This window comes from Blautia sp. AF34-10, assembly GCF_003477865.1.
In the GTDB taxonomy this organism is placed as follows: domain Bacteria; phylum Bacillota; class Clostridia; order Lachnospirales; family Lachnospiraceae; genus Fusicatenibacter; species Fusicatenibacter saccharivorans.
Genome location: NZ_QUED01000002.1, coordinates 115,344 through 172,444 on the forward strand (window position 1 = coordinate 115,344; position 57,101 = coordinate 172,444).

The 57,101-nt window shown below is 48.4% G+C and carries 54 protein-coding genes, 1 tRNA gene and 3 pseudogenes (1 of these 58 only partly in view); 43 read left to right on the top strand and 15 right to left on the bottom strand.

Annotation, left to right across the window (positions count from 1 at the left end):
• Positions 1-29: 29 nt before the first annotated feature.
• Positions 30-1,105 (bottom strand): annotated as a pseudogene (locus tag DWZ60_RS01855) (NAD(P)H-dependent flavin oxidoreductase).
• 554 nt (positions 1,106-1,659) lie between these two features.
• On the opposite strand from DWZ60_RS01855, the gene DWZ60_RS01860 reads away from it, so the two are divergent.
• From DWZ60_RS01860 to atpC, 13 genes are all read left to right on the top strand, one after another.
• The gene (locus tag DWZ60_RS01860) at positions 1,660-2,238 is read left to right on the top strand and encodes a nitroreductase family protein (protein WP_119221175.1); all 579 of its coding nucleotides are present in this window, start codon (positions 1,660-1,662) and stop codon (positions 2,236-2,238) included.
• Positions 2,239-2,650: 412 nt separating this feature from the next.
• Positions 2,651-5,248 (top strand): alpha-L-rhamnosidase, encoded by a 2,598-nt coding sequence (locus tag DWZ60_RS01865; RefSeq protein WP_119221198.1) that lies wholly within the window; start codon positions 2,651-2,653, stop codon positions 5,246-5,248.
• Positions 5,249-5,496: 248 nt separating this feature from the next.
• Positions 5,497-5,781, top strand: coding sequence for an AtpZ/AtpI family protein (locus tag DWZ60_RS01870; protein ID WP_119221176.1), 285 nt, complete (start codon positions 5,497-5,499; stop codon positions 5,779-5,781).
• A 104-nt stretch (positions 5,782-5,885) separates the two neighbouring features.
• Entirely contained in the window at positions 5,886-6,308 is a 423-nt protein-coding gene (locus DWZ60_RS01875; RefSeq protein WP_055227959.1) for a hypothetical protein, read from the top strand.
• A 166-nt stretch (positions 6,309-6,474) separates the two neighbouring features.
• Entirely contained in the window at positions 6,475-7,236 is a 762-nt protein-coding gene (locus DWZ60_RS01880) for a F0F1 ATP synthase subunit A (protein WP_022462450.1), read from the top strand.
• Between the two features lie 50 nt (positions 7,237-7,286).
• The gene (gene atpE, locus DWZ60_RS01885; RefSeq protein WP_022462449.1) at positions 7,287-7,565 is read left to right on the top strand and encodes an ATP synthase F0 subunit C; all 279 of its coding nucleotides are present in this window, start codon (positions 7,287-7,289) and stop codon (positions 7,563-7,565) included.
• Positions 7,566-7,602: 37 nt separating this feature from the next.
• A complete protein-coding gene (atpF, locus tag DWZ60_RS01890; protein WP_022462448.1) occupies positions 7,603-8,106 on the top strand; it encodes a F0F1 ATP synthase subunit B in 504 nt (167 codons plus the stop codon).
• Positions 8,103-8,432 carry a F0F1 ATP synthase subunit delta gene (locus DWZ60_RS21035; protein ID WP_442857784.1) on the top strand — a complete coding sequence of 110 codons (330 nt, stop codon included), beginning with the start codon at positions 8,103-8,105 and terminating at the stop codon, positions 8,430-8,432. The genes atpF and DWZ60_RS21035 overlap by 4 nt, the downstream gene beginning before the upstream one ends.
• Positions 8,429-8,641, top strand: coding sequence for a F0F1 ATP synthase subunit delta (locus DWZ60_RS21040; RefSeq protein WP_442857785.1), 213 nt, complete (start codon positions 8,429-8,431; stop codon positions 8,639-8,641). The genes DWZ60_RS21035 and DWZ60_RS21040 overlap by 4 nt, the downstream gene beginning before the upstream one ends.
• 9 nt (positions 8,642-8,650) lie before the next feature.
• Complete coding sequence (atpA, locus tag DWZ60_RS01900; protein ID WP_055220549.1) at positions 8,651-10,180, top strand: F0F1 ATP synthase subunit alpha; 1,530 nt, start codon at positions 8,651-8,653, stop codon at positions 10,178-10,180.
• Between the two features lie 18 nt (positions 10,181-10,198).
• The gene (gene atpG, locus DWZ60_RS01905; protein ID WP_055227962.1) at positions 10,199-11,065 is read left to right on the top strand and encodes an ATP synthase F1 subunit gamma; all 867 of its coding nucleotides are present in this window, start codon (positions 10,199-10,201) and stop codon (positions 11,063-11,065) included.
• A 35-nt stretch (positions 11,066-11,100) separates the two neighbouring features.
• Positions 11,101-12,501, top strand: coding sequence for a F0F1 ATP synthase subunit beta (atpD, locus tag DWZ60_RS01910; RefSeq protein WP_022462236.1), 1,401 nt, complete (start codon positions 11,101-11,103; stop codon positions 12,499-12,501).
• Between the two features lie 14 nt (positions 12,502-12,515).
• Positions 12,516-12,917, top strand: coding sequence for an ATP synthase F1 subunit epsilon (gene atpC, locus DWZ60_RS01915; protein ID WP_022462237.1), 402 nt, complete (start codon positions 12,516-12,518; stop codon positions 12,915-12,917).
• Positions 12,918-12,992: 75 nt separating this feature from the next.
• On the opposite strand, the gene DWZ60_RS01920 is transcribed toward atpC, so the two are convergent.
• The 9 genes and pseudogenes from DWZ60_RS01920 to DWZ60_RS01955 form a co-directional block, all read right to left on the bottom strand.
• Complete coding sequence (locus DWZ60_RS01920; protein ID WP_119221177.1) at positions 12,993-14,390, bottom strand: Na+/H+ antiporter NhaC family protein; 1,398 nt, start codon at positions 14,388-14,390, stop codon at positions 12,993-12,995.
• Positions 14,391-14,453: 63 nt separating this feature from the next.
• Positions 14,454-15,332: an N-carbamoylputrescine amidase gene (gene aguB / locus DWZ60_RS01925; protein ID WP_119221178.1), complete on the bottom strand. Its 879-nt coding sequence runs from the start codon at positions 15,330-15,332 to the stop codon at positions 14,454-14,456.
• Positions 15,320-16,458, bottom strand: a pseudogene (gene aguA / locus DWZ60_RS01930) (agmatine deiminase). The gene aguB and the pseudogene aguA overlap by 13 nt, the downstream one beginning before the upstream one ends.
• A complete protein-coding gene (gene nspC, locus DWZ60_RS01935) occupies positions 16,430-17,563 on the bottom strand; it encodes a carboxynorspermidine decarboxylase (RefSeq protein WP_022462241.1) in 1,134 nt (377 codons plus the stop codon). Before nspC ends, aguA begins: the two are co-directional and overlap by 29 nt.
• 4 nt (positions 17,564-17,567) lie before the next feature.
• On the bottom strand, positions 17,568-18,827 hold the full coding sequence (locus DWZ60_RS01940) for a saccharopine dehydrogenase family protein (protein ID WP_022462242.1): 1,260 nt from the start codon (positions 18,825-18,827) through the stop codon (positions 17,568-17,570).
• A 468-nt stretch (positions 18,828-19,295) separates the two neighbouring features.
• Positions 19,296-19,697: a GNAT family N-acetyltransferase gene (locus DWZ60_RS01945; RefSeq protein WP_119188499.1), complete on the bottom strand. Its 402-nt coding sequence runs from the start codon at positions 19,695-19,697 to the stop codon at positions 19,296-19,298.
• Positions 19,694-19,825, bottom strand: a complete 132-nt coding sequence (locus tag DWZ60_RS18590) for a hypothetical protein (protein ID WP_279220301.1) — start codon at positions 19,823-19,825, stop codon at positions 19,694-19,696. Before DWZ60_RS18590 ends, DWZ60_RS01945 begins: the two co-directional genes overlap by 4 nt.
• A 2-nt stretch (positions 19,826-19,827) precedes the next feature.
• Complete coding sequence (locus DWZ60_RS01950; protein WP_055227969.1) at positions 19,828-20,346, bottom strand: peptidylprolyl isomerase; 519 nt, start codon at positions 20,344-20,346, stop codon at positions 19,828-19,830.
• A 150-nt stretch (positions 20,347-20,496) separates the two neighbouring features.
• A complete protein-coding gene (locus DWZ60_RS01955) occupies positions 20,497-21,705 on the bottom strand; it encodes an aspartate kinase (RefSeq protein WP_022462245.1) in 1,209 nt (402 codons plus the stop codon).
• 257 nt (positions 21,706-21,962) lie between these two features.
• On the opposite strand from DWZ60_RS01955, the gene tsaE reads away from it, so the two are divergent.
• The 5 genes from tsaE to DWZ60_RS01980 all read left to right on the top strand — a co-directional run bounded on the left by tsaE (position 21,963) and on the right by DWZ60_RS01980 (position 25,161).
• Positions 21,963-22,382: a tRNA (adenosine(37)-N6)-threonylcarbamoyltransferase complex ATPase subunit type 1 TsaE gene (gene tsaE, locus DWZ60_RS01960; RefSeq protein ID WP_022462246.1), complete on the top strand. Its 420-nt coding sequence runs from the start codon at positions 21,963-21,965 to the stop codon at positions 22,380-22,382.
• A 118-nt stretch (positions 22,383-22,500) separates the two neighbouring features.
• Positions 22,501-23,253: a tRNA (adenosine(37)-N6)-threonylcarbamoyltransferase complex dimerization subunit type 1 TsaB gene (tsaB, locus tag DWZ60_RS01965; protein ID WP_119221179.1), complete on the top strand. Its 753-nt coding sequence runs from the start codon at positions 22,501-22,503 to the stop codon at positions 23,251-23,253.
• Positions 23,250-23,705, top strand: coding sequence for a ribosomal protein S18-alanine N-acetyltransferase (gene rimI / locus DWZ60_RS01970; protein ID WP_179962753.1), 456 nt, complete (start codon positions 23,250-23,252; stop codon positions 23,703-23,705). Before tsaB ends, rimI begins: the two co-directional genes overlap by 4 nt.
• 168 nt (positions 23,706-23,873) lie before the next feature.
• Positions 23,874-24,116: a hypothetical protein gene (locus DWZ60_RS01975; RefSeq protein ID WP_022462249.1), complete on the top strand. Its 243-nt coding sequence runs from the start codon at positions 23,874-23,876 to the stop codon at positions 24,114-24,116.
• 46 nt (positions 24,117-24,162) lie between these two features.
• On the top strand, positions 24,163-25,161 hold the full coding sequence (locus tag DWZ60_RS01980) for an alpha/beta fold hydrolase (protein WP_119221180.1): 999 nt from the start codon (positions 24,163-24,165) through the stop codon (positions 25,159-25,161).
• 74 nt (positions 25,162-25,235) lie between these two features.
• On the opposite strand, the gene DWZ60_RS01985 is transcribed toward DWZ60_RS01980, so the two are convergent.
• The gene (locus DWZ60_RS01985; RefSeq protein WP_119221181.1) at positions 25,236-26,324 is read right to left on the bottom strand and encodes an MFS transporter; all 1,089 of its coding nucleotides are present in this window, start codon (positions 26,322-26,324) and stop codon (positions 25,236-25,238) included.
• Positions 26,325-26,681: 357 nt separating this feature from the next.
• On the opposite strand from DWZ60_RS01985, the gene DWZ60_RS01990 reads away from it, so the two are divergent.
• The 13 genes and pseudogenes from DWZ60_RS01990 (at position 26,682) to DWZ60_RS02045 (ending at position 40,345) form a co-directional block, all read left to right on the top strand.
• A complete protein-coding gene (locus tag DWZ60_RS01990; RefSeq protein ID WP_238061242.1) occupies positions 26,682-27,818 on the top strand; it encodes an aldo/keto reductase in 1,137 nt (378 codons plus the stop codon).
• Between the two features lie 90 nt (positions 27,819-27,908).
• Positions 27,909-28,133, top strand: a complete 225-nt coding sequence (locus tag DWZ60_RS01995) for a hypothetical protein (protein ID WP_119221182.1) — start codon at positions 27,909-27,911, stop codon at positions 28,131-28,133.
• Positions 28,134-28,206: 73 nt separating this feature from the next.
• Complete coding sequence (locus tag DWZ60_RS02000; RefSeq protein ID WP_119221183.1) at positions 28,207-29,163, top strand: substrate-binding domain-containing protein; 957 nt, start codon at positions 28,207-28,209, stop codon at positions 29,161-29,163.
• 190 nt (positions 29,164-29,353) lie between these two features.
• On the top strand, positions 29,354-30,208 hold the full coding sequence (pstC, locus tag DWZ60_RS02005) for a phosphate ABC transporter permease subunit PstC (RefSeq protein ID WP_022462254.1): 855 nt from the start codon (positions 29,354-29,356) through the stop codon (positions 30,206-30,208).
• Positions 30,198-31,100 (top strand): phosphate ABC transporter permease PstA, encoded by a 903-nt coding sequence (gene pstA / locus DWZ60_RS02010; protein ID WP_242857201.1) that lies wholly within the window; start codon positions 30,198-30,200, stop codon positions 31,098-31,100. Before pstC ends, pstA begins: the two co-directional genes overlap by 11 nt.
• Positions 31,101-31,120: 20 nt before the next feature.
• Positions 31,121-31,873, top strand: coding sequence for a phosphate ABC transporter ATP-binding protein PstB (gene pstB, locus DWZ60_RS02015; protein ID WP_022462256.1), 753 nt, complete (start codon positions 31,121-31,123; stop codon positions 31,871-31,873).
• 1 nt (position 31,874) lies between these two features.
• The gene (phoU, locus tag DWZ60_RS02020) at positions 31,875-32,519 is read left to right on the top strand and encodes a phosphate signaling complex protein PhoU (protein ID WP_117509341.1); all 645 of its coding nucleotides are present in this window, start codon (positions 31,875-31,877) and stop codon (positions 32,517-32,519) included.
• A 3-nt stretch (positions 32,520-32,522) separates the two neighbouring features.
• Positions 32,523-33,192: pseudogene (locus DWZ60_RS20575) on the top strand (winged helix-turn-helix domain-containing protein).
• Between the two features lie 9 nt (positions 33,193-33,201).
• Positions 33,202-34,860: a sensor histidine kinase gene (locus DWZ60_RS02030; RefSeq protein ID WP_119208364.1), complete on the top strand. Its 1,659-nt coding sequence runs from the start codon at positions 33,202-33,204 to the stop codon at positions 34,858-34,860.
• 438 nt (positions 34,861-35,298) lie between these two features.
• Positions 35,299-36,780: a 4-alpha-glucanotransferase gene (gene malQ / locus DWZ60_RS02035; RefSeq protein WP_119221184.1), complete on the top strand. Its 1,482-nt coding sequence runs from the start codon at positions 35,299-35,301 to the stop codon at positions 36,778-36,780.
• A gap of 98 nt (positions 36,781-36,878) precedes the next feature.
• Complete coding sequence (locus DWZ60_RS02040) at positions 36,879-37,586, top strand: LacI family DNA-binding transcriptional regulator (protein ID WP_330422052.1); 708 nt, start codon at positions 36,879-36,881, stop codon at positions 37,584-37,586.
• 11 nt (positions 37,587-37,597) lie between these two features.
• Positions 37,598-37,912: a substrate-binding domain-containing protein gene (locus DWZ60_RS19055; protein WP_330422059.1), complete on the top strand. Its 315-nt coding sequence runs from the start codon at positions 37,598-37,600 to the stop codon at positions 37,910-37,912.
• A gap of 168 nt (positions 37,913-38,080) precedes the next feature.
• On the top strand, positions 38,081-40,345 hold the full coding sequence (locus tag DWZ60_RS02045) for a glycogen/starch/alpha-glucan phosphorylase (RefSeq protein ID WP_055227980.1): 2,265 nt from the start codon (positions 38,081-38,083) through the stop codon (positions 40,343-40,345).
• 73 nt (positions 40,346-40,418) lie between these two features.
• Here the strand turns inward: DWZ60_RS02045 and DWZ60_RS02050 are convergent, their stop codons facing one another.
• From DWZ60_RS02050 to DWZ60_RS02060, 3 genes are read right to left on the bottom strand one after another with little or no spacing between them, the layout of a single operon-like run.
• Positions 40,419-41,252: a hypothetical protein gene (locus DWZ60_RS02050; protein WP_119221185.1), complete on the bottom strand. Its 834-nt coding sequence runs from the start codon at positions 41,250-41,252 to the stop codon at positions 40,419-40,421.
• Positions 41,246-41,944, bottom strand: a complete 699-nt coding sequence (locus DWZ60_RS02055) for an ATP-binding cassette domain-containing protein (protein ID WP_055227982.1) — start codon at positions 41,942-41,944, stop codon at positions 41,246-41,248. Before DWZ60_RS02055 ends, DWZ60_RS02050 begins: the two co-directional genes overlap by 7 nt.
• Positions 41,937-42,314 carry a GntR family transcriptional regulator gene (locus tag DWZ60_RS02060; protein ID WP_022462266.1) on the bottom strand — a complete coding sequence of 126 codons (378 nt, stop codon included), beginning with the start codon at positions 42,312-42,314 and terminating at the stop codon, positions 41,937-41,939. The genes DWZ60_RS02055 and DWZ60_RS02060 overlap by 8 nt, the downstream gene beginning before the upstream one ends.
• A gap of 202 nt (positions 42,315-42,516) precedes the next feature.
• Here DWZ60_RS02060 and pepF point away from each other — a divergent pair, with 202 nt between their 5' ends.
• The 4 genes from pepF (at position 42,517) to DWZ60_RS02090 (ending at position 46,925) form a co-directional block, all read left to right on the top strand.
• A complete protein-coding gene (pepF, locus tag DWZ60_RS02065; protein WP_243038175.1) occupies positions 42,517-44,325 on the top strand; it encodes an oligoendopeptidase F in 1,809 nt (602 codons plus the stop codon).
• A 339-nt stretch (positions 44,326-44,664) separates the two neighbouring features.
• Positions 44,665-45,429, top strand: coding sequence for a nitroreductase family protein (locus DWZ60_RS02070; RefSeq protein ID WP_022462268.1), 765 nt, complete (start codon positions 44,665-44,667; stop codon positions 45,427-45,429).
• A 377-nt stretch (positions 45,430-45,806) separates the two neighbouring features.
• A tRNA-Gly gene (locus DWZ60_RS02080) sits at positions 45,807-45,878 on the top strand.
• Between the two features lie 519 nt (positions 45,879-46,397).
• Complete coding sequence (locus DWZ60_RS02090) at positions 46,398-46,925, top strand: flavin reductase (RefSeq protein WP_117509337.1); 528 nt, start codon at positions 46,398-46,400, stop codon at positions 46,923-46,925.
• Positions 46,926-47,229: 304 nt separating this feature from the next.
• Here DWZ60_RS02090 and DWZ60_RS02100 read toward each other — a convergent pair whose 3' ends face one another.
• Complete coding sequence (locus tag DWZ60_RS02100; protein ID WP_055227985.1) at positions 47,230-48,414, bottom strand: MFS transporter; 1,185 nt, start codon at positions 48,412-48,414, stop codon at positions 47,230-47,232.
• Between the two features lie 338 nt (positions 48,415-48,752).
• Here DWZ60_RS02100 and DWZ60_RS02105 point away from each other — a divergent pair, with 338 nt between their 5' ends.
• From DWZ60_RS02105 to DWZ60_RS02140, 8 genes are all read left to right on the top strand, one after another.
• Entirely contained in the window at positions 48,753-49,628 is an 876-nt protein-coding gene (locus DWZ60_RS02105; protein WP_119221187.1) for a LysR family transcriptional regulator, read from the top strand.
• 207 nt (positions 49,629-49,835) lie between these two features.
• Entirely contained in the window at positions 49,836-51,248 is a 1,413-nt protein-coding gene (locus DWZ60_RS02110; protein WP_117813789.1) for an amidophosphoribosyltransferase, read from the top strand.
• A gap of 95 nt (positions 51,249-51,343) precedes the next feature.
• On the top strand, positions 51,344-52,903 hold the full coding sequence (locus DWZ60_RS02115; protein ID WP_117813791.1) for a response regulator transcription factor: 1,560 nt from the start codon (positions 51,344-51,346) through the stop codon (positions 52,901-52,903).
• Between the two features lie 198 nt (positions 52,904-53,101).
• Positions 53,102-54,043 carry an ABC transporter permease gene (locus tag DWZ60_RS02120; RefSeq protein WP_227093647.1) on the top strand — a complete coding sequence of 314 codons (942 nt, stop codon included), beginning with the start codon at positions 53,102-53,104 and terminating at the stop codon, positions 54,041-54,043.
• A 38-nt stretch (positions 54,044-54,081) separates the two neighbouring features.
• The gene (locus tag DWZ60_RS02125; RefSeq protein WP_118666577.1) at positions 54,082-54,993 is read left to right on the top strand and encodes a carbohydrate ABC transporter permease; all 912 of its coding nucleotides are present in this window, start codon (positions 54,082-54,084) and stop codon (positions 54,991-54,993) included.
• A 54-nt stretch (positions 54,994-55,047) separates the two neighbouring features.
• On the top strand, positions 55,048-56,568 hold the full coding sequence (locus DWZ60_RS02130; protein WP_158576271.1) for an extracellular solute-binding protein: 1,521 nt from the start codon (positions 55,048-55,050) through the stop codon (positions 56,566-56,568).
• Positions 56,499-56,717: a hypothetical protein gene (locus DWZ60_RS02135; protein WP_119188505.1), complete on the top strand. Its 219-nt coding sequence runs from the start codon at positions 56,499-56,501 to the stop codon at positions 56,715-56,717. Before DWZ60_RS02130 ends, DWZ60_RS02135 begins: the two co-directional genes overlap by 70 nt.
• 127 nt (positions 56,718-56,844) lie before the next feature.
• Positions 56,845-57,101 carry the beginning of a glycoside hydrolase family 31 protein gene (locus DWZ60_RS02140; protein WP_117802087.1) on the top strand. The gene runs 1,789 nt beyond the window's last position, so 257 of the gene's 2,046 nt are visible here — the first part of the coding sequence; the start codon lies at positions 56,845-56,847; its stop codon lies beyond the right edge, outside the window.

Consider the following 57,101-nt stretch of genomic DNA (forward strand, 5'->3'; position numbering starts at 1 on the left):
ATTGGGAAGGAAAGTCACTACTAAATTTTTTATTTTTTGCTGTCCGGCAGGGATTCCCCGGCCAGTTCCGCCATCAGCTCCGGCACGGTGGTCATGTGATCGAGACGCCATGCATTTTCTCCGCAGAAAAGGAGAGCGTTGTCGGTATCGCCATCGGCAGCGCGGGTCAGGGCAGTGGTAATACAGTAGGGAATGGAGGCTTTGTCGCATTTTTTGAGGCACTGGTAGCAGTGTGAGATTTTTTCCCGTTCCTGTTCGCGTTCCGTCAGAAACGGATTGCGGATTGCGCGGCCCGGCATGCCGACCGGACTGTGCATGATCGTGATATCTTCTTTTTTTGCATTCAGGTATGCCTGTTTGTAGCGGGGATCGGCATCGCATTCTTCCGTGACAACGAAACGGGTAGCCATCTGGACGCCTGCGCAGCCAAGCGACAGATAGTGAAGGATATCCTCATGGGTGTAGACGCCTCCGGCAAAGACGACGGGGATGGTACAGGCATATTTTTCTTCGTAGCCATGTACAATCTGCAGAATTTCCCGGATTTCGTCATCGTAGCCGCGCCGTGCTGTTTCTTCCACGGTTTCGGCGGAGTAGCCGAGATGGCCTCCGGCTGCAGGACCTTCGATGACAACGAGATCAGGAACGCGGTGATAGTGATTGTCCCAAAGCTTCAGAAGAACCTTGGCAGTCCGGGGAGGGGAAACGATAGGGGCGAGCTTGATGGAGCTTCCCTTTGTGTATTTTGGCAGATCGGTCGGGAGACCGGCCCCGGAGATGATGAGATCGGCTCCGTTTTCGATGCAGCAGCGGACGTATTCCTCGTAGTGGGTCAGGGCGCACATGATATTGACGCCGATGATGCCGCCGTTTGAAATTTCTTTGGCGCGGCGGATGTGGAAGGCGAGGGCGCGGAGATTGGCGCTTAAGGGATCACGCGCGAATTCCGGATCGCGCCAGCCGGGCTGGCAGCGGAGATGACGCCGATTCCGCCGGCTTTGGCAACGGCACCGGCGAGGGATGAGAGGCTGATGCCGACGCCCATTCCGCCTTGGATGATGGGGTATTTGGCAACTAAATTTCCTATTTTTAATTCTGGCAGCATATAAATTCTCCTTTTTTGATAAACGGACGATCCAGTGGCTGCCGCCGCGCCGTGGATGTTCCTCCAGATGGGCGCGGTTTCGGAGGCCGGGAAACTCTAAGGCTCTGAAATTTACGCGAGCAACGAGCCAAAGTCCGTGCTCGCACGAGACCTTGGCGACTGCCGCGATAACTAGAGAAACTCGCAAAGCGTGTTTCTCTAGTTTTGCTAAAAGCGCTTTCGAAAACGGCAAACTCGCTGCGCTCAGACAGTGCCGTTTTTGAAAGCAACACAAAATCCCATAGCCTAAGAGTTTGCGGGCCTCCTGCAAATGCGCTCACCTGGAGGAACATCCACGGCGCGGCGGCAGCCATTGGATCTGGTTATTGGTGACGAATAAATAGAATAAATATGTGATGTAAAATACTTTAGCATGTGGTTTTTAAAACTAGATATATAATACTTTGAATATCAAAGTATGTCAAGAGGGAAAATGAAAAAGGTGATTGCGGGGGGTGGGGAGGTGTGGTAGAGTGGGTGGTAGAAAGTAAATTTGAGACAGGAGGATATGGGACATGTTAAGGGATCTGGTGTTGAAGAACAGGAGTTATCGTGGTTTTGATGAGTCGGTGCGGATTTCGCGGGAGACGTTGGAAGGGTTTGTGGATTGCGCGCGGCTTTGTCCTTCGAGTGTGAATAAGCAGCCGTTGAAGTATTTTCTGGCGTGGGAGCCGGAAGAAGTGGAGAAGGTGCAGGGACTGACAAAGTGGGCGCGGGCGCTGCCGGAGATGGTTTTGCCGCATCCGGGAAAACGGTCGACGGGTTTTGTTGTGATCTGCCAGGATAAGAGGATTGATGAGAATCTGAACCGGTATCAGAAGGATGTCGGGATTGTGGCGCAGACGATGCTGCTTGCGGCTGTGGAGCAGGGGCTTGGCGGCTGTATGATCGGGAATTTTCAGGCGGGCGAGGTAATGGAAGTGCTTGGACTGCCTGAGGAGATCCGGCCGCTTTTGATTGTGGCGTTTGGAAAACCGGCGGAGGAGATTCATCTGGTGGATGTGCCGGAGGATGGGAATACGAATTATTACCGGGATGAGAACGATGTGCACTATGTGCCGAAGAGAACGCTGGCGGATGAATTGCTGAACTGAAGATAGAAACTGAAGATAGAGCCGGAAAATTCCGGAAAAATGTCGGATGAACCGTCCTAAAAAGTTAGATCTAAAAAATCTGATTTCTTGGGGCGGTTCAAAGAATCCGGCATTTTTTTACTTTACAGGAAACTTCGTTGAATTTTCCCGAAAAGTAAAAAGCCCTCCGGGCAGGATCGCACTGCGGCGGAGAGGAAAGGAAAGCACAGGCTCTTATTAGTTTCGGTGTAGCCCGAAAAAGGGAAAATGTCCCATACTTTCTGGCAATCCGGGGAGATGTCTGGTGGGCAGGAAATGGTGCAAATAAAGATGTTTTTTCCTGCAAAACAGAACCTTTTTTCTCGAAAGGGATCATGATAAAATGAGAAAAAATGGGGGAATTTTCAAAAATAAGATGGAGGAGGATATTGAAATGAAAATTTATCACGCACAGGTGAATCATCTGGAAAATCCAATGGGGTTCCGAATGGAGAGAACGGTCTTTTCCTGGAAAGTGAAAGACGCGGAAGGAAAAAAACAGAGCTATGCGAGAATCCGTGTAGCATCGGATGCAGCGATGGAGCATCTGCTGTTTGATTCCGGAGAGGATGATAAGGCGAGCAGTCTTTTCTATCCGGTGAAGCTGGATCTGGAGCCGAGAACGCGGTATTACTGGAACGTGGAAGCGGGCAGTGATGCCGGGGAGACGGCGGTGAGTGAAGTACAGTTTTTTGAGACCGGAAAACGGAATGAAGCATGGACAGGAAAATGGATTTCCTGTGACAGTAAGGAGAACCGTCATCCATATTTTGAAAAAGAAATTGTTCCGGCAAAAGAGGTAGCGAAGGCCAGGCTGTATGTCTGCGGACTTGGACTGTATGAGGTGTATGTGGATGAGAAGCGTGTCGGGGATGAGTACCTGACGCCGTACAGCAATGATTACAATGAATGGGTACAGTATCAGACGTATGATGTGACAGAGGAGGTTTCAAAACAGGGAATGCTCCGTGTGCTGCTTGGAAACGGCTGGTACAAGGCGCGGTTTGGATTCAGTGCGTTTGAGGACAAGGGATTTTACGGCAATGAGTGGAAGCTGATTGCGGAGCTGCATCTGACGTATGCGGACGGTTCGGAAGAGGTGATTGGCACGGATGAATCGTGGCAGGTGCGGCGCAGTAAAATTGCATTCTCGAATCTTTACGACGGTGAGCACCGGGACGACACGCTGTCGGAACTGCCATTGGAGAAGGCGGTTTTTTGTGAGGCACCAAAAGGAGAACTGACGGAACGCATGAGCCTTCCGGTGACGATTCATGAGACGTTTGAACCTAAAGAACTGCTTCATACTCCGGCCGGCGAGCTGGTCTTCGATATGGGGCAGGAGTTTACGGGAATTTTCAAGCTGCATGTCAACGTGCCGGCAGGAACCAAAGTTCATGTTCAGACAGGTGAGATTTTGCAGCGCGGCAATTTCTACAATGACAATCTGCGGAGTGCAAAATCCGAATACATCTATATTTCCGATGGAACCGAAATGGATCTTGTGCCGCATTTTACGTTCTACGGCTACCGTTACGTGAAGATCGAAGGCATTCCGGATCTGAAAAAAGAGGATTTCACGGGTCTTTCTTATTACAGCAACATCACAGCGACAGGCTGGATGAAAACAGGAAGTGATTTGGTCAATCAGCTCATCAGCAATGTGCGCTGGGGCTTAAAGTGCAATTTTGTAGATGTTCCAACCGACTGCCCGCAGCGTGACGAGCGTATGGGATGGACGGGAGATGCGCAGGTATTCTCGCCGACGGCGATGTATCTCGAAGATACGTATGCATTTTATGCAAAATACCTGTACGACATGGCAAAAGAGCAGAGCGTGCTCGGCGGAAAGGTGCCGCATGTGGTGCCATCGTGCGGCATCGAGGATGCAGCGTGTGTCTGGGGCGATGCGGCGTGTATCATTCCGTGGAATCTATATCTGTTTTATGGGGACAAGAGCATTCTGGAAGATCAGTTTGTGAGCATGAAATCGTGGGTGGACTACATCACGAAAGTGGATGGGGACAACCATGGCTGGAGATATGTATTCCACTTTGGCGACTGGCTGGCGCTTGACAATCCGGTGCAGGGCGCTGAGCAGGTCATGGGTGCAACGGACGAGGAGTTTATTGCAAACCTGTATTATGCGATCAGCGCAGGAATCGTGGGAAAAGCGGCCGGTGTGCTGGGATACCGCGAGGAGCAGGAGAAGTATCAGAAGCTGTCCGAGGAGCAGTTTGCTGTGGTACAGGAAGAATATTACAGCGCAACAGGCCGCTGCTGCATCAAAACACAGACGGCGCTGCTGCTGACGCTGAAATACCATCTGTCAAAGAACGAAGAGCTGACAAAACGGCAGCTTCTGAAGCTGTTTGAGCAGAGTAACCACAAACTGAAGACGGGATTTGTCGGAACACCATTGCTGAACAATGTGCTCACCGACAACGGCATGAATGATCTTGCCTACGAACTGCTGCTGAACGAGGAATTTCCGGGTTGGCTTTATGAGGTTAAGCTTGGTGCAACTACCGTCTGGGAACGCTGGAATTCCCTTCTTGCGGACGGTACGATTTCCGGCATCAGTATGAACAGTATGAACCATTATGCTTACGGCTCCATCCAGGAATGGATGTTCCGTCACGTTGCCGGCATCAACACGATGGAATCCCATCCGGGTGTCAGGACCGTACAGTTTGCACCGACGCTGAACTGGGATTTGAGGTATGCAGAGGCAAAATATGATTCTGCATCGGGAATGTACAGCATTCGCTGGGAGCTTTCCGACAAAGAGCACGTGACCATCACCATGGATGTTCCGTTCGACTGTACCGCAGAGGCCGTACTTCCAATGGTTGCCAAAAGTGAAAAAGAAGCGGTTGCAGAAGTGCTCGGATCAGAAGAAAACGGTAGATACCTGCTGGAGCCGGGACACTATGAGGTAAGCTATCAGCTTTCCGGTTGGAAAGAAAAAACGGCAGTATGTGTGGAATAAAACCGCAGTTTTTTTCAAAAAATAAGAAGCGAGGTGAACGCTGCAATTTTGCAATGGGACAAAATGAGAAAATTGTTCCAATTATTATGAAAAGAATATAAATAAAAACAAATAATTTGGAAAATATACAAATTCATTTGTCTTATGAAAACGTTTATGGTACAATCTGACTAAGCGGTTACAAAAATGGAAGACAGAACGCAGACCCGAAAGTCTGACAAAAAAGAGGCGGCAGAAAGGGACAGGATATGAAGAAGTGGACGGGGATGATTACCAATCTCACAATGTTGACACAATTCGGACTGTCCCTTGTGACGCCTCTTTTTCTTTGTCTGGCACTTTGCTGGTGGCTTTGCGACCGCTTTTCGGTTGGAATATGGATTTATCTGATCGGCTTTTTCTTTGGGATCGGAGGCGGTGCCGTGACAGCCTGGAAATTCGGGCAGAGCGTTCTGCGGCATCAGAAACGCATCGAGACGGAGCCGGACGGAAAAAAGAAGAAAAAGCGGGTGTCTTTCAACCGACATATTTAGAACGTGTCTGAAAAAGTTTTCACAGTTGACGAAGATCAAGTGGCAGAGAAAAGATTTCAGACTGATTTTAAGGGGAAAATCCCTTAGAAAGGAAACAAGGCGATATGAGCAATTTCGGAGACAAGGTCCAGCCGGCCGTAAAAAAGGAGACGAAAAATGTTGCCATCTATACTGTTGTCGGCGTGGTTGTGATGTGGGTCGGGTTTCTGATCCTGCACCTGATCTGGCCGGAAAAAATCCCATTTGACTATCGGGTGATCCTCGGGGGAATCGGAGGCGGTGCCGTTGCGGTGCTGAACTTTTTCCTGATGGGCATGGCAGTACAAAAAGCAGTGTCCGAGACAGACGAGGCGGGAGCAAAACGGCGGATGCAGGCAAGCTATTCGCAGAGAAACCTGATGCAGATGCTCTGGGCAATTCTGGCGATTGTGCTTCCATGCTTCCAGTTTGCCGCAGGAATCCTGCCGCTTTTAATTCCGGGAACGGCCATCAAGCTGAAGGGCATAAAAAACAGCATAAAGCGCTGAACCTGATTTTTGGCGAAAGCCGCAAAGACGGGACGGCGTTTTTAAACCGAAACAGCGAAGCAGCGATTCGGTTATGAGCAAGCAGCGAAGCGGATTGTGAAGATCCGCTTTGACAAAAGGTTCAAATTTTTTATTTTATCTCATACAGAGGAGGTGAGAAAAGAGAATGGAGGTTGATATCTCCGGTGCAAAAGTCTTTTTTACGATCCCGATCGATTTTCCGCTGTTCGGGAAAATTCAGATCAGCGAAACGCTGGTGGTAAGCTGGATTGTAATGGCACTCATTACCGGACTTTGCATCTGGCTCACAAGAGATTTGAAGATACGGAACATCTCCAAACGCCAGGCGGTGGCAGAAATGATTGTGGAGACCGCAAATAAATTCGTCATCGGCAACATGGGAGAAAAATTCCGGTATCTGATTCCTTTTGTGTCGGCGCTTTTCGCGACCAGCGTTGTCTCAAACCTGATCAGCCTGATCGGACTTCGAAGTCCGACAGCGGATCTTTCCACCGAGGCGGCCTGGGCTGTTGTGGTCTTTATTATGATCACAACACAGAAGATCAAAACGAATGGTTTTGGCGGATATCTGAAAGGCTTTACGACTCCGATTGCGGTTATGACACCGTTTAACGTTTTGTCGGAGCTCGCAACGCCGATCAGTATGGCGTGCCGTCACTTTGGAAACATCCTTTCCGGCGTTGTGATCAATGCCCTGATCTACGGATCGCTGGCACTGGCAAGCGGAAAGCTGCTGGGACTGCTTCCCGGCGTGCTCGGAAGAACCCTTTCACAGATCCCGATTCTGGACGTCGGTGTCCCGGCTGTTCTGTCGGTCTATTTTGACTGGTTCTCCGGCGTGATGCAGGCCTTTATTTTCTGTATGCTGACTGTCATGTACATTGCGAATGCAGCAGAAGAAGGCTAAAGAGATTAAAAAATGAGGTTTACAAAAAGAAAATACAGGAGGAAAACAAGATGGATTTTCAGATTTTAGCAAAAGGTATCGCTCTCGCAGGATGCGCAATCGGCGCAGGATGCTCCCTGATCGCAGGTATCGGACCTGGTATCGGTGAAGGTAACGCCGTAGCAAAGGCACTTGAGGCAATCGGACGTCAGCCGGAATGCAAAGGTGATGTAACAAGTACGATGCTTCTTGGCTGTGCGATCGCAGAGACCACAGGTATTTACGGTTTCGTAACCGGCCTGCTTCTGATCTTCGTAGCACCGGGAATGTTCATGAACTTCCTGAAATAGTTGCAAGGAGTAAATGATTGCTAGGAGGAAAGAAACTATGCAGGTTCAGGAACTGGTAGGAATTGTCCCCTGGACTTTTATCGCACAGATCTGCAACCTCTTCATCCAGATGTATCTGATCAAACGGTTCCTTTTCAAACCGATCAATGAGATGCTGGAAAAACGGCGTGCGGCAGCCGATGCGGAGATCACAGACGCAGAGGCGGCAAAAAAAGAAGCCAACGCCATCAAAGAGGAATATGAGCAGAATATGCAGGAGGCCAAGGCAAAGGCCAACGAGATTCTCGAAAGCGCCAGAAAGACAGCGACGCTGCAGAGCGAGAAAATCGTAAAAGAGGCTTCCGAACAGGCAGCTGCCCTGAAAAACAAGGCAGAAAAAGAGATTGCCCAGGAGAAAAAGAAAGCGGTCAATGAAGTCAAAGGCGAGATCGGCGGCATTGCCATGGATATTGCCGGAAAGGTCATTGAACGTGAGATTAATGAAAAAGACCATGAGAAGCTGATAGATGAATTTATATCGAATGTAGGTGAAGCATCATGACAGAAACTGCCAGAGTATACGGTGGGAGCCTGTATGAGCTGGCCGCAGAGGAGCATCTCGAAGAGGAAATCCTTTCCGAGATGAAGGAGATCCGAGCTCTGTTCCGGGAAAACCCGGAGTATCCGCGCCTTTTATCGGAGCCTTCGATGCCGCGAAAAGAGCGGATCGGGCTGATCGACGCGGCATTTGGCAGCCAGGCGGAACCGTATTTGGTCAATTTTATCAAACTGCTGTGTGAAAAAAATCTTCTCCGTGAATTCGGCGGATGCAGGAAGCATTCCAGCGCAGATACTACGCAGCCCACAATATTGCTGAGGCAGTTGTGACGAGCGCAGCATCCCTGTCGAAGGAACAGGAAGAGCTTCTGAAGAAAAAACTGGAAACAATGAGCGGAAAAACGGTCGTGATGGAACTGAAAACCGATCCGTCCGTTCTGGCGGGTGTCCGCGTGGAGCTCGACGGAAAGCTGTTTGACGGAACCGTAAAGGGACGTTTGGCCGAGCTTTCCAGAAGAATCAGCGATACAGTGGTGTAGGAGGAAAACATGCAACTGAAACCAGAAGAAATATCCAAGGTCATCCGCAGCCAGATCAAATATTATGAAAATGCGATCCGGCAGGATGAGACAGGCACCGTTCTGATGGTCGGAGACGGAATCGCGAGAGCCAGCGGTCTTTCGAACTGTATGGCAGGCGAGCTGCTGGAGTTTGAGGATGGAAGCTATGGAATGGCACAGAACCTCGAGGAAAACAGCGTATCTGTCGTTTTATTCGGTTCCGGCGAGAACATCAGCGAGGGACAGCTTGTAAAAAGAACGGGAAAGGTCGTTTCGGTTCCGGTCGGAGAAGGTATGATCGGACGCGTTGTCAACGCGCTCGGCCAGCCAATCGACGGCGCAGGCCCGATTACGGCAGCAGAGTACCGTCCGATTGAAAGCCCGGCACCGGGCATCTGTGAGAGAAAAGGTGTTAATCAGCCGCTGCAGACCGGTATTAAAGCGATCGATTCCATGGTTCCGATTGGAAGAGGTCAGCGAGAGCTGATCATCGGAGACCGTCAGACCGGAAAGACAACGATCGCAACCGATACCATTCTGAACCAGAAAGGCAAGGATGTGATCTGTATCTACGTTGCCATCGGACAGAAACGTTCGACAGTAGCGTCCTTAGTAGAAAATCTTGAGAAGAACGGCGCAATGGCGTACACCATCGTCGTGGCAGCGACGGCATCCGAAGCGAGCCCGCTGCAGTATATCGTACCGTATTCCGGCTGTGCCATGGGCGAGTACTTTATGTATCAGGGAAAAGATGTGCTGATCATTTATGATGACTTAAGTAAGCACGCGGTTGCATACCGTGCACTCTCATTGCTGATCCGCCGTCCACCGGGACGTGAGGCTTATCCGGGAGATGTTTTCTATCTCCATTCCAGACTTCTGGAGCGTGCCGCAAAGCTGGACGATGAACACGGCGGCGGATCCATGACGGCCCTGCCGATCATTGAGACCCAGGCAGGCGATATTTCCGCCTATATTCCGACGAACGTCATCTCCATCACAGACGGACAGATTTTCCTTGAGACAGAGCTGTTCCACTCGGGCGTTATGCCGGCGGTAAACCCTGGCGTATCCGTATCCCGTGTCGGTGGAAATGCGCAGATTAAGGCGATGAAGAAGGTAGCCGGAACTCTGAAACTGATCTATTCCCAGTACCGCGAGCTGGCAAGTTTTGCACAGTTCGGATCCGATCTGGATGCCGATACAAAGGCGCGTCTGGAGCAGGGTGTGCGTATCGTGGAAGTATTAAAACAGAACCAGAATGCACCGGTTCCGGTAGAAAAACAGGTGGCCATTCTTTATGCGGTAACGAAAGGAATTCTGTCAAAGGTTGCAGCTGAGGATGTCCGCGCCTATGAGGACGGACTGTATACCTGGCTTGATACCGATGCCGAGGGTGCTGCCGTGATGCAGGAGATTTCCGCAACCGGAAAACTCGAGGCAGATACCGAAGAGAAGCTGAAAAGTGCGCTCGAATCGTACACCGAAAACTTTATCAATACAAGACCTGCAAAATAAGGAAAGAAGGAGGAGCCTATGGCTGCAAACATGAAAGCCGTAAAGCTGCGGATCAAAAGTGTCGAAAGCACGATGCAGATTACCAAGGCGATGGAACTTGTAGCGTCCTCCAAGCTGCGAAAAGCGAAGGAGCGGGCTGATACCTGCCGTCCGTATTTTCAGGAGCTGTACCGCACTTTGCAGGATATTGCAAAAGGAAACACGGAATTTTATTCCATTTATGCAAAAGAGGCAAAAAACGAGAAATGCTGCTACGTGCTGGTTGCCGGAGACCGCGGCCTTGCGGGCGGATACAACGCGAATCTGTTCCGATGCTTTGAGGCAGATGCCAAAGGAAAAGAGATCTGTGTGGTTCCGGTCGGCAAAAAGGCAGTGGAGTATGCAAAATCCCGGAAGCTGGAAATCCTGACGGACAGCTTTGCCGAGATCGCAAATCTTTCTGTGGCAGACAGCTTTGAGATCGCGCGCGCACTGTGCCGTGAGTTCCGGAAAGGGACCTTCGGACATGTGGAGCTTTGTTACACAAAATTCGTGTCGATGCTGTCGCAGATGCCGGTTTCCGTGCCGATCCTGCCTCTGATTGACATTGCAAAAGAGGACGGAGAGGATCCGGAAGCGAAAAAAATCCGGAATCTGATCCTGTATGAGCCAAACGGTGTCGAGGTATTTGAAGCGATTGTGCCGGAATACTTAGGCGGCCTGATCTACGGCGGTATCTGTGAGAGTGTGGCAAGTGAGCTTGCGGCACGCCGTACCGCAATGGAGGCGGCAACGGGAAATGCAGAGGAGATGATTGAACAGCTCAATCTGTATTACAACCGTGCCCGTCAGGCAAGCATTACGCAGGAGATCACGGAGATCGTCGGCGGTGCGGAAGGCGTGTAAGAGTGGAAACAAGAAAAGTGAGGAGAAGTCGTTAAATGAGTGAAAAACACATTGGCGAGGTTGTGCAGGTAACGGGTCCTGTTCTGGACATCCGTTTTCCGGAAGGAGAGCTGCCGGCACTTCTGAATGCCATCGAGATAGACAACCACGGCGAGAAGCTGGTTGTGGAAGTGGCGCAGCAGACAGGCGACAACATGGTCCGCTGCATTGCCATGAAGTCCACAGACGGACTTGTCCGCGGAACGAAAGCAGTCGACACGGGCGGCCCGATCGCCGTTCCGGTCGGAGAGGAGTGCTTAGGCCGCGTGTTCAACCTGCTCGGTGAGACCGTAGACAATAAGCCGGCACCGGAAACAGCAGAAAAATGGCCGATCCACCGCGATCCGCCGTCCTATGAGGAACAGGTTCCGGCAACGGAAATCCTCGAAACCGGAATCAAGGTCGTTGACCTGATCTGCCCGTATGCCAAGGGCGGAAAAATCGGTCTGTTCGGCGGTGCCGGCGTTGGAAAAACAGTCCTTATCATGGAGCTGATCCACAACGTGGCAACGGCGCACGGCGGACTTTCCGTTTTCACCGGTGTCGGAGAGCGTACCCGTGAAGGAAATGACCTTTACAACGAGATGAAAGAGAGCGGTGTTATCGATAAAACAGCACTGGTCTATGGACAGATGAACGAGCCGCCGGGAGCGCGTATGCGTGTCGGACTTTCCGGCCTTACCATGGCAGAATACTTCCGTGATGTGAAAAATCAGGATGTGCTGCTGTTCATCGATAATATTTTCCGATTTACGCAGGCAGGTTCCGAGGTTTCGGCTCTGCTTGGCCGTATGCCGTCCGCAGTAGGATACCAGCCGACGCTGGCAACCGAGATGGGCGCACTGCAGGAGCGTATTACGTCCACGAGAAAGGGTTCCATCACATCGGTACAGGCTGTTTATGTGCCGGCCGATGACCTGACCGACCCGGCTCCGGCAACGACATTTACCCATCTGGATGCCACGACGGTACTTTCCCGTGAAATTTCCAGCCAGGGTATTTATCCGGCCGTTGATCCGCTCGATTCTACCAGCCGTATTCTGACACCGGAAATCGTAGGCCATGAGCACTATGAGGTAGCGCGTGCCGTACAGCAGGTGCTGCAGAGATACAAAGAGCTGCAGGACATTATCGCCATCATGGGTATGGACGAGCTGTCCGAAGAGGATAAGCTGACGGTCAGCCGTGCCCGTAAGGTACAGCGTTTCCTGTCCCAGAGCTTCTCGGTAGCGGAGCAGTTTACCGGTATGGAAGGAAAATACGTGCCGTTAAAAGAAACCCTGCGCGGATTCCGCATGATCCTCGATGGCGAGTGCGACGATCTTCCGGAGAGCTGCTTCCTGTTTGCAGGTACCATCGACGAGGTATTTGAAAAAGCAAAAGCACTGAATCAGTAAAGGAGGAATGACGTATGAGTACATTTCCTTTACGTGTCGGCACGCCGGACGGACTTCTCTATGAGGGTGACGTAGCGCGCGTTGTCTGCAGAACCATCAGCGGCGACCTGGCAATTCTGCCTGGGCACTGCAATTACTGCACTGCACTCGGTATGGGCGAGGCGCATATTGTGCTGGAGGACGGAACGAGAAGAAATGCCGCCTGCATCGGCGGAATGCTTTCCATGATGAACGGGGTCTGCCGTGTCCTGGCAACAACCTGGGAGTGGGAAGAGGATATTGATGCAGAGCGCGCCGAGGCTGCCAAACACAGGGCCGAGCAGGCGCTGGCAAACGGCGGTCTGACAGACAAAGAATACCGTATTGCCGAAGCCAAGCTGCAGCGTGCGCTGGTGCGGTTGAGTGTAAAAGAATAAAAAAACAAAAAAAAGCCTTCGACGAATCTGGGAAAATCCGATCGTCGAAGACTTTTTTTATTTTAAGGGTGCTTTTTAAAGAGCAAAAATTCCGCAGATTAAAAATCCCGCTACGGCGAAAGCAGCACTGATCAGGACGTAAGGAAACTGCGACACGGCATGTGACATATTGTCAATCTCGCAGGTCGCGGAGGAAAGAACCGTTGCGTCGGAATAGAAGCATGCATGGCTTCCGAAAACACCGCCGGATACGACAGCACCAAGGGCCAGGAGTACATTGGCATCAAGGGCGATGGCAAGCGGAACAACGATGGAAACGGCTACGGCCTCAATTCCCCAGAAAGAGCTGGTGACAAAGGTCAGAACTGCAATGACAACAAAAATAATAGCTGCCAGTGTTTTGGCATTCATGTACGGAACACACAGGTTGATAACATATTCCGAGAGTCCCATTTCGCCGCAGGCAGTCTTGATCATAAAGGATGCAAGAAGAATGGCGAGAACCGGAAGAATATCTGCAAAGCCGGCAAAAAACAGTTCCACGTACCGCGTAAAGGTCATTTTCTTCCGTGGAAGATAAAGAATCATACAGGAAGCAAGAGCAAGAATGATCGCCTGCATCATATCCTGTGTGGCTACTGTCACACCGATCAGAATGCCAATAGGGATCAGAAAATCCAGTATATTTCCGGGATTGGTATTTTCGGGCGGGTAATCAACGCTCATTCCGGCCATGGCAAGGTCGACGGAAGGGGCATTGTGCATTTTGGGATGCTCCGGTGTCTGCTCTTCCTTTTCCAGATCGGTATAGGCATCTTTCATTTTTCCGAGCTTTGGCATCAGTTTGCAGGCAAACAGAATGACAACCAGAAGTGCAGCCATGGGATAAAACATATAAGGAAGCACTTTTAAGTAAACACTCATACCGGTGGAAAAGCCCATATTGAGAATGCCCGGTTCCTGAATAAAAACACCGGAATAAAAGACCACCCAGGTGGAAAAGGGAATCAGTGCACAGACAGGTGCACCGGTTGAGTCAATGATATAGGCAAGCGCCTGTCTTGGGACTTTTCGTTTGTCACAGACATCCTTCATACAGGTTCCAACGGTCATGATGTTGAGATAGTCATCGACAAAAATAATGATTCCGAGAAATACCGACATCATCATGGTGATCCGTTCATTTTTACAGAAACGGCTTAACAGGTTGGAAAAACCAAGTGTTCCTTTTGCCTCGCGGAGCAGGAAAATGAAGCCTCCGAACAGTCCGCAGAGAAGAAGAATATACTGGTTATCTGCGTTGCTGATTTCTGAAAGCAGAAGATCACACCAGGGTCCGATAAAAGCCGCTTTATACATGATGAGATAGGCAACCAGGGTTCCGAAAATCAGAGCTTCGAAAGATTTTTTTGTTTTTAATGCAAAAATCAGCATCGCTGCAGGCGGCAGCAGACATAAAACTCCATATTGCATAGCGGTTCTCCTTTGTAGTTAGAATATGTGATGCAGCGTACCGCTGTAGGAAGCGACGAGGCTTTACTGTTTCGTCATGATACGGTAGGTTTCCGGCCGCCGGTCACGGAAAAGGCCCCAGGAAAAACGTTCTTCGCGCAGGTTATCCAGATCAAAGGAAGCATACAGGATTTCCTCGGTATCTCTTCCGGCAGATGCCACGAGTTCACCGGTTGCATCGGCAATAAAGGAAGAACCGTAGAAAGTAAGAGAAGAGGACTGGCCGCCATTTTCTTCACAGGGCATTACGGTTTCAGTACCAATCCGATTTGCAGCAGCAACCGGAACAAGATTTGCAGCCGCATGTCCCTGCATGACGCGTCGCCAGTGCCCGCTGCTGTCTACATTCAGGATCGGCTCACTTCCGATAGCGGTAGGATAGAGCAGGATTTCAGCACCCTGAACGGCCATGCATCGTGCTGTTTCCGGAAACCACTGATCCCAGCAGATGCCGACGCCGACGGCTCCGAAACGTGTTTCAAAGACCTTGAATCCCGTATCCCCGGGAGTGAAATAGAATTTTTCCTGATAAAAATGGTCGTCCGGGATATGAGTCTTGCGGTAAACGCCAAGAATGGATCCGTCTGCATCAATCATGGCAACCGAGTTGAACAGGCGCTGAACATCCCTTTCATAAAAGCTGACCGGAATCACGACTCCAAGTTCTACGGCAACGGACTGAAAGCGCCGGACGGCGGGATTTTCTGTCAAGGGCATGGCATAATCATAATAATCGTATCGCTTTTCCTGACAAAAATACGGTCTTTCAAATAATTCAGGAAGAAGGATGAGATTGGCACCGTTGGAAGCGGCTTCACGGACCATGGTCTCTGCTTTGTCTATATTTTCCTGTACCTGACTGCAGCACGAAAACTGCAGTGCGGCAATTTTTATATTTCGCATAATCTGTTTCCTCTTTTCTTTGCCGGAATCTGCTGGGTAATACAGTGAATGTTGCCTCCGCCGGTCAGAATGACGCGTGCATCGATCGGAAGGATTCGTCGATCCGGGAAGCATTTTCCAAGAATTTCTGCAGCCACGGTATCGTTTTCATCGCCGAAACGGGGAAGAAGGACACAGTGATTGGCAAGATAAAAATTGATATAGCTGGCAGCAAGGCGTTCCCCGGCTTCCCGCTGGTCTTCGCCAGCTTCAAAATCATAGCCGAGAAGATCTTCTTCTGTAATACAGATGGGATGCTTCGGAATGGGCAGTTTGTGAATCACAAAGCTTCGTCCCTTCGCGTCAACGGTATGGGAGAGAAGATCAAAAGCGGCCCTGCTTCTGGCATACTGAGGATCGTTTTCGTCATCTGTCCAGGCAAGAAGCACTTCTCCGGGCTTTACAAAGCAACACATATTATCGATATGGCCGTTGGTTTCATCGTTGTAAATACCAAAAGGCAGCCAGATGATTTTCTCGACCGAAAGATACTGACGCAGCTTTTCTTCAATTTCCGCTCTTGTAAGAGAAGGATTGCGCCCCGGACTCAGCAGACATTCTTCGGTCGTAAGCAGGGTTCCTTCCCCGTCAACATGGATGGAGCCGCCTTCCAGAACAAAGGGGCGGGCATTATAGAAGGAATCTCCGAGAAAATTGCAGATTCGTTCCGGAACCTCACGGTCATGTTCAAAGTGGGAGTACAGACCGTCATACTGGCCGCCCCAGGCGTTGAATTCCCATTGAATGCCTCTTCGCCCGCCCTGATCGTTAATTACAAACGTAGCGCCGGTATCTCTCGCCCAGGCATCCTCCGTTTGGGCTTCGATTAGATGAATCCGGTCGGAGGAAAGCAGTTCCTGTGCCGATGCTTTATCCTGTGGCCGGACGAAAAGATAAACTTGCTCATAAGCGGCAATTGCTTCTGCAATTTCTGCAAATGCCGTTCTTGCCGCTTTTGCCCCGTAATTCCAGGAACCGGGACGCCACGGCAGATCATCAGCGTGCCTTCGTGGGGCTCAAATTCGCCCGGCATGTAAAAGCCATCGGCTTTTGGGGTTCTAAGACAATCGGTTTTTGAAATCTTCATATCCAAACTCCTTTATCATTCGGCAGTTTCCAGCTTTGTCCATCACCGCGATGGAAGGGAGTGGGATTCCGTTAAAGGTATTGGTTTTTACCATCGAATAAATCGCCATATCTTCAAAATACAGTCTGTCACCGATCCGGATTTGGGAATCGAAGGAATATTCGCCGATTACGTCGCCCGCCAGGCAGGTATTGCAGGAAAGGCGGTAGGTATAAGGCTTTTCTCCGGGCAGTCCGCTGCCTTTGAGCGGAGGGCGGTACGGCATCTCAAGCACATCCGGCATATGGCAGGCGGCGGAAGTGTCAAGAATTAAAATTTTTCCGTTATTTTCAACAATATCGAGAACTTCCGTGACATTGTAGCCTGCGTTTAAGGCAACTGCTTCCCCGGGCTCCAGGTAAATCTGAAGACCATACGTTTCTTTCATATGGTTGATACAGGAAATCAGGCGTTCGATATCGTAATCCTCACGGGTGATATGATGTCCGCCTCCCATGTTAAGCCAGTTCATTTTAAAAAGCCACTTGCCGAATTTTTCTTCCACGGCGCGCAGCGTGGTTTCCAGATCATCCGAATTCTGTTCACAGAGGGTATGAAAATGAAGACCGTCCACAAGATCAGCCAGTTCGTCTGTAAAATCGCAGGCGCGGATGCCCATGCGGGAGCCGGGCGCACAGGGATCATAAATCGCATGGCCTTCCTGCGTGGAGCATTCCGGGTTGATGCGAAGTCCGGCTTTTGCGGTTCCGGAAGCCTTAAGTACAGGGAGGTACGTTCGGAGCTGCTTTTCTGAATTGAAAATAATGTGATCGCAGATCTGTGCGAGCTCTTCCATATCCTGCGGGCGGTAGGCCGGAGAATACACATGATTCTCCAGCCCCATTTCTTCCTTTCCAAGCCGCGCCTCATAGAGTCCGCTGGCAGTTGTTCCGCTGATATATTTTCCAATCAGCGGATATTCCGAAAAGCAGGAAAAGCATTTCTGAGCCAGCAGAATTTTTGCACCGGTGCGTTCTTCTACCTGGTGCAGGAGCTTTAAGTTTTCTTCCAGTTTGCCTTCATCAATGACAAAACAGGGAGTTGGCAGTTCGTTTATCTTATACATAGGCTTAATCTACTAAAACAGGATTTTCTACGACCTTCCACGGAAGACCCCACTTGTTGAGTGCTTCCATATACGGATCCGGATCGAATTCATCTGTGGTGTAGACACCCGGCTTGTTCCAGAGGCCGTTCACGACCATCATGGTTCCGATCATAGCCGGAACGCCGGTGGTGTAGGAGATTGCCTGAGACTCTACTTCCCGGTAGCATTCCTGGTGGTCACAGACATTGTAAATGTAAATGCTTCTTTCTTTTCCGTCCTTGATACCGGTAAAAATACAGCCGATGTTGGTTTTACCCACGGTGCGCGGACCAAGAGTGGAAGGATCCGGAAGAAGCTCTTTTAAAAACTGGATCGGTACAATCTGCTGTCCGTTGAAGGTAATCGGAGTGGTGGAGAGAAGTCCTACATTTTCCAGACATTTCATATGGGTCAGATAGCTCTGGCCGAAGGTCATGAAGAAGCGGATTCTTTTTACGCCCGGGATATTTTTTGCAAGAGCCTCAATTTCTTCATGGTGAAGAAGGTACATATCCTTCTCGCCTACCTCATCGAAGTTATATTCCCGTTTGATCGACATTGGCGGAATTTCTACCCAGTGGCCGTTTTCCCAGTAAGAGCCGGGAGCGGATACCTCGCGGAGGTTGATTTCCGGATTGAAGTTGGTTGCAAACGGATATCCGTGGTCGCCGCCGTTGCAGTCCAGAATATCAATCGTGTGAATTTCATCGAAATAGTGTTTCTGTGCATAGGCTGCAAAAACGCTGGTGACGCCCGGGTCAAAGCCGGTTCCGAGAAGACCGGTGATGCCGGCTTCCTTGAAACGGTCCATATAAGCCCACTGCCAGGAATAATCAAAGTAGGCGGAAAAGCCAAGCTCTTCGCATCTCTTTTCGTAGATTGCGCGCCATGCCGGATCATCTGTATTTTCTGCTTCGTAATTTGCAGTATCGATGTAAGGAACCTTACATGCGAGGCAGGCATCCATAATGGTAAGATCCTGATAAGGAAGAGCCAGATTTAATACGGCATCCGGCTGATACTGTTTGATTAAGGCGATTAATTCTTCTGTGCAGTCGGCATCCACCTTTGCTGTTGTGATAATGGTTTTTGTGGTCGGAGCCAGCTTTTCTTTTAAAGCATCGCACTTGGAAAGGGTGCGGCTTGCAATCATAATTTCAGAAAATACTTCACTGTTCTGGCAGCATTTGTGAATGGCTACGGATGCAACACCGCCGCATCCGATGATCATAACTTTTGACATTGTTTGGTTCTCCTTTTTCAGAAAATGGTGTTGGGTTCATCTTTGGCTATAAGCACGAAAAGAACAGATGACGTGCATCATCTGTCTAAAAATCGAAATTTATACATGATCGTATTGTGCAAACTTCAGGGGATGGACAAAAATCCAGGCTTCTCCCTGTTTTCCTATGCAGAAATATATAGTCACGTACTCTTATTGACCGTTTCATAAGATGATGTGCTCGTCGTAGAGCATCGATTATAAAGTAATCAACTCATAAAATTTGCGCTTTTAACGCAATCAATAATGTGGCTCTTAACCACGCTCGGCAACTACCCCTGCCTGTCCGTCGGTTTTTTACCAGGGGCATATATTTTGCATAAGAACAGAATTGTTCGCTTGCAGTTCCAAATTATAAAGTGAAATGACATGGATGTCAAGAAAAATTTGTGAAACTATTCAGAGCTATGCGAAATGGAAGATTAAAAATCACAGGGTGATCCAGTAACGCTCCAGTGTTTTGTTTTCATCGGCACGATAAGCGGTGCCGTCGAACCGGCCGCCATTTTTCAGGATCGTTCTGCGGCTTCCCTCGTTGGTATCCAGGCAGCAGACCAGAATTTCGGAAAGGCCGAGGCTTTTGCAGTACGGCTGCACATTTTTCAGCATCCAGGAGGCATAGCCTTTTCTGCGTTCCGACGGGCGGACGGAGTAGCCGATATGGCCGCCAAAGGTGCGCAGAAAATCGTTCAGGTAGTGGCGCACCTGAATCATGCCGACAAGGCGGTTGTCTGATTTGCGGATGCACAGAAACTGTGTTGCGAGAACCATGCCCTCCGGCAGAGTCTCCTCTCTGGTATACCGCATGGTATCTTCAAGATATGCCTTCATATCATCAAACCGGCGAAGCGGTCCGCAGCGTCCATGGAATCGCTGTTTTCCAGAAAATCGTTCCGGTAGGCGGCGAGCTCGGCGAAGTATTCCTCCGACGGTTCAACTAACATCAGTTCATCGTTCATCCTTAGCATTTCTCCGGTTCCGGATACTCGACGCCGAAGGTCTCAACGGTAACGGTAGCCATTCTCTGCGGCTGCAGCGGTTTGTCGCTGTAGTCGGTGTTGACAGATGCGATTTTATCTACGACTTCCAGGCCTTCTGTTACTTTTCCGAAAGCAGCGTATGCGCCGTCCAGATGCGGAGCAGCTTTGTGCATGATGAAGAACTGGCTTCCTGCGCTGTCCGGGAACATGGTACGTGCCATGGAGAGAACGCCTGGGGTGTGTGCGAGGTTGTTCTCAAATCCGTTCTGGGAGAACTCACCCTTGATGCAGTAATCCGGGCCGCCGGCGCCTGTGCCTGCAGGATCTCCGCCCTGGATCATGAATCCCGGGATGACGCGGTGGAAGATCAGGCCGTCATAGAAGCCTTTTTTTACCAGACTGATGAAGTTGTTTACGGTGTTCGGCGCGATTTCCGGGTAAAGCTCTGCTTTCATCACATCGCCGTTTTCCATAGTAATTGTAACGATTGGGTTAGACATCATTGTTTTCCTCCTGATTTTTAAACGATTTCTTGATAAGACGTAAGTAGCCATTTTTCGAAGAAAAATGAGCGGATTACGAATGTTTTTGATGATTGCCGGAGTGCAAAGCACGTAGCAATCAGGTATCAAAGGGGTCCCCCCTTTTTTTCAGACACGCTCCAGGAATGTCTCATGGATCGCACGCATTGCCTGATCTGCGTATGCTTCGTCGATCAGGGCAGTGATGCGGATTTCCGAGGTGGTAATCATCTCGGTATTGATTCCTGCATTGGCGAGCGCGCCGAACATTTTGGCAGCCACGCCCGAATGGGAGCGGACACCGGCTCCGATGACGGAAATCTTTGCCACGTTCTCATCATAATCCAGCTTTTTGATGCCGAGCGAATCCTTATTGTCGTTCAGCACATCGATCGTGCGCAGCATATCCGGCTTTGCAACGGTAAAGGAAACGGATTTTGTGCCGTCCTTTCCGAGTGACTGGATCATGACATCGATGTTCAGATTGTTCCGATCCAGTAAATTTAAGAGGCGGAACGTGCTCTCCGGATCGTTGCCAAGGCCTGCAACACGGATTTTTGCCACATTTTTGTCGGCAGCCACGCCGCTGATTAACATTTTTTCCATTTTGGTTTTCTCCCTTACCATCGTTCCGGAATTCCGGTTCAGACTGGAGCAGACCAGAAGTTCCACGCCGTATTTTTTTGCGATTTCCACGCATCTGCTGTGAAGGACTTTTGCGCCGAGCGAAGCCATCTCCAGCATTTCATCGTAAGTTACCTCTTCCATCTTGCGCGCATTCGGTACAATCCGCGGATCTGCGGTGTAGACGCCGTCTACATCCGTGTAGATTTCACAGACATCCGCGTGCAGCTCTGCAGCGAGGGCAACCGCAGTCGTATCGGAGCCGCCGCGTCCGAGCGTTGTGATATCATCGTATTTGTTGATCCCCTGGAAGCCGGTGACAATGACAATTTTGTTGTCATCCAGCTCTTTACGGATGCGCTCGGTGTCGATCCGTTTGAAGCGCGCGTTCTGATAATCGGAGGTCGTGTGCATCGGTACCTGCCAGGCATTTAAAGAAACAGCACTGACGCCCATCTGAATCATGGTTATGGCCATCAGGGAAACGGAAACCTGTTCACCGGTGGCAAGAAGCATATCCATCTCGCGGCGGGACGGTTTTTCCGTAATCTGTTTTGCGGTTGCAATCAGTCCGTCCGTCGTTTTTCCCATCGCGGAGAGAACGACAACGACCTGGCTTCCGGCCTGCTGTTTTTCGATGCAGCGCTGTGCTACATTGCGGATGTGCGCAAGATCTGCGACGGAGCTTCCGCCAAATTTCATTACAGTCAGCATAACAGTTTTGATCTCTTTCCTTTTTGATTTACGCGGACAAAAGCGCAGAGCGTGTTTTACCGCGTTTTCCGGGCCGAAAAAACAGGAGTGGGACGTTTTTGGGCCGCGAAACTCTGATACATAGTATAGCGAAAACAGATAGAAAAAGCAAGGAAAAGCACAAGGAAAAGCACAAGGAAAAGCGGTTTCGTTCTGCGGTTGTATTACCTTTTTGTTTGTGTTAAAATGATAGGCAGAAAAAGAGGAGAAGAAAGCATATGATCATAGAAACAAATTCTGCGTCGGAGACGCTTGCCCTTGGCGAAAAGCTGGGAAAAGCGGCGAAGCCGGGCCAGATTTATACATTAAACGGAGACCTTGGTGTTGGAAAAACCGTTCTGACGCAGGGCTTTGCAAAAGGACTTGGCATCACAGAGGCAGTCAACAGTCCTACATTTACCATTATTCAGGAATATACGGAAGGACGTCTGCCATTTTATCATTTCGATGTTTACCGGATCGGTGATATAGAAGAAATGGAAGAAATCGGATACGATGATTATTTTTTCGGTGAGGGTGTCTGCCTGATCGAATGGGCAGAACTGATTGAAGAGCTGATCCCGGAGGGTGCGATTTCGATTACGATAGAAAAAGACCTCGAAAAAGGGTTTGATTACCGGAAAATTACGGTGGAATAAAAGAAAAAAATCCTGAATGTGGTGGAAAAACAAAAGGAAATCGTAAAGATTCCTGTTTCCGGCAGACTGCCAAAATGAGTTGCACAGGAAGGAAATATCGGAAAGGAAACAAAAAATTATGAAAATACTTGCACTGGACAGCTCCGGCCTGGTGGCTTCGGTGGCTGTTGTTGAAAATGACACACTGCTTGCGGAATACACCGTAAATTATAAAAAAACACATTCCCAGACTCTGCTTCCGATGCTGGATGAAATCTCGAACATGACAGAGCTGGATCTTTCGACGATCGATGCGATTGCAGTTGCCGGAGGTCCGGGCTCGTTTACCGGTCTTCGCATCGGTTCTGCAACAGCCAAGGGACTTGGTCTGGCACTTGAAAAACCACTGATTTCCATTCCAACGACGGCGGCAATCGCGTACAATATCTGGGATACTGACAAATTTGTCTGCCCGATCATGGATGCGAGAAGAAACCAGGTCTATACCGGAGTTTACTGCTACACGGATCATCGTCTCGATACGGTCTGGGAACAGGATACGATGAGCATTGAGGCACTGGCGGAGGGCCTGAACTGCCTCGACCACGAAGTGATTTTCCTCGGGGACGGCGTTGCGGTTTACCGGGAAAAATTAGAGGCACTGCTGACGATTCCGTTTTCCTTTGCACCGGCACACGTCAACCGCCAGAGAGCGGCAGCCGTCGGAGCACTGGCTGAGGTTTATTACAAAGAAGGTAAGATTCAGACGGCAGAAGAGCACGAGCCGGAATACCTGAGAAAATCGCAGGCGGAGCGTGAAAGAGCCGAACGGGAATCTGTGAAGCACGCCGATGTGCTGAAAAAACAGAAAAACGGAGAGAAGAGCGAATGATCACAATCCGGGAAATGCAGATCGACGATCTGGAGCAGGTGATGCCGATTGAGGAGGCCAACTTTTCGATTCCGTGGACAGAGACGGGATTTTTTACATTTCTGATCCGTGACGACGCACTGTTTCTCGTTGCGGAGGAGGACGGCGAAATTTTAGGATATCTCGGAATTCTGATTTCGTTTGATGAGAGCGAGATTACGAATGTCTGCGTGGCAGAAAAGGCGAGACGGCGCGGAATCGGACGCGCGCTGATGGAGGAACTGTTCCATCGGATGCAGGAGAGAAAGGTGCGCGTGATTCATCTGGATGTGCGCATCGGCAATACGCCGGCGCGGAATCTGTATGAGAGTCTTGGCTTTGTGCAGGACGGCCTCAGGAAGGGGTACTACGATCTCCCGAAGGAGGACGCAGTGCTGATGAGCCGGACGGATGAATCGGTTCCGAAGAGGTAGAGAGAAATCGTTATTGTATACGCATTTAACGCACAGGACTTTCCTTTCATTCCCAGTAGGAATGGCGGGAAAGATGTGTTACAATCGACAGGACACAGGAGAATCTGATTTCTGTTTTGTGTCAGGAACGAAGAAAGAAACGTTTTTTGATACACGGGAGGAAGAAAAATGCGGAAATACAACAAAAACACAAATGAGCTGGAAGCGGCGGTGTGTAATTGCTGCGGAAAAAGCATGAAAATACAGAATGGAATGCTGCTGGAGGGGATCTGCTCGGTCGACACGACGTGGGGGTACTTTTCCGGGAAGGACCTGGAAAAGCATGAGTTTGATCTGTGCGAGGAGTGCTACGATCGGATTACATTGTCGTTTGCGGTTCCACCGGAAATTTCGGAGGACACGGAGGTTTAGAATTTCGGGCAGTTCGGCATCGTTCTGGAAGAAAGGGGAAGGTGCAATGCAAAGAGGTTTTACGATTCAGTCGAAGGTGGATGGACTGATGCTTGACGGGCTTGTGGTGGAGCCGGAGGAGGGCGTACAGCGGACGGCGCTTCTGCAGCTCAGCCATGGAATGAGCGAATACAAGGAGCGGTATCTGCCGTTTATGAAGTTTATGGCGGAACACGGTGTAGTGTGTGTGATTCATGATCACCGCGGGCACGGAAAGAGTGTGAAGTCGGAGCAGGATCTCGGATTTATGTACGGCGCAGGCGGCGCAGGGCTTGTGGAGGATCTGTTTCAGGTTACGGTATGGGCAAAAAAAGAGTACCCGGATCTGCCGTTTATTCTGATGGGACACAGTATGGGATCCCTGGTTGTGCGCACGTATGCGAAGGAACATGATAGGGAGCTGGATGCGTTGATTGTGTGCGGTTCACCGAGCAAGAATTATCTGCGGCCGCTGGGTGCGGCTGTAGGACACGCAGAAGCGGCGGTGCTCGGGGATGGGCATCGGAGCAATCTTCTGGAGGCGATGTCGTTTGGATCGTTTGCGGCGCGGTTTGCGGATGAGAAGAGCCGGTTCGCCTGGTGCTGTTCGGACCCGGAGGTGGTGCGGGAGTATGAAGAAAATCCGCTTTGTGGCTTTACGTTTTCGGATGATGCTTTTTTTGCGCTGAATGACCTGCTGAAGGAGACGTATGGATTCCATGGATGGCATTGCACAAACCGGAAGCTGCCGGTGCTGTTTTTGTCCGGCGGGGATGATCCGTGTTATGTGAATGTGCGGCGCTTTAAAAAATCCATTGACCATATGCGGCTGATCGGGTACCGCAATGTCAGAGGAAAGCTGTATCCGGGAATGCGGCATGAAATACTGAACGAGAAAGAGAAGTACCGCGTATATGGCGATGTCTGGAAGTGGTTGAAGAAAGAAAAAGTGGTGGGGAATGTGGAGGGGGGAAGCACACCCCCGCAGACCCCGGACGGCGCTCTGGCAGGGAGCGGCGGTGTTTGATCATTTTTGAAAAAAACGCTCATCAGCAAAAAAACTGATGAGCGTTTTTTTCAATGTAAGTAAATTTTTGACGATCACATGATCCATCCAAATACGGTGGAAAGGACGATCATAATCATGGAAAAGACAAACGAGTTCACCGACATCAGCGTCGCCCGCTGCCTGGACGGGATCATGTCATTGAGCAGAATATCGGTCCGGACTTCAAGAAAATCATCGGAAAAGGATCCGACAAATCCGCCGAAGACCATAAGGGCCGGCAGTCCGGTAAAGCTCATAAGAAAGGCGAAAAGTACACCGATCGTGCCAAACAGCAGAATCGCGCGGTAGCGGTATTTGTGAAAGTATGCCGTCATCCGCGATCCCAGTGCCGCGCCGAGTCCCATCACGAAGAGGGCAGGTCCAAGCAGCGCGCTGTTCATGCCGGTGAGTGGCAGCTTCGCCTGTAAAAAGAAGAGAACCAGCGTGGAAACGGCACCGATGAGTGCGTTCACCAGCATAATATTTCTTGCTTTTTTCTCACGGACAAGAAACTGCCAGCTTTCCTGCATAACCGAAACGATTTCCTGTCCAACAGGATAATGAACTGGTGTTGCGTCCGTTTTTACTTCCGCAAGGCGGAATGAAATGCCAAGCGCAATCAGCCCGAAGAAGAGATCAATCGCATACGCGCGCCGGTATCCCAGCCACAGGGCAAGGCCTGCGCAGAGCGTTGCGGTGGAATTGGTGATACGGTACAGCATCATTTCGGTAGAAGAAAAACGGGCATAAAACCATTCGTCCCCGTTCTGCTTCAGACTGTCATACGCAAGTGCCTCCCGTGTGCCGGATGCAAGGTTATAGCTGAGCGCACTGCATCCAAGCGCAAGCGCTGTTGTAGCAAAGCCGGTGGAAAAAATCATCAGCGTACCGGAAATCAGGGAGGCCATCTGACTTGCAATCAGCGTTTTCCGTCGCCCGAAAACATCGGCGACAACGCCGGAGGGGAGTTCAAAGCAGAGGCTCACGATATGGAAAATACTTTCGAGCATCCCGATCTGCAGCAGCGAAAATCCGCGGAGTGCGAGCAGTGCAACCCACGAAGCCGCCGCAATCTGAAAATAGCCGACCGTGGTCATAAGATATAAAGTTCGTATTTGTTTTCTGGTATTTTTCTCAGACATAAAAAAATCTCCTTGTCAAAATATAGTAAAATTCTGATGGGGAGATACGTGCATTTTCTGTGTGATTTTAAGAATACAAGATGTGAAGTTTACTTAAAAAAGAGCGCACTATCCCCATAAACAGCTGAAACATCGCCATTTGTGAGGTGAAGAAACTGGTTTTTCCAGATCATAGTGCTACTCCTTTTGTAATCATAATTTTTTACCAGAATACCACCGGAAACGGAAAAAGTCAAAGAAAAATTTTGACAAAAATAAAAAAACTATTGACTTTCAAGTATACTTTAATGCTACAATTTTTTCAACAATACTGAGGAAACGAAGGTTTTCTGCGGAAAAGAAAGGGGATATTTTAACATGAGTGTAGATGTAACAAAAATGCCGAAATTAGGATTTGGCATGATGCGCCTTCCGGAGAAGGACGGAGAATTGGATCTGGAGCAGATCTGTAAAATGGTCGATGCGTACCTTGCCTCCGGAATGAACTATTTTGACACCGCCTATATGTACTGCGGCGGAAAATCGGAGAGCATCGTGAAAAAAGCGCTGGTAGAGCGTCATCCGAGAGAAAGCTTTACTCTGACAACCAAACTTCCGCAGTGGATGATGGACGAGGGCATTGAGGGGCGTGACCGCATTTTCAATGATCAGCTCGCGCGCACCGGAGCAGGCTACTTTGATTATTACCTGCTGCACAGTGTCGAGGACGGCGCAAACTATGACGGCTATGTGAAATACGACTGTTTTAACTGGGCCAAGAAGAAAAAAGAAGAGGGACTGATCAAACACTTTGGTTTCTCCTTCCACGGAACGCCGGAGCTGCTTGACAAGATTCTCTCCGAGCATCCGGAGGTTGAAATTGTCCAGATCCAGATGAACTATGCTGACTGGGACAATCCGCTGATCCAGTCCGGACGTCTGTATGAGGTGCTTCGGAAATACGATATGCCGTTCCTTGTTATGGAGCCGGTAAAGGGCGGTTCCCTTGCATCAGCAGGCAAAGAGATTGAAGCAGAGATGAAACGTGTTCATCCGGATGCATCGATTGCGTCCTGGGCACTCCGCTTTGCGGCTTCCCTCCCGGGTGTTGCAACCGTGCTCTCCGGTATGTCAAACGAGGAACAGATGGAGGATAATATCAAAACCTTCCGAAATTTTGTACCGTTAAACGAGGAAGAAAAAGCAGTGATCGCCAAAGCACAGGAAGCGCTGAAAAAGAGTCCGGCAGTTCCATGTACCGCCTGTCGTTACTGCTGCGACGGATGTCCGATGGGAATCGCGATTCCAGATGTATTCAAGGCATTGAATACCATCCGCCTGTATGGAGAAGAAGACCGCGCGAAAAATTATTATAAAAAGCTGCTGGAAACATCGGGAAAAGCAGAAGACTGCGTGCAGTGCGGTCAGTGTGAGAGTGTATGCCCGCAGCATCTGCCGATCATTGACCTGTTAAAAGAAGCGTCCGAAAAGCTTGACGTGCCGGTGACGGAATAAGCGGATTGCGAATATCCGCTTTTGCATATGCTTTAGAAAAAGGCTCCCCGATACTCTGAAAAAAGAGTATTCCGGGGAGCCTTTTTTTCTATGGGAAATCTTGTTGAAATTTCCTGTGGAGAAAAAGATCCTTTAGGCAGGATCGCACTGCGCGGAAAAAATGTGCCACTTGTGAGAGATGTGACGGAGCGGTTTACAACCGGAAAAATGGAATGTAAAAAAGGAAAAACTTATGTTTTACATAAACTTAACATCTCTGAGATTTTGCATTTTACACGCCGTTGTTATGATGATACCTGTAAAAACGAAATGTAAAAAACATCGGGATTGCGATTTTACAAAATAGAAATCACAAAAATCCCGTGTGAAAAGAGGAGAAAAGAATATTATGAAGAGAAAAGTAATTGCAATCACCTTAACCGCAATGATGGCTGCAGGAATGCTTGCAGGATGTGGAAGCAGCGACAGCAGCAGTTCTTCCACAGCAGACACTACAAAAGAGGCTTCTGCAACAGAGGCAGATGGCAGCACAGACGATGACAGCACCGCAGCAGGCGGAGATTTTTCCGGACAGATCAGTGTCATCTCCCGTGAGGATGGTTCCGGTACCAGAGGTGCATTCATCGAGCTGTTCGGTGTAGAAGAGAAAAACGATGCAGGTGAGAAAGTAGACAACACCACCGTTGATGCACAGATCACCAACAATACTTCCGTTATGATGAGCACAGTGGCAGGTAACCAGTACGCAATCGGTTATATCTCCCTTGGATCCTTAAATGATGAAGTCAAAGCACTGAAAATCGACGGAGCAGAGGCAAGCGCAGAGAACGTAGAAAACGGTTCCTATAAAGTAAGCCGTCCGTTCAACATTGTAACAAAAGACGGTCTTTCCGCAGATGCGCAGGATTTCATGGACTACATCTTAAGCACCGACGGACAGCAGGTTGTTTCAGATGACGGATATATTGCAATCAAAGATACCAAAGCCTACGAAGGAAACTGCAGCGGTGAAAAGGTTGTGGTAGCAGGATCTTCCTCTGTAACACCACTGATGGAAAAATTAAAAGAGGCTTATACAAAAGTAAATTCAAACGCTAACATCGAAGTACAGCAGAGCGATTCCACAACAGGTATCACTTCCGCAAGCGACGGTCTCTGCGACATCGGTATGGCATCCCGTGACTTAAAGGATGAGGAGAAATCCTCAGGGCTTACCGCAACCGTAATCGCAACCGATGGTATTGCTGTCATCGTAAACAAAGAGAACCCGACCGACGGGCTGACCAGCGATCAGGTAAAGAGCATCTATGTTGGCGACACAACCGACTGGGCAGATGTAAAATAAAGAATGTATAAAGCAATGGAAAAAGAAGTAAGGGCGAACAATGGAAAATCGCTCTTACTTCCGTATCTGAAAATGTTCAGAAAAAGAAGCTGTCTTTCGGAACGTGCTTGAAAAAGCAGTTCGTAAGGAAAAAAACGAAAGTCTTTTTCAAACACGCTCCGCGAAACAATGAAATGAAAGGATTTATCTTATGAAACTAAGAGAAACGATCATGAAACTTGTATTCCTGATTGCGGCGTGCTGCTCCGTACTGGCTGTTGCACTGATCTGCATTTTCCTGTTCATGAATGGTGTTCCTGCCATTTTTAAAATCGGACCGCTGAAATTTTTGACCGGTACCGTGTGGAAACCGGGAAACAATATTTTCGGCATCCTGCCGATGATTGTCGGCAGTATCTGCGTGACCGGCCTTGCAATCCTGATGGGTGTGCCGGTTGCCATTCTTACTTCGGTGTTTCTTTCCCGTTACTGTCCGAAAAAGTTTTACGGCATCTGCAAATCAGGTATTAACCTGATGGCCGGTATTCCGTCTATCGTATATGGATTTTTCGGACTGGTTGTGATCGTCCCGTTGATGGCACAGCTGACAGGCAAAAACGGAAACACAATGCTGACGGCATCTATTCTTCTGGCCGTTATGATTCTTCCGACCGTGGTCGGTGTAACAGAATCCGCCATTACAAGTGTTCCGGAATCCTACTATGAAGCAAGCCTTGGCCTTGGTGCAACGCATTCCCAGAGCGTTTTCTTTGCAGTTGTTCCGGCGGCAAAATCCGGAATCCTGGCAGGTATCGTGCTTGGCATCGGACGTGCCATCGGAGAGACGATGGCAGTGATTATGATTGCCGGAAACCAGCCTCGTATGCCAAAAGGAATCACAGAAGGCCTTCGTACCATGACAGCCAATATTGTACTGGAGATGGGATATGCATCCGGACTTCACCGGGAAGCGCTGATTGCAACGGGTGTTGTGCTGTTTGTCTTTATCCTGCTGATCAATTTATCGGTGTCTATGCTGAACCGGAGGGTACATTATGGTGATTAAAGGAAATGGAGCTGTAAATACAATGGAAGCTGTAAAAATAAATACAAAAGAAAAAGAAAGAACAAAGGTTACGTATCACAAAAGTGTTTTTTCCTCCGTGCTGACCGGAATTACCTGGGGAGCAGCCATTCTTGCACTTGCCGTTCTGGTTTTCCTGGTTGGATTCATTCTGATTCGTGGCGTGAAAAACCTGACACTGGAGCAGTTTGCCTGGACCTATAATACAGAGAATGTTACGATGCTTCCGGCGATCATCAACACTGTTACGATGACGGTACTTTCCCTTCTGCTTGCTGCGCCCCTCGGCATTTTCTCGGCGATTTATCTGGTTGAATATGCCAACAAACGCGGAAAACTGGTTGGGCTGATCCGGATTACGGCAGAGACCCTTTCCGGTATTCCGTCGATTGTTTACGGTTTGTTCGGTATGCTGTTTTTTACGAAAACCCTGAAAATGGGATACTCGATGATGTCCGGTGCCTGTACCCTTGCCATCATGATTCTTCCGCTGATTATGCGAACAGCAGAAGAAGCCTTAAAATCGGTTCCGGATTCCTATCGGGAAGCAAGCTTTGGACTGGGAGCCGGAAAGCTTCGTACGATTTTTAAAATTGTTCTTCCATCTGCCGTACCCGGCATTCTTTCCGGTGTCATTCTTGCGACAGGCCGTGTCGTAGGAGAGACGGCAGCGCTTCTTTTCACAGCAGGAACGATTGCAAAGGTGGCAGGCCTTATGGATTCCGGCCGTACCCTTGCCGTTCATATGTATGCACTTTCCAGTGAAGGCCTTTATATGAATCAGATGTATGCAACCGGCGTCATCCTGATGCTGATTGTCCTTCTGATCAACGGCTGTTCCGGAATGATTGCGAAGAAAATTGCAAAGAAATAAAAGAGAGACGAGGAAAAAACATGAGCAAAATAGATGTATCCAATATGGATCTTTATTACGGAGACTTTCATGCCTTAAAAAATATCAATCTGAGCATTGATGCCAATGAGGTGACGGCTTTTATCGGACCTTCCGGCTGTGGTAAATCGACCCTGTTAAAATCCATCAACAGAATGAACGATCTCGTTCCGGGTTGCCGGATCACCGGTGAAATGCTGTTGGACGGAGAAAACATCTACGGCGGAAAAATGGATGTCAACGGACTCCGAAAACGGGTCGGCATGGTATTCCAGAAACCAAATCCGTTCCCGATGAGCATTTACGACAACATTGCCTATGGCCCCAGAACCCATGGTGTCCGTTCCAAAGCGAAGCTGGATGATATTGTGGAGCAGTCTCTTCGACAGGCGGCAATCTGGGATGAGGTGAAGGACCGTTTGAAGAAAAGCGCACTTGGCATGTCCGGCGGACAACAGCAGCGTCTTTGCATTGCGCGTGCTCTTGCCGTACAGCCGGAGGTTCTTCTGATGGACGAACCAACCTCAGCACTGGATCCGATTTCTACTTCCAAAATCGAAGATCTTGCGGTAGAATTGAAAAAAGATTATACTATTGTCATGGTAACCCACAATATGCAGCAGGCAGCCAGAATTTCCGACAAAACCGCATTCTTCCTGTTAGGAGAGGTAGTAGAATACGGAGAGACCGAACAGATCTTCTCCATGCCGAAGGATAAACGGACAGAGGATTACATTACAGGGAGGTTTGGCTGATATGAGGGAAAGATTTGAGCAGCAGATGGAAATTCTGCACACGGAGCTGATTGAGCTTGGCGCACTCTGTGAGCAGGCAATCGGACGGACATATGAGGTTCTGCTGGAGGGAAACCAGAGAGCGGCAGAAGAGATTATCAAAAAAGACCAGGTTGTCGATGCGAAAGAACGGGAGATCGAGGATCTCTGCTTCCGCATCATTTTACAGCAGCAGCCGGTAGCACGTGATCTGCGTCAGGTATCTGCGGCATTAAAAATGATTACCGATATGGAGCGGATCGGAGACCAGGCAGCAGATATTGCGGATATCGTAAAAGTAACGAGTCTTGGTGTGCCGGATGCAAGCATCCGTCTGAAGGATATGGCGAAAGCGACAGCTTCTATGGTAACAAAATGCATCGATGCATACGTTAAGCAGGATCTGAAGCTTGCACGGGAGGTTATCGATTCCGATGATATCGTGGATGATCTTTTTGACGAGGTAAAGGATGAAATTCTGCAGGGTATGCGAAAGGGAATTACCACAGATGTCCAGTCTCTGGACTATCTGATGATTGCAAAATATTATGAAAGAATCGGTGACCATGCAACAAACATTGCGGAATGGGTTGTGTACTCCATTAACGGTCACCATAAAGGGGAATAACAGATGATTTACTGCGTGGAAGATGAAAGAAATATACGGGAACTGATCGTATACACACTGGAATCGAGCGGTTTTACCGCAAGAGGCCTGGAAAGCGGAAAAGAGCTGAATGCAGCTATTGCAGAACAGCTTCCGGATCTGATTCTCCTGGATATCATGCTTCCGGGAGAGGATGGTCTTGAAATTCTTTCACGCCTCAAGGCATCGGAAGTAACAAAAGAAATTCCGGTCATTATGGTAACGGCAAAGGGCGCTGAGTATGATAAGGTCATGGGCCTGGACTGCGGAGCCGATGACTATATTACCAACGTTCGGCATGATGGAATTTATCGCAAGGGTACGTGCCGTGCTGCGCCGTGCCGGAAAAGAAGAGAAGGAAAACGATGTGCTGGAGACCGGGGATCTGCAGATCCAGGTAAAGCAGCATCAGGTTCTGGCCAAAGGGGAGAAGGTTACCCTGACCTTAAAAGAGTTTGAACTGCTGAAATTTTTAATGGAAAATAAAGGAATTGTCCTTACAAGAGACCGTCTGCTCGGCCATGTCTGGGGTTATGATTTTGACGGAGAAACCCGTACGGTAGACGTTCATGTGCGTACACTCCGCCAGAAGCTGGGCGAATGCGGCGAGCTGATCGAGACGGTCCGCGGCGTGGGATACCGGATAGGAGGCTGAGAAAGTAAGATGCGTAAAAAAGTCTTTCAACATGCGGGAGCGTTGATTATCGCTGCGATTATCCTGACTTTTTTCACCATGAGCTGGGCAATGTACAACAATACGGCGGAGCAGCTTCGTGTTTCGGTGAGAAATGAATGTGAGTATTACAGGTATTTTCTGGACAAGATGGGTGATGACAGTCTGGATAAACCGGCCGGCAAGATTACGGCAAGCCGGGTTACCCTGATTGACACGGACGGAACCGTTCTGTTTGATTCGGTCGAGGATGAGAACATGATGGGAAACCATTCCGGGCGGCCGGAGGTGATTGAGGCGGAAAAGACCGGGGAAAGCAATATTTCCCGTTATTCCGAGACCCTGCGGAGCAAAACATATTATACGGCATTGCGCCTGGACAATGGAAAAATCATCCGTGTTTCCCTGACAACAGACAGTGTGTTCGGTGTGATGCTGCGGAATATATGGCTGGTGGTTGTACTGATTGCGGCAGTCCTTGTCGTGGAGCTGCTGATGGTCAGCCATATGACAAAGGCGCTTGTAAAGCCGATCAATGAGATTGATCTGAATCATCCGCTGGACAACAAAGCGTATGAGGAATTGAGTCCGCTGCTTGGAAGAATTCATCAGCAGCAGAAGCAGATTCAGCAGCAGATGGAGGAGCTCCGCCATAATCAGGAGGAGTATCTTGCAATCACGGAATATATGAAGGATGGTCTGATCGTGACAAACCAGTCGGTCGTACTTTCCATCAACCGTTCGGCACAGAATCTGTTTGATGTGACAGCGGAGGAGTGCATTAACCACAATATCGTGACAGTCAGCCGCAACGAGCAGCTGAAGGAGGCACTGGATCATGCGCTGGAGGGCAGTTCCGAGGAACGGATGCTGGAGATAAATGGAAGAGTCTATCAGCTTCTTGCAAATCCGGTGCGTGTGGACCGTGTTGTATCCGGTGCGGTCATCCTGGTGCTGGATGTGACGGAAAAACAGAAAGCCGAGGTGATGCGCCGTGAGTTTTCAGCCAATGTGTCACATGAGCTGAAAACACCGCTGATGTCGATTTCCGGATATGCAGAGATCATCGAAAACAACATGGTAAAACCGGAGGATATTCCCAAATTTGCGGGCAGAATCCACAGTGAGGCGAGCCGGTTAAGCTCTCTTGTCGAGGATATTATCAAGCTGTCCAGACTGGACGAAAACGACCAGTCAATCCCGATGGAGGAAGTGGATCTGATGCAGACCTGCCGTGATGTCGAGGGACATCTTTCCATACGGGCAAAGGAGCAGCAGGTGAAGATGACACTGAGAGGAGAGAGCTGCCGGATCAAAGGTGCACGACAGGTTCTCTATGAGATGATCTACAATCTCTGCGACAATGCGATCAAGTACAACCGCAGGGACGGTGAAGTTGAAGTGACGGTTTCACGCGGAAGAAACGGACGGGCAGTGGTATCTGTGGCAGATACCGGAATCGGAATTGCAAAGGAAGATCAGGAGCGGATCTTTGAACGGTTCTATCGTGTGGATAAGAGTCATTCCCGCGAAACGGGAGGTACCGGACTTGGACTTTCCATTGTGAAACATGGAGCGATTCTTCATGATGCAAAGATTAAAATTGAGAGTACGCTTGGAACCGGAACAAAGATAATTCTGGAGTTTTAAGTGAAAAACAGATAACGCAAAAGACAGCATGCGGGGACAGAACCTATATGGGAGGCTTGAAAAATTCATGATTTTTAAGTGCCCAAAGCGGTTCCGTCCCCGCATGCTGTCTTTTTATGTATGGCTTGTATCGTTATAAAAATGCAAATTCGTTGTTTTGAATAAACAGAGTATTCAATATTTGGTAAATATGATAAAGGGTTTGGGGGTTGTTTTTTGATGCAGAGTATGGTATTGTAAATATAACGAGTTCCGGAAACGTTACCGACACCGTTTCCGGAAATACAGACGAGATACCGACAGCCCTGTTTTTACGAAACAAAATGAGCTGGTTAGAAGGGCTGTATAAGTTACAATTTGCTGCGTATCCGTGAACAGGAATTATGTATTTGTGGGGTCGGATGGATAGAAAAAACGACAAGGAGAAAGGGTTTAAAAATGAGAGCAAGTGGTATTTTACTTCCGGTAGCTTCGCTGCCGTCCCGATATGGTATCGGATGTTTTTCGAAAGAAGCGTATGAATTTGTGGATCGCCTGGAGGAGGCCGGCCAGAGCTACTGGCAGATTCTTCCACTTGGACCGACGGGATATGGAGATTCGCCGTACCAGTCGTTCTCTACTTTTGCAGGAAATCCATATTTTATTGATCTGGAGACCCTGGTAAAAGAGGGACTTCTGACAGAAGAAGAGTGTGATGCGTGCGATTTCGGCGACAATGCAGAGTATATTGATTACGAAAAGATTTATCTGTCCCGTTTCAAAGTACTCAGAAAAGCATTTGAAAGATTTGCGGCAGATGACGTATATGATGCATTTGTATCGGAAAATGGTTACTGGCTGGAAGATTATGCGCTGTATATGGCGATTAAGGATGCACTCGGCGGAATCAGCTGGAGTGAGTGGCCGGCAGAATTAAAGGACAGAGAAGAAGCAGCACTGAATCAGAAACGGGAAGAACTTGCCGAGGAGGTTGCATTTTACAAATTCCAGCAGTTTATGTTCCTGAAACAGTGGAAAGCACTGAAGGCATACGCAAATGAAAAGGGTATCCGTATCATCGGTGATATTCCGATTTATGTGGCATTTGACAGCGCTGACACCTGGGCAAATCCGGTTCTGTTCCAGTTTGATGAGGACAACCAGCCAAAAGCCGTTGCCGGATGCCCGCCGGATGCGTTCTCCGCAACCGGACAGCTCTGGGGCAACCCGTTATACAAATGGGACTATCATAAGAGCACAGGTTATGCATGGTGGCTGTTACGTCTGGCTCACGTGTTTAAACTGTACGATACTGTCCGCATCGACCATTTCCGCGGATTTGATGAATATTATTCCATCCCGTTCGGTGATCAGACGGCAGAGCGCGGCCACTGGGAAAAAGGACCGGGCATGGATCTGTTCAACACCGTCAAAGAAAAGCTCGGCGATGTGGATGTCATCGCAGAAGACCTGGGATATCTTACCGAGAGCGTGATCGAAATGGTAAAAGAGTCCGGCTATCCTGGTATGAAGGTGCTGCAGTTTGCTTTTGACTCCCGTGAGGAGAGCGATTATCTGCCGCACAATTACGAGAGAAACTGTGTTGTCTACACCGGAACGCACGACAACGATACGATTCTTGGATGGTATTATGTCATGAGTGAGGAAGACCGCGAATTCTCCAAAGAGTATATGGGAAATGCAAAGAGTACCGATGAGGAGTTGCCGTGGGATTTTATCCGCATGTCAATGGAGAGTGTGGCAAATCTGGCTGTCACTCCGATGCAGGAGTTTTTAGGCCTTGGCACGGAGGCAAGAATCAACTATCCGTCCACACTTGGAAATAACTGGAAATGGCGCCTGCTTCCAGAACAGTTTACACCGGAGCTGGCAAAGAGAATTTATCGGCTGACACAGATTACAGCACGTATTGCAAAATAAAAACACGCGCTGGAAAGAAAGCAAAACAGGCCGGAGAAACAAGCCGGAAGAGATTCCGGCAGAACAGGTACAGAGTTTAAAGGAGAGGCCTGCAGAATATGGAACAGGTAACAATCAGGGACATTGCCCGCAAATGTAAGGTAGGCGTGAGTACTGTATCGAGAGCGATGAACAATCATCCGGATATCAACCCGGAAACAAAAGAGATGATTTTAAAGGTGATTGCCGAATCGAATTACGTACCGAACAACAGTGCCAGAAATCTGAAGCGGTCGAATGCGAAAGCGATTGCCATTCTGGTAAAAGGCATGGACAACATGTTCTTCAACAACATGATCAGTGTGATTGAAGAGGTTGTGCGAAAAAAGAAATACGCCTGCATTATTGAGCGAGTAGAGGAAAAGGCAAATGAGGTAGACTCCGCGATCGAGATCGTCAAAGAAAAACGGCTGCGCGGCATCATTTTCCTCGGCGGAAACTTTACGCATCCGCATGAGAAAATGGCGCAGATCCCGGTTCCGTACGTGATCAGTACAATCGGGGCGGTTTCAGACGGAGGAAAACCGTGCGCGAGCGTATCGGTCGATGACTACAGGGAAAGCTATAAGATGGTAGATTATCTCTGTGGTCTCGGGCACCGGCGCATTGCCATCATTACCGCCTGCGAGGACGACATCAGTATCGGACGCCTCCGTCTGAATGCGTACCGCCAGGCTTTACTGGATCATGGGATACCTTATGACCCTGATCTGGTATTTCATATGACGAGGACGACACGTATTCTTTCGCCACAGGGTACAAGATAACAAAAGAAATTCTGGAAAAAAAGACGGAGTTTTCCGCACTGTATGCCACCGCGGATACGCTGGCAATCGGTGCGTGCCGTGCCTTAAAAGAGGCAGGGCTTACCGTGCCGGATGACATTTCCGTCGCCGGATTTGACGGAATTGATGCAGGAGAGTATTATATACCCAGCATCACAACGATCCGTCAGCCGGTGGAGCAGCTTGCCGCAGAGACGGCGAAGATGCTGTTTTCCTTAATTTCAGGAAAAGAAGAACCCTGCAGCAAAGTATACGATGGGGAACTCGTCGTAAGGGAATCTACGAAGTCGCGGATCGCGCAGCAGTAAAATATTTGCTGTTTCGCTGCCCCCAAAAGTGATTCAGAAGTGAACCGTCCCATTCAGGGAAAAGCTTTGAATGGAACTGCGAAAGCTGCCAATTGCAGGAAATCCGGAATGGCAGCGCAACTAAATGACACTGTGGGAATTTATCCACAGCAATACGAGGAGAAAAAAATGGAAGAAAGAATTCAGGCAATCTTAAAAGAGCGTTTTGGAAGAGATCTGGACAACTGCACAAAGAGCGAAATCTTTGAAGCCCTGATGGTTATCACCAAACAGGAGATGGCAGGTCGCAAAAGAAACACCGGAAGTAAGAAGCTGTATTATATTTCAGCAGAGTTTCTGATCGGAAAACTGCTGTCCAATAACCTGATTAACCTTGGCATGTACGAGGAAGTTGAAAAAGCACTTGCAGCTCACGGAAGAGAGCTGACCGAGATCGAGGAGATGGAAATGGAGCCGTCCCTTGGAAACGGAGGTCTCGGCCGTCTGGCAGCATGCTTCCTTGATTCTATCGCAACGCTTGGCCTGCCGGGAGACGGTATCGGCCTTAATTATCACTTCGGTCTGTTCCGCCAGCTTCTGGTCGACCACAAACAGAAAGAAGTGAAAAATCCATGGATCACAAATGAGAGCTGGCTCGTCAGACAGCCGGTATCCTTTGCAGTTCCGTATAAAAACTTCACGATGCATTCTACCCTGTATGATATCGACGTACCGGGTTACAACAATGGCTGTAACCGTCTGCATCTGTTCGATGTAGATACGGTAGACGAGAGTATCGTTCCATCAGACAGCATCAACTTTGACAAGCATCAGATCCAGAAAAACCTGACACTGTTCCTCTACCCGGATGACAGCGACCGTGCCGGACAGCTGCTTCGTATCTACCAGCAGTATTTCATGGTCAGCAACGGCGCACAGTTCATCCTGATGGAGTGCGAGCAGAAGGGCTACGATCTGCATAAGCTGTATGATCACGTTGTGATCCAGATCAACGATACTCATCCGTCCATGGTCATTCCGGAGCTGATCCGTCTGCTGCAGGAGAGAGGCTTTACCATGCAGGAAGCCATCGATGTTGTAAGCAAGACCTGTGCTTACACCAACCACACCATCCTGGCAGAGGCACTGGAAAAATGGCCGATCGATTACCTCGAGGAGGTTGTTCCGCACCTGATGCCGATTATCCACGAGCTGGACGCACAGGCAAAGAAGAAATACAAAGATGAGAAAGTAGCGATCATCGACAAGGATCAGCGCGTCCACATGGCACACATGGATATCCACTACGGATTTTCTGTTAACGGCGTTGCAGCACTGCACACCGAGATCCTGAAAAACTCCGAGCTGAAACCGTTCTACGATATTTATCCGGAGAAATTCAACAACAAGACAAACGGAATCACTTTCCGCCGCTGGCTGCTGCACTGCAACCGTGAACTGGCACAGTATATCGAGAGCCTGATCGGACCGGGATTCAAAAAAGATGCCGACGAGCTGGAAAAACTGCTCAAATACAAAGACAACAAGAAGGTTCTTGCAAAACTTGAGGAGATCAAACACAACCGCAAACTGGATCTCAAACAGTTCCTGTATGAGACACAGAATATCGCGCTGGATGAAAATTCCATCATCGATGTACAGGTAAAACGTCTTCATGAGTACAAACGCCAGCAGATGAACGCCCTGTACGCTATTTACAAATACATGGATATCAAGAGCGGCAACAAGCCGAAAACCCCGATCACCATGGTATTCGGTGCAAAGGCTGCACCGGCTTATATCATCGCAAAAGATATCATCCATCTGATCCTGTGCCTGCAGGAGCTGATTGATAACGATCCTGAGGTAAGCCCGTACTTCAAAGTGATTATGCTTGAGAACTACAACGTATCAAAAGCTGCAAAGGTGATCCCGGCAGCAGATATCTCCGAGCAGATCTCCCTGGCATCCAAAGAGGCTTCCGGAACCGGAAACATGAAATTCATGCTGAACGGTGCCCTGACGCTTGGAACAGAAGACGGTGCAAACGTTGAGATTGGCGATCTTGTCGGAAAAGAGAACATCTACATCTTCGGAAAGAAACCGCAGGATGTCATCGACCTGTACGCAGATGCTGCTTACTGCTCAAAAGACATCTATGACGAAGATCCGGAGATTGCAAAGCTGGTTGATTTCATCGTCAGCGATGAGCTTCTTGCTATCGGCGACAAGGTTTGCCTGGAGAGACTCTACAAAGAGATCTTGAACAAAGACTGGTTCATGACACTGCTCGACCTGAAAGAGTACATCAAGACAAAAGAAAGAGTATACAAAGACTACGAGAACAAAGATGCATGGAACAAGAAGTGCCTGATCAACATCGCAAAAGCAGGCTTCTTCTCCTCCGACCGTACCATTGCACAGTACAACGAGGATATCTGGCATCTGGCATAAGTGCAGAACATGCATACAAAACGCCGCCGCAGACGATTCGGTTCGTCCGCGGCGGCGCTTTTTAATGCAATTTTTATGAAAGATTCAGCCGTCTGCTTAAGATATAGCGGCAGATCAGGAACAGAACAACGCAGAGCACCACGGTGATGATAAGTGTGGAAACCGAGGATGTGGTAACCACAGCAGTCGGTGTGGAGTCCTGGAAAACACGGACGATGCTGATTCCGCCGAAGATCTGGATCACGGTAGTCATGCCGATGTAAGAGAGGACAGCCGTCAGAATTTTGTGGCTGGATACCAGGCTTCCGATGCTGATGGCGGCATAGAACAGAAGAATGCCAAAGAACAGCGAAGCGAAGAAGCCAACGATGGAAAACAGTGCCATACCGATGTGGTTCGTGATGCCGATCAGGGAAAAAGCAGCATCGGCAACACCGGTAATCTGTGCCCAGAGATAGGACAGAAAATTGGAAAAGGTCATGGTCTTGTTGTAAAAAAGCAGGGTGTTTGCGGTAAAATACCGGATTGCGGACGGCAGAAGCAAAAAAGCGAAGGAAGCGAGAACGGAAAGTGCGTTTAAGATGCTCCATGCGCCGAAAACCAGCATTTTGGAGAGAATATGATCCGTTGCCGATACCGGAAGGACGTTGGTCAGATACCCTTCGTCGGTAAAAAGATTTTTATAGTAGCGCTGGATCATCAGCACCTGTGTCATGACGGATGCGGCGATCACAATCAAAACGTACGCAAACAGATAGAGGACGATCAGCAGATCCGGCAGCTCAGAAAGCTGGGAAAAGAGGAATCCGAAGCCTCCGAGAGCGCCCATGAAAATGGCGGCACCGTTCAGCAGCGCCATGTTTTTCCAGCATGCTTTCCACTCATGTTTCAGACATTTTTTTAACATTTGAATACCTCCCTGAAATAAGAATCAATCGATTCACCCTCCTGCATCCGGATATCCTCAACCGAGGCGTGCAGTTTTAACTGGCCCTCCTGGATAAAGATGACCTCATCGAGAATATTTTCGACGTCGGAAATCAGATGTGTTGAGATGAGGATGGATGCGTCTGGTTCGTAGTTGTTTAAAATCGTAGATAAAATGTAATCGCGTGCTGCCGGATCGACGCCTGCAATCGGCTCGTCGAGGCAGTAGAGCTTTGCGCGGCGGCTCATCGTGAGGATGAGCTGGACTTTCTCTTTCGTTCCCTTCGACATCGTTTTCAAACGGTCCTTCGGGCTGATTTTTAAGGATTCCAGCATGGCATTGGCGCGGGACATGTCAAAGTCCTCAAAGAAATCGCTGTAATACGTTAAAAGATCCGAGACGCGCATCCAGCTGCCGAGATACATTTTATCCGGCAGATAGGAGACGATCCGTTTTGTCTCAATACCGGGATGATTTCCGGCGATGAGGACTTCACCCTCACTCGGGGTCAGCAGTCCGTTCAGCAGCTTTAAGAGCGTCGTCTTTCCGCTTCCGTTGGGCCCCAGCAGTCCGATAATTTTCCCGGAATCCAGGGAAAGGTTGAGATGATCGAGCGCGGTGTGGTTTCCGAAGCGCTTCGTCAGGTCTTTACACGTTACAAGTTCACTCATGATTTTCTTCCTCCTCAATCGTTTCGGCAAGTAGCTGCCGGATTTCCTCCGGGGTTATGCCGAGCTGTTTCATGTGGGCAACAAAAGCAGATACTTCTGCGGCGGCAAGTTCTTTTTTCATCTGATGAATCAACTCCTTATCTTCGGTAATAAAGCGTCCGCTGGTCCGCTGGGAATAGATCAGTCCGCTGCGTTCCAGTTCGGAAAGCGCTTTCTGCATTGTGTTCGGGTTGACGGCGGCCTCCTGCGCGAGATCGCGGACGGACGGAAGCTTATCGCCCGGCTGATAGCGCCCGGTGATGATGTCCATCTGTACCCGCTCGATGATCTGCAGATAGATCGGCCGCGAGGAATCAAGATTCCATGGCATATGGCATTCACTCCTTTTGTACTGTTGTATTAATTTGATAGTACAATCATACAATCGGTTTATGGATTTGTCAAGAAAATTAAGAAAAAATTTTAGATTTAGAGGTTAAATTGTGGTAAACTAAGCGTAAGTGCGGCACATTAGTATTAGAAGAAAAACCGCAGAAATGGTTCCGTCTAAAAAGATGGATGAAGGGAGAAATATGGCAGAAATTAAACTGAAAAAAAGAGAAGAGATGGATCCGGCGTACTGCTGGGATCTTTCGAGTTTGTTTGGTAGTGATGAAGAATTTGAGAAAACAGAGCAGGAGCTTGCGAAGAAAATAGAAGCGTTCCGCGCAAAACAGGGAACAATGAAAGAGAGTGCAGAAGCGCTGTATGACGTTCTTTCCGGTCTGGATGACATCAGCCGCGTCTTTTCCCGCCTGTATGTCTATGCAAGCCAGAAATATCACCAGGATATGGGAAATCAGAAGTATCAAGGCTATGCCGGAAAGATGGACAGCATGATGGCTGTTCTTGCGGATGCCTCTTCTTTCGTAGAGCCGGAGATCCTGGAGCTTGACGAGGAGACGGTTACAGAATTTGAAAAAGCATATGAGCCGCTCCGTCTGTACGATCGCATATTAAAAGAAAACTTCCGCAAGAAAGAGCACATTCTCTCGCCGGAGATGGAGGCGGTTCTTGCAAAAGCCGGAGAGATGGCATCCAGCCCGGATCAGATTTTCTCGGCATTTTCGAACGCAGACCTCAGATTCCAGCCGGTCACGGATGAAGAGGAAAATCAGGTTCCACTGAGCCACGGCACCTTCGTCGGATTTTTACAGTCCAAGGACCGCCGGGTCAGAAAAGAAGCGTTTGAGAAGTATTATGCAGAGTATGAAAAACACAAAAACATGCTCGCCGCAACGTTCGGTGCCAATCTGAAACAGGCCGCATTCTTTGCAGATGTAAGAAAATATCCATCTGCACTGGCTGCATCGCTGGATGGCGGAAATATCCCGGTTTCGGTTTACGACAAGCTGCTCGAGGCGATTCATGCAAAAATGCCGGCGATGTACCGTTACGTGGCACTGCGTAAGAAGCTGCTCGGTGTGGATGAACTTCATATGTATGATGTTTACGTTTCTCTGACGAAAGAGTACGAGCAGAAATATACGTATGAGCAGGCGATCGAGATCGTGAAGAAAGCGCTTGCCGTGCTCGGGGATGATTATGTGGCACTGCTGGACAAGGGCTTTTCGGAGCGCTGGGTGGATGTTTATGAGAACGAAGGAAAAAAGAGCGGTGCTTACTCCTGGGGTTCTTACGATTCCCATCCGTATGTGTTGATGAGCTTTAACGGAAATATCGATTCGGTCTTCACACTGGCGCATGAGATGGGCCATTCGCTGCATTCCTGGTATTCGAACCATACACAGCCGTTTACGTATGCGGAGTACCGCCTCTTTGTCGCTGAGGTGGCATCAACCTGCAACGAGGCACTGCTGATCCGCTATCTGCTGAAGCATGCGAAAGAAAAGGAGGAGAAGATTTTCCTGCTGAATTATTTCCTGGATCAGTTTAAGGGAACGGTGTTCCGCCAGACGATGTTTGCGGAGTTTGAGAAGCGGATTCATGAGAAGATGGCAGAGGAAGGCACGCTGACGGCGGACGGTATTTCGGAGCTGTATCTGTCGATCAACAAGGAGTATTTCGGACCGGATATGATTTCGGATCCGCAGATCGCGCTGGAATGGGCGAGAATTCCGCATTTTTATACACCGTTCTATGTATATCAGTATGCAACGGGATTTTCGGCGGCGATTGCGATCAGCAGCAAGATCCTGGCAGGGGAGCCGGGTATCGTGGAGAAGTACAAACAGTTCTTAAGCGGCGGCTGCTCGATGGATCCGATCGACCTTTTGAAGATCTGCGGCGTCGATATGACGAAGCCGGAGCCGGTGGAAGAGGCGCTGGATGTGTTTGCTTCTTATGTGGAGGAGTTGGAGAAGCTGACCGCGGAAGCGTAAGCACAGGTTTTAAAGTTGCATAAATTTGATGGGAAATATGTGTGAAAAATATACAAAATTTGGCGCGTTTTTCCCTTGAAAAAGTTTTTGGATATGTTACAATATTATTACAGAGTAAAAATGGATGAGCTGGAAATTGAAAAATATTTGCGATTAAGAGGGAGAATTTCCGTATTTCTGTCGAATGCGGAAGATTAAACGTAAATTTTTCGGAATGCGGCTTTGCTCCTGTAAAAATGGGGAGCGGGCCGCGGCCGGCTATGAAAGAAATATTACTGTTCATTCAGCAGTGAACTGTAACAAAAACAGACGGATAGCAGATGAAGTAAGGGTGAGAGTATGAATTTATATGAGGCTATTTTTGTTAGAAAATCAGTAAGGAATTATTGTTTTGATACGCTTCCGCCGCAGACTTTGGATAAGATTTGGGAGCATTATAAGGAGATGCCGGCACTGTTTTCGGGCATCGGTGTGGATATGGCGATTCTGGACAACAGAAAAGGGCAGGAGAGAATGCTCAGTATGTTCAGTGTGAAGGCGCCGTATTATATGGCTTTTTATTCGGAGGAGTCAGAACGATATCTGATGAACGTGGGTTATATTATGGAACAGATGGTGCTGTATCTGTGCAGTATCGGACTGGGAACCTGCTTTATCGGAAGTAATCGTGTGAAAAAGGCGGAGCTTGAGAAGAACGGAAAGCGGCTGGTGGGGATCGTCGCTTTTGGTAAGAGTCATGGTTCGCATACGAGACGGCAAAGTGAAGCAAAGAGACTGCCGCTGGAGGATCTTTGTGTGTTCAAAGAGGTGCCGCGGCAGTGGATGACGCAGATGCTGGAAGCGGCGAGACTGTCGCCATCCAGTATGAACAGCCAGCCGTGGAGATTTGTGGTGTATGATAACAGGATTCATATTTTCTCGAAGAAGCACAGTGTGGAGAAGCTTCGGAAGTGGGATGAGGTGAATTTCGGGATTATGTTTGCAAATATGATGGTGGCAGCAGAGGAGCTGTGGCTGGATGTTGACCTGATCAGACTCGGGGATATTTCGCAGAAAAACTTCTCAAATAATCAGTATGTGCTGAGCGCGATTCTGAAGGCGTAGAGGTGAATACGGACGACCTCGGACAACCTCGGACGACCTCGCCCGCTGCACCGCAGGTACGAAGCCACGCGAGGTCTGACGGTGGGGACGGGGGTAAAGCGTCTGGATCCGCCAGGAGGCGGATCGGCGTGAGCATGTGGGGTTGGGAGGACGGATGGAAAGGAGTCTGGATTCGTCAGGAGGGTGGTTCGGTGTGAATTTGTGGGGGGAAGACAGCTGTGCGGGTGTCTGATGGAGAGCGAAAATTGAGGGAATCGTAGATACTTTTGATTTTTTTTGAAAAAAATTGAAAATAGGTATTGACAAATGAGGGGAGTTCCTGTATAGTAACATTTGTAAGGTGCAGCGAGCACTTAGCAAGATAAAAATTAATAAATGCGCGAGTGGCTCAGGGGTGGAGTACAACCTTGCCAAGGTTGGGGTCGCGGGTTCGAATCCCGTCTCGCGCTCTGCTGGAAACCGGAATGTGTAAGCATTCCGGTTTTTGCGTTGTGGAAAAATAGATGAAAAAGAAATCTTATTTTTAAAACTTAAGAATATTGCATTTTAAATTTTCATATGCTATAATGCCGATAGGCAATGAAATGAATGGCTTGCAAAGTCAACAAAAGCCCCACGAGCTGCAACTCGTGGGGCTTTCTGTGCCTTTTGGGCAAGGCGGCTTAAACCTTAGGCTGGCTGCCAGTTATTTCTTACCGTCCAGCCATTTGCAGATATAGTAGGCTACTATACTTGCCATAACGGAAAGAAAAAATGAAATGAATAGTTCTTGCACTGTCAACCCTCCCTTCTCTGCCTGTCTGGGAGTGGCAACGTTCATTAGTATAACATACAATTCTTATTTCTAAAATAAAAAAATTCCCTGTTTTTATAAAATTCAAGGCTTCGAAAAAAAGTTCTTGCCCGGTAGTTACTACCGTACGGTATGCTAAGGATAACAAAGCAAATCAGCGAAAGGGGAATGTAGTATGAACATTACGATGGAGAATTTTAAAACCGCAAAGTATGATGTGTTTTCTATTTTTGATGACCGCTGGGGTTTGTGTACTGCGGGTACGCCAAGGGAGTATAATACGATGACGATCGGATGGGGTACGATGGGGACGATCTGGGGACCGCCAAAGAAAGGAAAGCAGATCATTACCGTATTTATCCGGGAAAGCCGCCGGACGCATCAGATTCTGCAGAAGGAAGACGAGTTTACGGTCTGCTTTTTTCCAGAGAAATATCGGAAGGATCTTGGAATCCTGGGATCAAAATCGGGAAATGATGTGCCGGATAAGATCAGTCTGACCAGTCTGACACCGAAGATGCTGGGAAATGCGGTTGGATTTGAAGAGGCAGAGCTGACCTTTGTCTGCAAAAAAATCTATGCGGTCAGAATGGAGAAAGAAGATCTGCCGGAATTTACGCGCGATACTTTATATAAAGATGGCGATCTCCATTATCTGTATATGGGCGAGATTGAAGATGTCTTTGGCATGATTGAGGAATGAAACAGGAAAATTGGCGTGATGTATCAGTATTTCTTATCACAATCTTGTATATACTGCACCGGGCAGAAAGGCATCAGACTGCGTGAAATGCGGAAAATGTGAGAAAGTATGTCTGCAGCACCTGCAGATCAGAAACCTGCTGGAGGATGTGGTGAAAGAGTTTGAAGCGGAGCGTGCTTGAAAAAATTTCCGAAATTTACAAAAAGTACATCTGATCAGGGAGTAACCTGATCAGATGTACTTTTTTGTACGCAGTATATCAGAGTTTGATCCAAGGGGACCATTCTGCTGCAGAATAATTGGATTAATAGTTGGCTTTATAAGAATTTCTCTTTTCCGCCGTTACGCGGTGCATCCGCTCTGCCATTACAACCATCAGAATCAAAATGGCCATCAGGAATACCGGATACAGTCCGAAGGAAATATGCTGGCCGAGAACACCGAAAACCGGCGGCATCAGGCAGGTTCCGACGTAAGCAAAGGCCATCTGGATGCCGATGATTCCCTGGCTTAAGTCGGCACCGAAGTTTGCCGGTGTCTCGTGAATGATGGAAGGATAAATCGGCGCACAGCCAAGTCCGATCAGGATCAGGCCGATAAACAGAAGGGAATCGCCAAACGGCAGCAGCATCAGAACCGCACCAACGGCGATGAAAAACTGTCCCAGACGAATCATATTCTGATCGTTCAGCTTCATGGTAACGAAACCGCAGATAAAACGTCCGATGGTAATACCAATGTAAAACAGGCTGGCCCAGCTTGCGGCACGCTGTGCATCAATACCGCGGAACAGCGTACAATAACTTGCAGCCCACATGCCAGCAGTAGATTCCACTGCACAGTAACAGAAAAAGCAGATCAGCACCTCTTTGACACCAGGAACACGGATCAGACTGGAAAAACTCCGCTCCGCCGGAACAGAGGTATCCTCTTCGGCAGCTCCGGCAGGTTTCTGCCAAAGAGGAAGGCTTAAGAACAAAACCAATGTCAGCACAATCTGGAAAATGGAAATGATGAGATATCCTTTGTTCCAGTTCAGGTGACTGATTGCCCAGCTCATCACAACAGGGCCGGTACTGCAGCCAACACCCCACATGCAGTGCAGCCAGCTCATATGGCGCGCCTTATAATGAAGCGCAACGTAGTTATTCAAAGCGGCATCGACGCTTCCGGCGCCGAGACCGTAGGGAATTCCCCAGAGGCACAGGGCCCAGAAAGAATGGCTGATGGAAAAACCAAACAGTGCCACAGCGGTTGTCAGAACACTGACAGCGGTGACCTTTCCGGTGCCAAACCGTGTGTTCAGCCGGTCACTGTTCAGACTGGAAACAATTGTTCCGGCAGAGATAATCATGGAAATGATACCGGCTGCGGAAACGGAAGTTCCAAGTTCCTGGTACATGACCGGCCACGCAGAGCCAAGCAGGGAATCCGGCAGTCCAAGACTGATGAATGCCAGATAAATGACAGGCAGCAAAAGTGAAACCATAGTAAAACCCTCCTAATAAAAAAATCATCGTAAGAAATCAGAAAAAAGAAAAGATATGCTTATTTCGGATTTCTGCAGATAGCAAGCAGGTACAGAAAATTTTCGTTAAGTTTAACGCAGAACCTCTGTACGCAATAATTTCAAGGTATCATACTTGAAAAAAAGAATCAATACTTTCTTTTCAGAAAACAAAAAAAGCGATATAGTAGAAGAAAGAAAATTCTTTCCCAAAAGCAAAGCGTGTTTGAAAAACATTTCTGCAGTTTGCAAAAAGCCTTTTTCAAATATGCTTCAGGAAAGAAATAAAAAACGAAACAAATAAAACGAGAGGGAGACATATGGAAACAAGAGTACTTCGCTATTTTCTTGCCGTAGCACGGGAAGAAAACATCAGCCGTGCGGCAGAGGTCCTGCATATCACGCAGCCAACCCTAAGCCGTCAGCTGTCCCAGATGGAAGAAGAACTGGGGGTAATCCTGTTTGAACGGGGAACTAGGAGAATCCGGCTGACAGATGCGGGGGTCCTGCTGCGCCGCAGGGCAGAAGAAATTATCGGGCTGATTGATAAGACAGAAAAAGAACTGGCAGAGCAGGAAGCACTGATCGACGGACGTGTGACAATCGGATGCGGAGAGACAAGGTCTGTGAATGTTCTGGCAGATCTGATCGAAACTTTCAGCCAAAAATATCCGAACGTGACGTTCGATCTGGTGACGGGAACCGCAGATGTATTGAAGGAGCAGATGGATCGTGGTCTGATGGATGTTGCACTGCTTCTGGAGCCGGTTGATGTGGGAAAATATGAGTTTGTGCGTCTGAAAGAAGGGGAGCGGCAGCAGGTGCTGATGCGTCCGGATGATCCGCTGGCACAAAAAGAAGTCGTACATCCGGAAGATTTAAAAGATCTTCCGCTGATTCTGCCAAGAAGACAGGATGTGCAAAATGAAATTACCAACTGGTTCGGAGCATATTATCAGAAGCTGAACATCCGATTTACCTGTAATATGCCGACAAATGGAGCAAAAATGGTTCGGAAGGGACTCGGGTATCTCATTACGGTGCAGGGAGTCTCCGAACTATGGAAGGAAGACGAGATTGTCGGACGATTCTTAGATCCGCCGATCATCTGCCGCAGTGTTTTTACCTGGAAAAGAGAACAGCCATTCAGCCTTGCCGCAACGAAGTTTATCGACCATATCCGGGAAAATTTGTGAAAACAGCCAGAAAATGATTTATTAACGTGAGTTATTTTCGTGAGCTAATTTATTAGAAAAACTTTACAATCCGGGAAAAATCGTGTTACACTATAACAGAAAAGAAAGTATGTGCAAATCGAAACGGTGTAAAAGGACCATGGCCCGAATTACCGATACGTTTCGCATCACAAGGGAGAAAAAATACAAAAGAGAGGTAAACGACAAATGGGAGGCTTTTTTGGAGTTGCATCAAGAGAAGACTGTACGCTGGAACTGTTTTATGGAGTAGATTATCATTCTCATCTCGGTACAAGACGAGGAGGAATGGCGACCTATGGAGCAAATGGTTTCAGCCGTGCAATCCACAATATAGAAAATTCCCCGTTTCGTACAAAATTTGAGCGCGATGTAGCAGAGATGGAAGGCCATCTTGGTATCGGATGCATTTCCGACTATGAACCGCAGCCGCTCCTGATCCAGTCACATCTTGGAAGCTTTGCGATTACAACCGTTGGAAAGATTAACAACATGGACAAGCTCCTGGAGAATGTTTATGGAAACGGACGGACGCATTTCCAGGAAATGAGCACCGGACAGATCAATGCCACAGAGCTGGCAGCATCTCTGATCTGCAGCGAAAAAACGATTACGGAAGGTATTCGTCATCTGCAGGATGTGGTGGATGGCTCCATGACGCTGCTTTTGATGACGAAAGACGGAATTTACGCCGCCCGTGATAAAAAAGGCCGTACGCCACTTGTCATTGGTAAAAAAGAGGGCGCTTACTGTGCCTCCTTTGAAAATTTTGCTTACCTGAATCTTGGCTATACCGATTATCATGAACTGGGACCTGGAGAGATCGACTTTATCACACCGGAGAGCGTGGAGATGCTTGTTCCGCCGCAGGAGGAGATGAAAATCTGCTCTTTCCTGTGGGTTTACTACGGCTATCCGACAGCATCGTACGAGGGGATTAACGTCGAGGAGATGCGATATCACTGTGGTGCCATGCTTGCAAAACGTGATGCGGGAAGTGATGTTCACCCGGATCTCATTGCCGGTGTGCCGGATTCCGGTATCGCCCATGCGATTGGCTACGCCAATGAGTCTAAAATTCCATTTGCAAGACCGTTTATCAAATACACTCCGACCTGGCCGCGTTCCTTTATGCCGACCAATCAGGAGCAGAGAAACCTGATCGCACGCATGAAACTGATTCCGGTACAGGCACTGATTGATCAGAAAAAGCTGCTTTTGATTGATGATTCCATTGTGCGCGGTACACAGCTTCGGGAGACGACTGAGTTTCTGTATCAGAGCGGTGCAAAAGAAGTTCATGTCCGCCCGGCATGCCCGCCGCTGCTGTATGGATGCAAGTTCCTGAACTTTTCCCGTTCCAAATCCGAGCTTGATCTGATTACCAGACGGATCATCCTCGAAAAAGAAGGAGAAAATGCAGAAAAAACACTGGAGGAATATGCAGATCCGAAGAGCGACCGCTACGAATCCATGTGCCAGGAAATCTGCCGCCGTCAGAACTTTACCAGCCTCCGGTATCACCGCCTCGATGATCTGGTAGAATCCATTGGACTGCCGAAGTGCAAAATGTGTACCTATTGCTTTGACGGAAAAGAATAAAAAGGATATAATAGTTTTTAAGCAGGCCAACTGGCAGAATATTCTATGTAAGTGGAATCTGCCGGCTGGCCTTAAAAAATATTGGGGGCTTTTTTATGGCAATTACTATTCTGATCGTGGATGATGATAAGCTGCTGGTCGATAAGCTGGAAGAGACTGTGAACTGGAGTAAAATCGGAATCGATATGGTTTTTACGGCAAACAATATCCGCCAGGCGCAAAAACTGCTGGAAGAATATCCAATCGAAATGCTTTTGTGTGACATCGACATGCCACAGGGAAACGGGCTGGAACTGCTCGAATGGATCCGATATAAAAAACTGGATATCGAATGTGCCTTCCTGAGCAGTTATGCAAATTTTGCCTATGCACAGATGGCGCTGAAACTTTCATCCAGAGAGTATCTTCTGAAACCGATTTCCAATACAGATCTGGAAATCGCGCTTCTTCGTTTGGTCGAGATTGTAAAGGAAAAACAGCAGAAGACAAAAGCACAGGAAAATACAGAACAGAAAGAAAAGAAACTATGGGAAGATCTTCTGATCCAGTGTATGCAGGAAGAATACTGGATCGAGCAGGCAAAAAAGAAATATGACGATCCGGAAGAAAAATTCTGCCTGATCCAGCTGCGTGTTCTGGAGATTCCTTCGAAAGAATATTATAAAAAAGAAATCAGTCTGGAGAATTTTGTGATTGAGAATGTCACGACAGAATTTTTTGAAACAAGAGGGCGGCGTGTGGAAGCCATTGTCCATGCCAGTGATCTGGAGTGGGCGATTGTACTGCGGAACGTGATCCGAAATGCAGGGGATGAAGAAAAGCTGGAGGAATGGAGAAAGTGTCTTTCCGGTGCGGTTCCGGCAAGATTCTGTACCTATATGGGAAAACCCGTTACGCTGGAAGAGATTCCAAAAAGCCGGGATAAACTGGAAGAAATCGAAAAATACGCCGTGCCGGATGAGACAGGAATTTTGTACGAAGACCGCTGGTACTTTGTGGAACGTGAATATCAAAAGCCATCCTGGAAAACGTATCTTGCAGAAATGGAGCAGACGGACTCTGTGCAGCAGGTAAGGAAATCTCTGCAGGGCTATATTACACAGCGCCGGGCTGCGGGTGGAATGCGAAAAGATTTTACCGTTCGTTTTATCGGAGAACTGGTTCAGACGGTTTATGGCTATTTAAAAGACCGTGGAATCGCTTTTGAACAGATTTTTGAAAGAGAAGAATTCGAGCACAGAAGACGAGAAGCCTGTCTTTCTGTAGTTGGAAGCCGGGAATTTATCGAATATCTGTTTGCTGTACTGGAGGGACAGAAAAAGAGCGAAACACACAGCGACAATGTGGTGGATCAGCTGAAAAAATATATTGAACAGAATCTGGGAGAAGATCTCTCACGGCCGGTGCTGGCAGGAAAAGTCTTTCTTTCGGAAGATTATGTTTCCAAACTTTTTATGAAAACGACGGGAATGTCGTTGCCAAATTATATCGCCGAGCGCAGAATTGAACGGGCAAAAGAATATTTGCGCACATCATCCCTGCCGATTAGCAAAATTGCGATGGAAGTCGGGTACGGAAATTTTTCCTATTTCAGTAAAACGTTCCGGGAGCTGGTTGGATGTACGCCAAATGAATACCGGAGCCGTCAGAAATAACAAAAAAATGGTGTCAATAACAAAAAAACGTGATAGATAACAAAAAACAGATTTTACTTAAAAAAAGACGTTGCGAAAACGTCTTTTTTTTAATATACAGACTGCCGGAAAATGTTAGAAAAATGAGGCGAGTTTTTGTATAATATGTTCATCGGTTGAGACGAGAAAAAGAAATCTAAAGGAAAGAAGGGATGATATGTGAGCGCCAACCATAGTAAAACCAAAAAGAAGAGTTCCATAGGATTTGTAGAGGGAGTGAGAAGAAGCAGGCCATTATATTTACTGATGCTTCCTTCCATTATCATTTTTGCACTGTTTACGTACTACCCGATGTACGGAATTGTGATTGCATTTAAAAACTTTACACCTGCGGATGGAATTATGGGAAGCAGCTGGGCTGGACTGAAATACTTCAAACAGTACTTTAACTCCTATCAGTTCGGTCTGACCATTAAAAACACAATTATCATCAGTCTTTACACCATCGCGGTAACATTCCCGCTCCCGGTTATCATGGGACTGCTGGTTAACCAGATGAAGGCACAGAAGTTTAAAAAATTCTTCCAGGTATCAACCTACCTGCCGCACTTTATCTCCACCGTTGTTATGGCCGGAATGCTGATCCTGTTCCTTTCCCCGAGTACAGGTATTATCGCAAAGCTGGTGGGAGTGCTTGGATTCAAGCTCCCGAACCTGATGGGAAGTGCAAAAGCATTCCCACACATTTATGTATGGTCTGAGGCATGGCAGCATGTAGGATGGGACAGTATCCTCTATATCGCAACACTTTCCTCTGTAGACCCGACCCTGTATGAAGCGGCAACGATGGACGGCGCCAACAAATGGCATAAAATGATCCACATCGATGTTCCGGCTCTGCTGCCGACGGCAACCATCATGTTTATCATGAGAATGGGAAGCGTCATGAGCGTTGGATTTGAGAAGGTTTACCTGCTGCAGAATACACTGAACAGTACCTCAAGTGAGATCATTTCCACCTATGTGTATAAGATGGGTCTTGTGAGCAGCCAGTACAGCCTTTCCGCTGCAATTGGCCTGTTCAACAACATTATCAACCTGATTCTTCTTCTGGCAGTCAACTTCATTTCCAGTAAAATGAGTGATACCTCACTGATCTGACAGAATTTTGAGCCTACATAGGAATGGAGAGCAAAGATATGAGTAAAGCAAAAGCAGTATCAACAAATAAAGTAAAGAAATCCAGAGAAGACTGGATTTTCGATATCATCCTGTATACGATCGGCGTGCTTCTGATCATCATCACCCTGTATCCGATGTACTTCATCATCATTGCATCGTTCAGTGATCCGGCAGCCGTATCCAACGGACAGATTATGTTCCTTCCGAAAGGAGTTAACTTCAAAGGATACAAACAGCTGGCGAGCTATGCAAAGCTGTGGACCGGCTACCGTAATACGATTGCTTACGTAATTATGGGAACGCTTGTGACACTCGTTGTCAATGTTCCGGCTTCCTACGCGCTTTCCAGAAAGCATTTGTATGGAAGAAGATTTTTCACAGCATTTTACCTGATCCCGATGTTCTTCACCGGCGGTCTGATCCCAACCTACCTGGCAGTACAGAGATTTCATCTGCTGGACACCTTCTGGGTTATGGTTGTTCCGTTCTCCGTTGTAACGTATTACATCATCGTAGGACGAACGTTCTTCAACAACAGTATCCCGGAGGATCTCTGGGAGGCGGCGCAGCTGGATGGATGTGGATACCTTGGATTCTTCTTCAAGATTGTGCTTCCGCTTTCCAAAGCCGTTATCGCTGTTATTGCCCTGTGGGCAGCAGTAGGACAGTGGAACTCCTACTTTAATGCATTGATTTATATCCGAAGCGAAAGTCTGCAGCCGCTGCAGATTGTCCTTCGAAGCATTCTGGTCGGCAATCAGACCATGAGTGCCATGAGTACCGGCGCTGCAGCCGTTGAGGCAAAGCAGATGGCCGATCTTATCAAATACGCGATCATCGTGGTTTCCTCCGCGCCGATCATGTGTATGTACCCGTTAGTGCAGAAATACTTCAATCAGGGTGTTATGCTCGGATCACTGAAAGGCTGATCCTGCGGATAGGAGAGAAGTATTGCAAATAAAAATCATAAAGGAGAGATGATGATGCGAAAGAAAACAAAAATGGCCTGGAGCGTTGCTCTTTCGGCCGCAATGGCAGCTGGACTGCTTGCAGGATGTGGAAGTAATGGAGGAACGGAAAGTACGAGTGGAAGCACTGCAGCAAGTTCTGCAAAGACAGAATCTTCTGCCAGTGACACGACAGATACCAGTGACCGCCCAACCTACAAAATTGCAACAGTAAGATGGACCGATACCTGGCCGACCGATTTCCTGCATGAAGGCGTCATGAAAGAAATCGAGGACAAGATGAATATCAACATCGACTGGCAGGTTTATTACAACAGTGACTGGTCCGAGCAGAAATCTCTGCTGCTGGCTTCCGGAGACCTCCCGGATGCATTTCTTGGCTCCATCTGCTTAACACAGGCAGATATGGCACAGAACAAATCGGCATTCCTGGATCTGACAGATCTGATCGAAAAAGATATGCCAAACCTGAAAGCAGCCTTTGAGGCTGATCCGGAACTGAAAGCAGTCTGCACCAGCCGTGACGGAAGAATCTACAGCTTACCGAAGAAGCTTCCGCTTCGTCCGAAGGTTTGCGGCGATGTTATGTGCATCAACCAGGAATGGCTGGATAACTTAGGACTGGAAACTCCGAAGACCTATAAAGAACTGGAAGAGGTTCTTGTTAAATTTGCGACAGAAGATGCTGACGGCGACGGCGATCCGACCAACGAGATCGGTATCACAAATGCGGCAAGCAGCGGACTGTTAAGCGGCGATCTGCGCCACATCCTTTCCCCGTTCGGAACCATGGTAAGCCGTGACGGAAACTACATGGGACTGAATGGCGAAGGAAAACCGGTCTTCATGCCGATGGAAGAAAATTACAAAGAAGCAGTAAAATGGATGCGTCAGTTATGGGAAGAGGGCGTTGTTGACCCAGAGTACTTCACACAGGATGGCTCTATGCAGACAGCAAAACAGCAGGCTGATGGCGGTTCTCAGGTAGGTCTTATCTTTGGATGGACTGCAGACGCCCAGGTTGGTCCGAACGTAAATCAGTTTAAGACTCTTGAGGCAGTAGAAGGCTACGATGGAAACCACTACGTAGAAGCAGCAACCAATTACCTTGATATCTCCGACCGTGAGCTCATGATCTCCAAAGACTGTAAAGATCCTGACACCCTGCTGAAATGGGCGGATGAATTTTACACCGATCTTGCATCGTTACAGACCTTCTATGGTACGATCGGAAGCCAGATCACAGACAATGGCGACGGAACCTACAATGTAGATGTGCCAAGCGATGGATCTTCTCTGGATACTTCCGCATGGTCCAACTCCTTACGTGACTTCGGACCAAAATACATGAACGAGGATTTCTATGACAAAGTTTCTCTTCCGGAGGATCAGGCGACGGTGTCAAACTGGCCGATGATGCGATCAATGAGAAATACGTTGATACTGAGAAAAACTGTGGATTCCCGATGGTTCAGTATACCGACGAAGACCTTTCCAGAATCACGGCAATCGGAACCGATATCTATAAATATGTAGAAGCACAGTATGCGCACTGGGTAGTAGACGGCGGCATTGATGATGAGTGGGATTCCTACATCGATCAGCTGAAAGCTATGGGCATTGACGAGTTCCTTCAGATTCAGACAGATGCTTACAATGCATACAAAGAAAATCTGGCAAAATAAACAGAAAAAAATATTACCTGTAAGAAGCAGGCGTTGATCCGGCGGGTCAATGTCTGAAGTGCCAAACAGCAGGAGAAACGGCAGGCCAGAAATGACCTGCCGTTTTTGACAAAAGGAGGATTTTTACATGTTTTGGGAAAAAGAGGGTAAGTTAATTTATTCTTACGATGGCGAGACCGTCTGCATCGAAGCGTGGGGAAAAGATGCACTGCGTGTACGCGCGACAAAAAATCGAAGCTTTACCGGCCGCGACTGGGCGCTGGAAGCAAAGGACGCGCATGCGGGAGAGGTTGAAATCTTTGAGGATCCATCAGCAAAAGGCGGAGCCTTTGCCAATATGTATGAGGGAACGGATACTTCCTACGGAAAAATCACAAATGGAAA

What these genes read in the sequence shown, in the direction of transcription:
- DWZ60_RS01860 (WP_119221175.1), top strand. Translation starts at nt 1,660, where the DNA reads ATGTTAAGGGATCTGGTGTTGAAGAACAGGAGTTATCGTGGTTTTGAT.
- DWZ60_RS01865 (WP_119221198.1), top strand. Translation starts at nt 2,651, where the DNA reads ATGAAAATTTATCACGCACAGGTGAATCATCTGGAAAATCCAATGGGG.
- DWZ60_RS01870 (WP_119221176.1), top strand. Translation starts at nt 5,497, where the DNA reads ATGAAGAAGTGGACGGGGATGATTACCAATCTCACAATGTTGACACAA.
- DWZ60_RS01875 (WP_055227959.1), top strand. Translation starts at nt 5,886, where the DNA reads ATGAGCAATTTCGGAGACAAGGTCCAGCCGGCCGTAAAAAAGGAGACG.
- DWZ60_RS01880 (WP_022462450.1), top strand. Translation starts at nt 6,475, where the DNA reads ATGGAGGTTGATATCTCCGGTGCAAAAGTCTTTTTTACGATCCCGATC.
- atpE (WP_022462449.1), top strand. Translation starts at nt 7,287, where the DNA reads ATGGATTTTCAGATTTTAGCAAAAGGTATCGCTCTCGCAGGATGCGCA.
- atpF (WP_022462448.1), top strand. Translation starts at nt 7,603, where the DNA reads ATGCAGGTTCAGGAACTGGTAGGAATTGTCCCCTGGACTTTTATCGCA.
- DWZ60_RS21035 (WP_442857784.1), top strand. Translation starts at nt 8,103, where the DNA reads ATGACAGAAACTGCCAGAGTATACGGTGGGAGCCTGTATGAGCTGGCC.
- atpA (WP_055220549.1), top strand. Translation starts at nt 8,651, where the DNA reads ATGCAACTGAAACCAGAAGAAATATCCAAGGTCATCCGCAGCCAGATC.
- atpG (WP_055227962.1), top strand. Translation starts at nt 10,199, where the DNA reads ATGGCTGCAAACATGAAAGCCGTAAAGCTGCGGATCAAAAGTGTCGAA.
- atpD (WP_022462236.1), top strand. Translation starts at nt 11,101, where the DNA reads ATGAGTGAAAAACACATTGGCGAGGTTGTGCAGGTAACGGGTCCTGTT.
- atpC (WP_022462237.1), top strand. Translation starts at nt 12,516, where the DNA reads ATGAGTACATTTCCTTTACGTGTCGGCACGCCGGACGGACTTCTCTAT.
- DWZ60_RS01920 (WP_119221177.1), bottom strand. Translation starts at nt 14,390, where the DNA reads ATGCAATATGGAGTTTTATGTCTGCTGCCGCCTGCAGCGATGCTGATT.
- aguB (WP_119221178.1), bottom strand. Translation starts at nt 15,332, where the DNA reads ATGCGAAATATAAAAATTGCCGCACTGCAGTTTTCGTGCTGCAGTCAG.
- nspC (WP_022462241.1), bottom strand. Translation starts at nt 17,563, where the DNA reads ATGTATAAGATAAACGAACTGCCAACTCCCTGTTTTGTCATTGATGAA.
- DWZ60_RS01940 (WP_022462242.1), bottom strand. Translation starts at nt 18,827, where the DNA reads ATGTCAAAAGTTATGATCATCGGATGCGGCGGTGTTGCATCCGTAGCC.
- DWZ60_RS01945 (WP_119188499.1), bottom strand. Translation starts at nt 19,697, where the DNA reads ATGAAGGCATATCTTGAAGATACCATGCGGTATACCAGAGAGGAGACT.
- DWZ60_RS18590 (WP_279220301.1), bottom strand. Translation starts at nt 19,825, where the DNA reads ATGAACGATGAACTGATGTTAGTTGAACCGTCGGAGGAATACTTCGCC.
- DWZ60_RS01950 (WP_055227969.1), bottom strand. Translation starts at nt 20,346, where the DNA reads ATGTCTAACCCAATCGTTACAATTACTATGGAAAACGGCGATGTGATG.
- DWZ60_RS01955 (WP_022462245.1), bottom strand. Translation starts at nt 21,705, where the DNA reads ATGCTGACTGTAATGAAATTTGGCGGAAGCTCCGTCGCAGATCTTGCG.
- tsaE (WP_022462246.1), top strand. Translation starts at nt 21,963, where the DNA reads ATGATCATAGAAACAAATTCTGCGTCGGAGACGCTTGCCCTTGGCGAA.
- tsaB (WP_119221179.1), top strand. Translation starts at nt 22,501, where the DNA reads ATGAAAATACTTGCACTGGACAGCTCCGGCCTGGTGGCTTCGGTGGCT.
- rimI (WP_179962753.1), top strand. Translation starts at nt 23,250, where the DNA reads ATGATCACAATCCGGGAAATGCAGATCGACGATCTGGAGCAGGTGATG.
- DWZ60_RS01975 (WP_022462249.1), top strand. Translation starts at nt 23,874, where the DNA reads ATGCGGAAATACAACAAAAACACAAATGAGCTGGAAGCGGCGGTGTGT.
- DWZ60_RS01980 (WP_119221180.1), top strand. Translation starts at nt 24,163, where the DNA reads ATGCAAAGAGGTTTTACGATTCAGTCGAAGGTGGATGGACTGATGCTT.
- DWZ60_RS01985 (WP_119221181.1), bottom strand. Translation starts at nt 26,324, where the DNA reads ATGTCTGAGAAAAATACCAGAAAACAAATACGAACTTTATATCTTATG.
- DWZ60_RS01990 (WP_238061242.1), top strand. Translation starts at nt 26,682, where the DNA reads ATGAGTGTAGATGTAACAAAAATGCCGAAATTAGGATTTGGCATGATG.
- DWZ60_RS01995 (WP_119221182.1), top strand. Translation starts at nt 27,909, where the DNA reads ATGGGAAATCTTGTTGAAATTTCCTGTGGAGAAAAAGATCCTTTAGGC.
- DWZ60_RS02000 (WP_119221183.1), top strand. Translation starts at nt 28,207, where the DNA reads ATGAAGAGAAAAGTAATTGCAATCACCTTAACCGCAATGATGGCTGCA.
- pstC (WP_022462254.1), top strand. Translation starts at nt 29,354, where the DNA reads ATGAAACTAAGAGAAACGATCATGAAACTTGTATTCCTGATTGCGGCG.
- pstA (WP_242857201.1), top strand. Translation starts at nt 30,198, where the DNA reads ATGGTGATTAAAGGAAATGGAGCTGTAAATACAATGGAAGCTGTAAAA.
- pstB (WP_022462256.1), top strand. Translation starts at nt 31,121, where the DNA reads ATGAGCAAAATAGATGTATCCAATATGGATCTTTATTACGGAGACTTT.
- phoU (WP_117509341.1), top strand. Translation starts at nt 31,875, where the DNA reads ATGAGGGAAAGATTTGAGCAGCAGATGGAAATTCTGCACACGGAGCTG.
- DWZ60_RS02030 (WP_119208364.1), top strand. Translation starts at nt 33,202, where the DNA reads ATGCGTAAAAAAGTCTTTCAACATGCGGGAGCGTTGATTATCGCTGCG.
- malQ (WP_119221184.1), top strand. Translation starts at nt 35,299, where the DNA reads ATGAGAGCAAGTGGTATTTTACTTCCGGTAGCTTCGCTGCCGTCCCGA.
- DWZ60_RS02040 (WP_330422052.1), top strand. Translation starts at nt 36,879, where the DNA reads ATGGAACAGGTAACAATCAGGGACATTGCCCGCAAATGTAAGGTAGGC.
- DWZ60_RS02045 (WP_055227980.1), top strand. Translation starts at nt 38,081, where the DNA reads ATGGAAGAAAGAATTCAGGCAATCTTAAAAGAGCGTTTTGGAAGAGAT.
- DWZ60_RS02050 (WP_119221185.1), bottom strand. Translation starts at nt 41,252, where the DNA reads ATGTTAAAAAAATGTCTGAAACATGAGTGGAAAGCATGCTGGAAAAAC.
- DWZ60_RS02055 (WP_055227982.1), bottom strand. Translation starts at nt 41,944, where the DNA reads ATGAGTGAACTTGTAACGTGTAAAGACCTGACGAAGCGCTTCGGAAAC.
- DWZ60_RS02060 (WP_022462266.1), bottom strand. Translation starts at nt 42,314, where the DNA reads ATGCCATGGAATCTTGATTCCTCGCGGCCGATCTATCTGCAGATCATC.
- pepF (WP_243038175.1), top strand. Translation starts at nt 42,517, where the DNA reads ATGGCAGAAATTAAACTGAAAAAAAGAGAAGAGATGGATCCGGCGTAC.
- DWZ60_RS02070 (WP_022462268.1), top strand. Translation starts at nt 44,665, where the DNA reads ATGAATTTATATGAGGCTATTTTTGTTAGAAAATCAGTAAGGAATTAT.
- DWZ60_RS02090 (WP_117509337.1), top strand. Translation starts at nt 46,398, where the DNA reads ATGAACATTACGATGGAGAATTTTAAAACCGCAAAGTATGATGTGTTT.
- DWZ60_RS02100 (WP_055227985.1), bottom strand. Translation starts at nt 48,414, where the DNA reads ATGGTTTCACTTTTGCTGCCTGTCATTTATCTGGCATTCATCAGTCTT.
- DWZ60_RS02105 (WP_119221187.1), top strand. Translation starts at nt 48,753, where the DNA reads ATGGAAACAAGAGTACTTCGCTATTTTCTTGCCGTAGCACGGGAAGAA.
- DWZ60_RS02110 (WP_117813789.1), top strand. Translation starts at nt 49,836, where the DNA reads ATGGGAGGCTTTTTTGGAGTTGCATCAAGAGAAGACTGTACGCTGGAA.
- DWZ60_RS02115 (WP_117813791.1), top strand. Translation starts at nt 51,344, where the DNA reads ATGGCAATTACTATTCTGATCGTGGATGATGATAAGCTGCTGGTCGAT.
- DWZ60_RS02125 (WP_118666577.1), top strand. Translation starts at nt 54,082, where the DNA reads ATGAGTAAAGCAAAAGCAGTATCAACAAATAAAGTAAAGAAATCCAGA.
- DWZ60_RS02130 (WP_158576271.1), top strand. Translation starts at nt 55,048, where the DNA reads ATGCGAAAGAAAACAAAAATGGCCTGGAGCGTTGCTCTTTCGGCCGCA.
- DWZ60_RS02135 (WP_119188505.1), top strand. Translation starts at nt 56,499, where the DNA reads ATGGTTCAGTATACCGACGAAGACCTTTCCAGAATCACGGCAATCGGA.